The 45,744-nt window shown below is 68.3% G+C and carries 38 protein-coding genes (1 of these 38 cut by a window edge); 17 read left to right on the top strand and 21 right to left on the bottom strand.

The genetic code is table 11. The features are described 5' to 3' along the window. From dmpG to ACWPOB_RS21980, 3 genes are all read right to left on the bottom strand, one after another. Positions 1–761: 4-hydroxy-2-oxovalerate aldolase (gene dmpG / locus ACWPOB_RS21990; RefSeq protein WP_455402118.1), on the bottom strand; the 761-nt coding region annotated here is incomplete at its 3' end. Next, entirely contained in the window at positions 758–1,735 is a 978-nt protein-coding gene (locus ACWPOB_RS21985; protein ID WP_455402117.1) for an acetaldehyde dehydrogenase (acetylating), read from the bottom strand. The genes ACWPOB_RS21985 and dmpG, both read right to left, overlap by 4 nt. Continuing rightward, positions 1,732–2,562, bottom strand: a complete 831-nt coding sequence (locus ACWPOB_RS21980) for a 2-keto-4-pentenoate hydratase (protein WP_455402116.1) — start codon at positions 2,560–2,562, stop codon at positions 1,732–1,734. The genes ACWPOB_RS21985 and ACWPOB_RS21980 overlap by 4 nt, the downstream gene beginning before the upstream one ends. Before the next feature lie 171 nt (positions 2,563–2,733). Between ACWPOB_RS21980 and ACWPOB_RS21975 the strand changes: the two genes are divergently transcribed. Both ACWPOB_RS21975 and ACWPOB_RS21970 read left to right on the top strand, forming a co-directional pair. Then, complete coding sequence (locus ACWPOB_RS21975; RefSeq protein ID WP_455402115.1) at positions 2,734–3,516, top strand: IclR family transcriptional regulator; 783 nt, start codon at positions 2,734–2,736, stop codon at positions 3,514–3,516. A gap of 116 nt (positions 3,517–3,632) precedes the next feature. Further along, positions 3,633–4,592, top strand: a complete 960-nt coding sequence (locus ACWPOB_RS21970; protein ID WP_455402114.1) for a DUF1254 domain-containing protein — start codon at positions 3,633–3,635, stop codon at positions 4,590–4,592. Positions 4,593–4,689: 97 nt separating this feature from the next. Here ACWPOB_RS21970 and ACWPOB_RS21965 read toward each other — a convergent pair whose 3' ends face one another. From ACWPOB_RS21965 to ACWPOB_RS21920, 10 genes are all read right to left on the bottom strand, one after another. Further along, positions 4,690–6,180: a stealth family protein gene (locus ACWPOB_RS21965; protein ID WP_455402113.1), complete on the bottom strand. Its 1,491-nt coding sequence runs from the start codon at positions 6,178–6,180 to the stop codon at positions 4,690–4,692. A 338-nt stretch (positions 6,181–6,518) separates the two neighbouring features. After that, positions 6,519–7,655 (bottom strand): DUF3322 domain-containing protein, encoded by a 1,137-nt coding sequence (locus ACWPOB_RS21960; protein WP_455402112.1) that lies wholly within the window; start codon positions 7,653–7,655, stop codon positions 6,519–6,521. Further along, positions 7,652–10,960 (bottom strand): ATP-binding protein, encoded by a 3,309-nt coding sequence (locus ACWPOB_RS21955; RefSeq protein WP_455402111.1) that lies wholly within the window; start codon positions 10,958–10,960, stop codon positions 7,652–7,654. The genes ACWPOB_RS21960 and ACWPOB_RS21955 overlap by 4 nt, the downstream gene beginning before the upstream one ends. Beyond that, positions 10,957–11,562, bottom strand: a complete 606-nt coding sequence (locus ACWPOB_RS21950; protein ID WP_040275769.1) for a DUF4194 domain-containing protein — start codon at positions 11,560–11,562, stop codon at positions 10,957–10,959. The genes ACWPOB_RS21955 and ACWPOB_RS21950 overlap by 4 nt, the downstream gene beginning before the upstream one ends. Then, the gene (locus tag ACWPOB_RS21945) at positions 11,559–13,070 is read right to left on the bottom strand and encodes a DUF3375 domain-containing protein (RefSeq protein WP_455402110.1); all 1,512 of its coding nucleotides are present in this window, start codon (positions 13,068–13,070) and stop codon (positions 11,559–11,561) included. Before ACWPOB_RS21945 ends, ACWPOB_RS21950 begins: the two co-directional genes overlap by 4 nt. Positions 13,071–13,167: 97 nt before the next feature. Continuing rightward, positions 13,168–13,842, bottom strand: a complete 675-nt coding sequence (locus ACWPOB_RS21940; protein ID WP_455402109.1) for a DUF3558 domain-containing protein — start codon at positions 13,840–13,842, stop codon at positions 13,168–13,170. Beyond that, on the bottom strand, positions 13,800–14,132 hold the full coding sequence (locus tag ACWPOB_RS21935; RefSeq protein ID WP_455402108.1) for a hypothetical protein: 333 nt from the start codon (positions 14,130–14,132) through the stop codon (positions 13,800–13,802). The genes ACWPOB_RS21940 and ACWPOB_RS21935 overlap by 43 nt, the downstream gene beginning before the upstream one ends. A 73-nt stretch (positions 14,133–14,205) precedes the next feature. Further along, positions 14,206–15,924: a plasmid pRiA4b ORF-3 family protein gene (locus tag ACWPOB_RS21930; protein WP_455402107.1), complete on the bottom strand. Its 1,719-nt coding sequence runs from the start codon at positions 15,922–15,924 to the stop codon at positions 14,206–14,208. Positions 15,925–16,063: 139 nt separating this feature from the next. Beyond that, on the bottom strand, positions 16,064–16,894 hold the full coding sequence (locus ACWPOB_RS21925) for a replication protein (RefSeq protein WP_455402106.1): 831 nt from the start codon (positions 16,892–16,894) through the stop codon (positions 16,064–16,066). A gap of 193 nt (positions 16,895–17,087) precedes the next feature. Further along, positions 17,088–17,999: an SDR family oxidoreductase gene (locus tag ACWPOB_RS21920; RefSeq protein WP_455402105.1), complete on the bottom strand. Its 912-nt coding sequence runs from the start codon at positions 17,997–17,999 to the stop codon at positions 17,088–17,090. A 93-nt stretch (positions 18,000–18,092) separates the two neighbouring features. Here ACWPOB_RS21920 and ACWPOB_RS21915 point away from each other — a divergent pair, with 93 nt between their 5' ends. Next, on the top strand, positions 18,093–19,064 hold the full coding sequence (locus ACWPOB_RS21915) for an HNH endonuclease (RefSeq protein WP_455402104.1): 972 nt from the start codon (positions 18,093–18,095) through the stop codon (positions 19,062–19,064). Positions 19,065–19,436: 372 nt separating this feature from the next. Here ACWPOB_RS21915 and ACWPOB_RS21910 read toward each other — a convergent pair whose 3' ends face one another. Next, positions 19,437–19,586 carry a hypothetical protein gene (locus tag ACWPOB_RS21910; RefSeq protein ID WP_455402103.1) on the bottom strand — a complete coding sequence of 50 codons (150 nt, stop codon included), beginning with the start codon at positions 19,584–19,586 and terminating at the stop codon, positions 19,437–19,439. Between the two features lie 257 nt (positions 19,587–19,843). Here ACWPOB_RS21910 and ACWPOB_RS21905 point away from each other — a divergent pair, with 257 nt between their 5' ends. Continuing rightward, complete coding sequence (locus ACWPOB_RS21905) at positions 19,844–21,169, top strand: hypothetical protein (protein WP_455402102.1); 1,326 nt, start codon at positions 19,844–19,846, stop codon at positions 21,167–21,169. A 72-nt stretch (positions 21,170–21,241) separates the two neighbouring features. On the opposite strand, the gene ACWPOB_RS21900 is transcribed toward ACWPOB_RS21905, so the two are convergent. The 5 genes from ACWPOB_RS21900 to ACWPOB_RS21880 form a co-directional block, all read right to left on the bottom strand. After that, complete coding sequence (locus ACWPOB_RS21900) at positions 21,242–22,462, bottom strand: outer membrane protein assembly factor BamB family protein (RefSeq protein ID WP_455402101.1); 1,221 nt, start codon at positions 22,460–22,462, stop codon at positions 21,242–21,244. Positions 22,463–22,973: 511 nt separating this feature from the next. Then, a complete protein-coding gene (locus ACWPOB_RS21895; protein WP_455402100.1) occupies positions 22,974–25,583 on the bottom strand; it encodes a hypothetical protein in 2,610 nt (869 codons plus the stop codon). Next, positions 25,580–27,100, bottom strand: a complete 1,521-nt coding sequence (locus ACWPOB_RS21890; RefSeq protein ID WP_455402099.1) for a hypothetical protein — start codon at positions 27,098–27,100, stop codon at positions 25,580–25,582. Before ACWPOB_RS21890 ends, ACWPOB_RS21895 begins: the two co-directional genes overlap by 4 nt. Before the next feature lie 294 nt (positions 27,101–27,394). Continuing rightward, positions 27,395–27,955 (bottom strand): DUF4352 domain-containing protein, encoded by a 561-nt coding sequence (locus tag ACWPOB_RS21885; protein WP_455402098.1) that lies wholly within the window; start codon positions 27,953–27,955, stop codon positions 27,395–27,397. Between the two features lie 227 nt (positions 27,956–28,182). Further along, a complete protein-coding gene (locus ACWPOB_RS21880) occupies positions 28,183–28,722 on the bottom strand; it encodes a DUF4352 domain-containing protein (protein ID WP_455402097.1) in 540 nt (179 codons plus the stop codon). A 497-nt stretch (positions 28,723–29,219) separates the two neighbouring features. Between ACWPOB_RS21880 and ACWPOB_RS21875 the strand changes: the two genes are divergently transcribed. From ACWPOB_RS21875 to ribB, 13 genes are all read left to right on the top strand, one after another. Then, a complete protein-coding gene (locus ACWPOB_RS21875; RefSeq protein ID WP_455402096.1) occupies positions 29,220–29,351 on the top strand; it encodes a hypothetical protein in 132 nt (43 codons plus the stop codon). A gap of 234 nt (positions 29,352–29,585) precedes the next feature. Further along, positions 29,586–30,638, top strand: a complete 1,053-nt coding sequence (locus ACWPOB_RS21870) for a LacI family DNA-binding transcriptional regulator (RefSeq protein ID WP_455402095.1) — start codon at positions 29,586–29,588, stop codon at positions 30,636–30,638. 127 nt (positions 30,639–30,765) lie between these two features. Then, positions 30,766–31,851, top strand: coding sequence for a pyrimidine utilization protein A (gene rutA, locus ACWPOB_RS21865; RefSeq protein WP_017680428.1), 1,086 nt, complete (start codon positions 30,766–30,768; stop codon positions 31,849–31,851). 72 nt (positions 31,852–31,923) lie between these two features. Then, positions 31,924–32,892 carry a carbon-nitrogen hydrolase family protein gene (locus ACWPOB_RS21860; protein ID WP_455402094.1) on the top strand — a complete coding sequence of 323 codons (969 nt, stop codon included), beginning with the start codon at positions 31,924–31,926 and terminating at the stop codon, positions 32,890–32,892. Then, positions 32,889–34,541: an amidase gene (locus ACWPOB_RS21855; RefSeq protein ID WP_455402093.1), complete on the top strand. Its 1,653-nt coding sequence runs from the start codon at positions 32,889–32,891 to the stop codon at positions 34,539–34,541. The genes ACWPOB_RS21860 and ACWPOB_RS21855 overlap by 4 nt, the downstream gene beginning before the upstream one ends. Then, positions 34,534–36,027, top strand: coding sequence for an MFS transporter (locus ACWPOB_RS21850; protein ID WP_455402092.1), 1,494 nt, complete (start codon positions 34,534–34,536; stop codon positions 36,025–36,027). Before ACWPOB_RS21855 ends, ACWPOB_RS21850 begins: the two co-directional genes overlap by 8 nt. After that, complete coding sequence (locus ACWPOB_RS21845) at positions 36,024–36,719, top strand: isochorismatase family protein (protein WP_455402091.1); 696 nt, start codon at positions 36,024–36,026, stop codon at positions 36,717–36,719. Before ACWPOB_RS21850 ends, ACWPOB_RS21845 begins: the two co-directional genes overlap by 4 nt. Positions 36,720–36,871: 152 nt before the next feature. Continuing rightward, complete coding sequence (locus tag ACWPOB_RS21840) at positions 36,872–38,050, top strand: sugar ABC transporter substrate-binding protein (protein ID WP_455402090.1); 1,179 nt, start codon at positions 36,872–36,874, stop codon at positions 38,048–38,050. After that, positions 38,037–39,575: a sugar ABC transporter ATP-binding protein gene (locus ACWPOB_RS21835; protein WP_455402089.1), complete on the top strand. Its 1,539-nt coding sequence runs from the start codon at positions 38,037–38,039 to the stop codon at positions 39,573–39,575. Before ACWPOB_RS21840 ends, ACWPOB_RS21835 begins: the two co-directional genes overlap by 14 nt. Then, positions 39,575–40,606, top strand: coding sequence for an ABC transporter permease (locus tag ACWPOB_RS21830; protein ID WP_161995023.1), 1,032 nt, complete (start codon positions 39,575–39,577; stop codon positions 40,604–40,606). The genes ACWPOB_RS21835 and ACWPOB_RS21830 overlap by 1 nt, the downstream gene beginning before the upstream one ends. Before the next feature lie 24 nt (positions 40,607–40,630). Continuing rightward, positions 40,631–41,134 carry an NADPH-dependent FMN reductase gene (locus ACWPOB_RS21825; protein ID WP_455402088.1) on the top strand — a complete coding sequence of 168 codons (504 nt, stop codon included), beginning with the start codon at positions 40,631–40,633 and terminating at the stop codon, positions 41,132–41,134. Continuing rightward, entirely contained in the window at positions 41,131–41,616 is a 486-nt protein-coding gene (locus ACWPOB_RS21820; protein WP_455402087.1) for a flavin reductase family protein, read from the top strand. Before ACWPOB_RS21825 ends, ACWPOB_RS21820 begins: the two co-directional genes overlap by 4 nt. A gap of 5 nt (positions 41,617–41,621) precedes the next feature. Then, the gene (ribB, locus tag ACWPOB_RS21815; protein ID WP_455402120.1) at positions 41,622–42,833 is read left to right on the top strand and encodes a 3,4-dihydroxy-2-butanone-4-phosphate synthase; all 1,212 of its coding nucleotides are present in this window, start codon (positions 41,622–41,624) and stop codon (positions 42,831–42,833) included. A gap of 84 nt (positions 42,834–42,917) precedes the next feature. On the opposite strand, the gene ACWPOB_RS21810 is transcribed toward ribB, so the two are convergent. Both ACWPOB_RS21810 and ACWPOB_RS21805 read right to left on the bottom strand, forming a co-directional pair. Beyond that, positions 42,918–45,599: a helicase-related protein gene (locus ACWPOB_RS21810; protein ID WP_455402086.1), complete on the bottom strand. Its 2,682-nt coding sequence runs from the start codon at positions 45,597–45,599 to the stop codon at positions 42,918–42,920. Next, positions 45,584–45,744, bottom strand: partial view of a phospholipase D family protein gene (locus tag ACWPOB_RS21805; RefSeq protein ID WP_455402085.1) — the 3' portion only. Its footprint extends 1,846 nt past the window's final position; the window shows 161 of its 2,007 coding nt (coding positions 1,847–2,007); the start codon falls outside the window, past its right edge; it ends in the stop codon at positions 45,584–45,586. Before ACWPOB_RS21805 ends, ACWPOB_RS21810 begins: the two co-directional genes overlap by 16 nt.

Genomic DNA, 45,744 nt, shown 5'->3' with positions numbered 1-45,744 from the left:
AACAGGTCGCTGCCGTGGGTCCAGCCCTGCAGGTCGGCGACGGCGACGAACGCCTCGAGCGGGCAGTTGCCGGCGCCGGCGCCGTGACCGGCCAGGGAGGCGTCGACGCGGGTGACCCCTTCCTCGACGGCGACCACGGAGTTCGCCACCGACAACGACAGATTCTCGTGGGCGTGGATCCCGAGCTCGGTGCCCGGGTCGAGCACGTCCCGGTAGGCCCGAACCCGTTCGCGTACCCCGTCCATGGTCAGCCGACCGCCGGAGTCGGTGACGTAGACGCAGTGCGCGCCGTAGGACTCCATCAACTTCGCCTGCCGCGCCAGCTCGGCGGGCGGTGCCATGTGGCTCATCATGAGGAATCCGGAAACGTCCATGCCCAGCTCGCGGGCCGTCGCGATGTGCTGGGCCGAGACGTCCGCCTCGGTGCAGTGCGTGGCCACGCGCACCGAGCGGACGCCGAGCCGGTAGGCGTGCTCGAGTTCGCGGATCGTGCCGATCCCGGGCAGCAGCAGCGTGGTCAGGCGCGCCCGGGACACGTTCGCGGCCGCGGCCTCGATCCACTCCCAGTCGGTGTGGCTGCCCGGTCCGTAGTTGAGGCTGCCCCCGGCCAGACCGTCGCCGTGGGCGACCTCGATGGCGTCGACGCCGGCCGCGTCCAGCGCGGCCACGATACGGCCCACGTCCTCCGGGGTGATGCGGTGCCGAACGGCGTGCATCCCGTCCCGGAGCGTGACGTCCTGGATGAACAGTTCGGTCGTCATCGGGTGGTCTCCAGTTCTGCCGCGCGAGCGGTGTCCGTCTCGGCGGCGGCCTCCGCGAACCGCAGGGCCGCCGAGGTCATGATGTCGAGATTGCCCGCGTACGCGGGCAGATAATGGGCGGCACCCTCGACCTCGAGGAATACCGACACCTGATGGGTGGGTGTGGTCGGGGCGCCGTCGGCGAGCAGGGTATGCACCGGTTGCCCCTGCGGAACCGGGGTGATCTGAACCTGCTGCTTGAGCCGGTAGCCCGGCACGTAGGCGGCCACGTCGGCGACCATCCGCTCGATCGACTCCCGGACGGCGTCGTGCACGACTGCGCTCGGCTCGGAGATCAGGCAGAACACGGTGTCCCGCATGATCAGCGGCGGCTCGGCCGGGTTCAGGACGATCACCGCCTTGCCCCGGGCTGCCCCGCCGACCGACTCGATCGCGTGCGCCGTCGTCTCGGTGAATTCGTCGATGTTCGCGCGGGTGCCGGGTCCGGCGGACTTCGACGCGATGGACGCGACGATCTCGGCGTAGGCGACGGGCGTGACGCGGGAGATTGCCGCCACGACGGGAATGGTTGCCTGCCCACCGCAGGTGACCATGTTGACGTTCGGCGCGTCCCGGTGTGCGTCGAGGTTGACGGCCGGAACGACGAAGGGGCCGATCGCTGCGGGCGTGAGGTCGATCAGCCGCTTGCCGTAGGGTTCCAGCGCCCGGGCGTTGGCCCGGTGCGCCTGCGCCGACGTCGCGTCGAACACGAAGCCGATCTCGTCGAAGTTCGGCAGGCCGATCAGGCCCGCCACGCCGTCGGCGGTGGTGGGGACACCCAGCCGGCGGGCGCGGGCCAGACCGTCCGAGTCGGGATCGATGCCGACCATGGCGCCCATCTCGAGGTTGGTCGAGTTCCGGATCACCTTGATCATCAGGTCGGTGCCGATGTTGCCGGAGCCGATGACGGCCACCTGTGTTCTACGGGTGCTCATGTGTTGTCCTCCTTGGTGAAGGTCGCGGTCACCGAACCGAGTCCGGTGATGTCCGCGGTGACGGTGGAGCCGGGGTGGACGGGCGCCATCGGCCCGAGGGCCCCGGACAGGACGATCTGCCCGGCGCGGAGCGGTTCACCGAACCGGCGGGCGGTGTCGGCGAGCCACGCCAGGGCCCGCAGCGGGTCGCCCAGGCAGGCCGCGCCGTTCCCGGTGGACACCGGCGCGCCGTCGACGCGCATCGCCATCTCGGTGTCGATCGGTTCGAACTCGTCGAGCCCGCGGCGCCGGGTGCCGAGGACGAACAGCCCGGACGAGGCATTGTCGGCGACCGTGTCCCCGAAGGTGATGTCCCAGCCTGCGATCCGGCTGTCGACGATCTCGAGGGCGGCGACGGCGTAGTCGACGCTGTCGCGGATACGCCGGTCGTCGAGCGGGCCGTCGGCGAGGTCCTGCCCGAGCACGAAGGCGATCTCCGCCTCGACCTTCGGTTGCAGCAGGCGGTGGAAGGGCACGGGTTCGTCCTCGGTGTACTGCATGTCGTCGAACAGGACACCGAAGTCGGGCCGGTCCACGCCGAGTTGCCGCTGGACCGCCGGTGACGTGAGCCCGATCTTGCGACCGACCACACGAGCGCCGGCGGCCGTGCGTGCGGCGTTCAGTTTCGTCTGGACCGCGTAGGCGCGCTCGATATCGGAGCTGCCGATGAGGTCACGCACCGGTGGGCAGGGCGTGCGGGTGTGTACCGCGTGGTCGATTCGGATGAAGGCCGCATGTACAGCCGGATCGTCCGTCGCGGCGCCGCCGGCGGAGGGCGGAGCCGGCATGCGGTCGGTTCCTGGGGAGGGGGTCATGGCGGTCCCGGAAGGTCGAAGGGAATTGACCTGCCCACTGTCACCGGGCGAGCCGGCATCCGGCCAGGACAATGTTCGACTCAGTGGAACGTACAGTGGCGGGTGACCCGAATCGCCAGGTCACCGGACGAAAGGGTGAATGCGGTGCACACTCCCAGCGACGCGCAGATCGACCCGAACACCGTGCTCGGCAAGGTCGTCACCGTGCTGTATGCGTTCACCGTCGACGACCACGGGCTCAGCCTCGCGGAACTCGGCCGGCGCACCGGCATCCCCAAGGGCACCCTGCACCGGCTGGTCTCCGACCTCGTCAAGGTGCGCCTCCTCGACCGCACCCAGGCCGGCTACCGGCTGAGCGGGCAACTGTTCGAACTCGGCATGCGGGCGTCCACCGAACGCAGCCTGATCGAGGTCGCGACCCCGTTCCTGGAGGACCTGTACGAGCGGACGCACGAGACGGTGCACCTCGGCATCCTCGAGGGCACCGAAGTGGTCTACATCTCCAAGATCGGGGGACACCGACAGGCCCGCTCCCCGTCCCGCCTCGGCGGCCGAATGCCGCTGCACTGCACGGCCATCGGAAAGGCGCTCCTCGCGCACTCCGATCCGGAAATCATCGACAGGGTGCTCGCCGCGCCACTCGAACGGCGCACCCCGAAGACCCTGTCCGGGCCCGGACTGCTGCGCGCACAGCTCGAACGCATCCTCGACGAGGGGGTCGCGTACGAACGCGAGGAATCCGCGATGGGCATCACCTGCGTCGCCGCGCCGGTACTCGACCCCGACGACCGGCCGATCGCGGCCCTCAGTGTCACCGGTCCCGTGGCCCGCTTCCACCCCGAGCGGCACGCCACGTCGGTGCGCGCGGCCGCAGCCGGCGTCGCCGCCACCCTCGCGCGCCGCGCGCGGATGTCGGAGCCGGAATGAGACGGGCCGCACGTGCCCGGCGGCCGGCCCGGCAGTCCCGGCAGGGAACCCCGGTCCGTCGCGGAGGCGGACGAATCGGACAGCGCGCCGGGCGTTCGTCGTCTAGGCTGCCGCCCATGACATCGATTCCGGTGAATGTCGACAACTTCGTTCGCGCGGAGACGGATCGGATGTTCCTCGATCTTCAGCGGGATGCCGGGGGCATCAATGTGCTCCGGCACAACCGGGAACCCGCCTCGGTCGAGCAGCAGACGGTGATCCGGATGAACCGCGACACCCTGTACAGCCTCGCGATCGTCGACACCTCGGAGGGAGCGACCCTCACCATCCCCGACGGCGGTCGGCGGTACATGTCCGTGATGGTGGTCGACCAGGACCACCATGTCGATCGGATCCTCCACGACCCGGGAGAGCACAGGTTCACCGCCGACGAGTTCCCCACGCCGCACGTCGCCGTCGCGGTGCGGATCCTCGTCGATCCCTCCGATCCGGACGACGTCCGCACCGTGGTCTCGCTCCAGGACCGGTTCCGTCTCGAAGCCTGCTCGTCGACGCCGTTCGCGGCGCCCGAATACGACCGCGCGAGCCTCGACGCGACGCGGGAGGCGCTCCTGGCGCTGGCACGAGGACTGACCGGATTCGATCGGATGTTCGGTGCCCGGAACACCGTCGACCCGGTCCGGCACCTGATCGGCACGGCCGCCGGCTGGGGCGGCCTTCCGACCGAGGAGGCCGTGTACATCGGCGTCGATCCGGGACTGCCGGTCGGCGAGTACGAGTTGACCGTCGGCGATGTGCCCGTCGACGGGTTCTGGTCCGTCTCGGTCTACAACGCCGAGGGCTTCTTCGAACCGAACGAGCGCCACGCCTACAGCATCAACAACCTCACCGGCGTGCCCAACGAGGACGGCTCGATCACCGTCCGTTTCGGTGGCGGCGACGACGCGGACCGTACCAATCGCCTTCCCGTCACGGAGGGGTGGAACTATCTCGTGCGTCTGTATCGCCCGCGTGCGGAAGTCCTCGACGGAAGCTGGGTGTTTCCCGCCCTCGCCTCGTCACCGAACGGGCGGTGAGCGTCGACGCCGGCCCGGCGTCGTCCCCGAGTTCGCGTTCACCCGGCCGGGCCGCCCCGCGTATTGCGGGGCGGCCCGGTGCGTCCGAGAGCGCAGGTCACGCCCGCCTCGGGTAGTCCGTCTCCCACGGCGCCGGGATCGGGTAGTACCGCTCCAGGAATTGGGTGACCTTGGCCGTGCGCAGCTCGAGGTCGACCTCGGGCACGCTGCCGTCGTTGAGACAGAAGAAGTCCATCTTCCGCGTCGCCAGCAGCGTGTCCAGCTCGCGCAGCCCCGAATTCATCGTCGTGTCGACGTACCGCATGCGGGCCGTCGTCTGCTGCACCGCGCGACCGGTCATCAGCGCGTAGTAGTGGTAGAACGAGTTCGTCACCGAGATGTTCTCCGCGGCCCGGAACGTGCTCGCCGCCGTCGCGGCGAACTCGTCCGCGAACTCCCGTTCCATCTCCACCATGATGCTCTTGCGCAGGGGCACCGGCGTGTGTTCGAGGTGCCGGGTGATCGTCACCCCGAACCGGTCCTCGAGCAGCCGGCGATTCACGCGTGCCGCGTTCTCGAAACCACTGCGCTTCTTGTGGTTCCGGCCCAGCCCGATCCGGGTGTCCGCCTCGATGAACTTCGTGACCCCGCCGCCGGAGAAGAACATCTGCGGATCCACCGCGCGGCCGAAGAACATGTCGTCGTTCGAGTACAGGAAGTGCTCGGACAGACCCGGGATGTGGTGCAGCTGGCACTCGACGGCCTGCGAATTGTGGGTGGGCAGCACCGACGGGTCGGCGAAGAACTCCTCGCTGCGCACGAACGTGACCCGCCCGTCGTCGGCCAGCCAGTCCGGTCGCTCCGAGTCGGTCGCGACGAAGATCCGCCGGATCCACGGCGCATACATGTGTACGGAGCGCAGCGCGTACTTCAGCTCGTTGATCTGCCGGAAGCGCGCGGGGGAGTCGTCGCCCTCGCCCACCACGTAGTTCTGCATGCGCTTGGCGCGCTCGGCCTGCCACTCCTTCGACGAGCCGTCCACCCACGAGAACACCAGGTCGATCTCGAACGGGACGTCCGACGGATGGGTCGCGAACATCCCCTCGATCGTCGGCCACGTCTGCCCGTAGCGCTCGACGGTGGTGCGGGTGACTTCCTCCCGCGGCACGCTGCGCCGGGTCAGTGCGTTCTCCTTCGGCAGGAGGATTTCGTCGTCGGTGTGCGACCACAGCTCGATCTGCACCCCGTGCGACGCCCCGTACCGCAGCCCGCTGGTCAGCTCGACTCGCGGCCGGAACAGGCGGAACGCCCGAGCCTTGGAACTGTGGGAGAGCCGGCCGTCGGCGATGAGCACCGGACGGCGCCGCTTGGTGCCGACCGTCTTGGAGTAGAACGGTTCGTCGGTGCACGCGACGACCAGCGCGGCACGCAGCTCCTTGCGGTCGGCCCAGTCCACCGCCAGCACCGGGCGTGTGCCGTCGCCGCGGACCAGCAGATAGTCGATGCCGGCGTCGTCGAGGACCCGGCGCACGAAGTGCAGATCCTCGAGCATCGCCTCGTGCGGCGTGGTCGTCGAGATGGGGATCGCATAGCGATCCCGGAACCACACGATGTCCGGGTGGCCGTGCAGCCGGGGCCGCTCGGATGCGAGCGGGGGAGCGTCCCCGACGCTGTGGGGCAGGGGGACGAGATGAACGGTGTGGGGGGCCGGCGTGTGCGTCGGAGTGCTCCTTTCCTGTGAAGGGATTTCCCGTGAAAGATCCCGGGAACGAGAAGTTTGATTCTAGTTCACTATTGCAACTTCAGGCACATCGTGAAGGCGCCGGTGGGACGACGACTCCGGAACCGGCGGCCCGTGCGGGGTCCAGTTTCGGGACTCCGGCCCCGTCGAGGCTCAGCCGACGTCGGTCGGCCCGATCCATTCGGGGTACTGCGGGGCGCTCGCGCCTACAGCGCCTCGAGATGGGCGACGACGTACGGCCACGGGATCCGCTCCTGCTCGAGCCGCAGACCCTCGGCACGCACCGCCGCCAGCGCGTCGCGTTCCGGTCCGGTCAGGTGTGCGGGCACGTGTGGGGCGGGTGACGTCTCGGGCACGGCGAGTTCGCGCCATCGCTCGACGGTGCCGCGGTCCATGAGCAGGCTGCGCACGTGCGGGAGGCGGCCGCGGAGCCGGTCGAGGATCGCGAAGCCGTGCGTGTCCAGGTCACCCCAGTACACGACGTCGGAGGCGGCGAGCCACGGCACGTCCGCCAGTTCGTGCACCGCGTAGCCGCCGCCGTGCACCGCCACCGTCGCCGGCAGATCCGGCAGCGCGTGCAGGCCCTCCTTGTTCTCCAGGATCAGGGTGCGGGCCGGCGTCACCGGCAGTGCCGCCAGCTCGTCGAGTGACGTCGCGAAGATCCGGGGCGCCGCCGCCAGCAGCGCCCGGTCGCACACGGCCACCTCGCACATCCGCGGCAGCGACCGCACCCCCAGGTCACGGTCGCCGCGCACGCCGTCGAGCAGCGTCTCGACCAGGCCGCGGTGCCGCGACACCCACTTGGTGTCGACGCCGGGCACCGGCAGCTGGCGGATGAACAGCCCCGACGACGGATGCTCGGCCAGCCAGCGCACGGCCGCGACGAGCCGCGCGAAGTCCGGCTCGTCCAACTCCAGCCAGCGGGCATGCGTCGCGGCGATCGCTGTCGCGAGCGTCGCGGTGCCGGGGCCGAGTCCGTCGAGCAGCCGCGCCTGCCGTTCGGTGAGGGCGCGCCACTCGGGCCCTCGTGCGGCCGCGGCGGCGATCTCGGTCGCGCCCGAAAGCAGCAGGCGCATCGGCACTTCCTGCGTGCCGAAGCTCGGCCAGCGCCGCGTCTCCCACTCGACCCGCCCGGCACCCGGGTAGCGGTGCCAGGCCCGCACCCACGCCACGACGGCGTCGGGATCCTGCGCGACCCGCCGTTCGGACGGCGGATGCAGCGCGATCGACAGCGAATCCGATGCGGCCGCAGCGGGATCGGTGATCCATCGGGTGCGGCGGCTGCGGTACGCGGCCTGGGCCTTGCCGGCGACCGCGGACGGCGGCACGCACAGTGCGCTCACGTGCCGTCCTCGCCGGCGTCGCGGATCGGCAACAGTGCGATCTGCGAGTAGCGCTTGTCGCGGATGCTCACCGCCGCCACGCCGTCGATGTAGTCGTCGAGGGTCTGCAGCAGCTTGAGCGGGGTGGCGAGCACCATGTGGAACCCGAACTGGGTGAACACGTCCAGCGCCCGCCGCGTGTACGCGGGGTCGGCGCGGTCGAACGCCTCGTCGAGGATCACCGTGCCGTAGCGCGGCAACTCCTCCCCGGCGGCGGCCAGCTGATAGCGCAGCGCCGCCGCGAGGCAGAAGAACACCAGCTTCTGCGCCTGCCCACCCGACAGGCCGGAGCTCGAGTCGTGATAGTTGGCGTCGTTGCCCTCCGGGTCGACCTCCACCCCGATGAATCCGACGTGCAGGCGGGTGTCGAGCACGAGGCGCTTCCACCGCAGGTCGGCGGGCTCGCCGGAGTCGAGCCGTTCGAGCACCGCCGCCATCTGTTCGAACCGTCGCTCCGCCGCGGCCCGGTCCTCCTCCTTCCACGCGCCGCTCGTGATCTGCAGCAGCTCGGCCAGGAACTCCGACGCGGCGGGGGAGCGCCGGTCCTTGACGTCGATGCGCAGGATCCGGTCGGTGTCGAACGGCGAGCGGCGCAGCGATTCGTTCACCGGCTCGATGCGGGAGCGGATCTCGCCCGGCGCCTTGCGGATCGCGCGCGCCAGCTCACCGATGTTGCGGTGCGACTGCTCGCGCAGCAGCCGGAAGAACTCGTCCTCGTAGGCGGGCAGGCCGTCGCTGCGCAGCCGGGCGAGCACGGCGAGGGCGTCGTCGACGTACTCGGCCTCGGAGCGCATCTCGGCGCGCCGCGCCTCCCATTCGGCGAGGTAGCCGGTGAGGATGGCGGTGATGCGGCGCTCGGCGTCTGCGGTGTCGCGCTGTGCGGACCGCATCTCCTCGTTGATCGCGCGACCCACCGTGCTCAGGGCCCGGTCGATGTTGTCGACGGTGACGCGGCGGACCGCCGCGGCGAACCGGGCCCGGATGCGCGCGGCGATCGCGTCGGGCACGACGGTGCCGGCGTGCGCCTGCGCGTCGTCGAGCCGCGCCTGCACGCGGGTCAGCTCGTCCCGGTGCTGTTCGAGCTTGGCCAGCGCCGCGGTGTGCGCCTGCCGGGCGGCGCGTTCCTCGCTCTCGGCGCGAGCCAGATCCGCGGTGAGCGTGGCGTATTCGGTGTTGCCCTGCATCCACTCGCGCAGCCGCTCCTCGATCGCGTCCACCGCGCTGCCCGCCGCCGCGACGTCGACGTCGGCCCACGCGGACTCGCGGATCACCGCGGCGGCCTGCCGGCGCTGCTGGATTGCGGACTCGGCACGTTCGAGCGCCTCCTGCCGCCGTTGCAGCGCGTCGACGTCGGTCTCGGCGTCGCCGATGCGCCGGCGCAGGTCGGCGAGCTTGGCCTCGTTGTCGAAGCCGAGGACCCAACGGCTGCGGTCGTCGATGCGCCGCCGGTCGTCCTTCTCGTGCCGGTCGCCGCCGTGCTTGACCTGTCCGGCCCGGGTCACGCCCCGCGGGACGCGGCGCAGGTCGTCGGCGGTGTCGACGCACGTGTAGTCGAAGCGGTCCGCCAGCTGGTGGTGCAGCCACGCGGCGAGCGGGCCGGGGCGCACCTCGAGCTTGCGGACGAGCGAGCCGTCGGCGGTGGTGGGTGCGTCCGGCGCACCGGCGCCCGTGCGGACCCGCCGGTACACGAGGCGGGCACCGAGATGGTGTGCGTCGACGGCGGCGGCCACCCGCGGATACAGCTCGTCGGGCACCAGCAGGGTGCGCCCGAATCCGCCCAGGACCCGCTCGATCGGACCCGTCCACTCGGCGTGCTCGGCGCGCACCGCGATCAGCTCGCCCGCGAAGTGCAGGGCGTCCTCGCAGAGCCCGGCCGCCGAGCACACCAGTTCCCGGGCGCGCAGCAGGTCGGGATCGAGGTTCGAGCGGCGCCGGGCCAGGACCTCCCGGTCGGCGATCAGCGCGCGGATCGTCTTCCGGCGTTCGGCGAGCGCACCGGCCACCTCGTACAGCTCGGCCCTGCGCGCATCGGCGGTCGCGTCGAGCTCGCGCAGTTCCCTCTCGAGCTGGGCCTGCAGATGCGCGAAGTCGTCCGCGGTGGCCGGTGTCTCCGCCTCCCAGTGGGCGAGGGCGACGTCGAACCGTCTGCGTTGCTGGGTGATTCGTTCGAGGGCGGTCTCGGCGGTCTCCTTGTGCACGCGGAGGGTCGCGAGCCGGCCGTCGCCGGCGCTCTCGGCGCGCACCCGCAGATCGAGGGTGCGTTCGCCCGCGTGGTCGGCCTCGTCGGCGGTCTTGTCCGCGGCGGCCTGCAGCAGACCCGTCTGCGCCCGCGTCTCGTCGAGCCTGTCGCTGAGCAGGTCCACCGTCATCCGGGCGTGCACCGCGTCGAGGTGATCGGTCTCGTCCTGCAGATCGCGCTGCGACTGCAGCCCGGTGCGACGGGCGTCGGCCAGCGCGACGAGCGGCTCGAGCGTCTCGACCTGGCGACGAGCGTCGACGACGACGCGATGCGCCTCGCGCAGCTCGCGGAACTGGGTCGTGGCCCGCTCGGCCATCGCGAACGTCGGCGGCTCGTCGAGCATGTAGTCGCGCAACAGCTGGTCCAGGCTGTTCAGGCTCTTCGCGGACAGCGTGCGGTGCAGCAGCCGCTGCGCGGCCTCCGACGAGATGCCGAGCTTGGACCGGAATGCGCGCGCGAACGGCGCGTAGCTGGGGTTCACGACCGCATCGGGCCAGCGTTTGCGGATGCCCCGCGTGTCGATGCCCCGCGCGACGAACGGTTCGAGGTCGGTCAGCTCCACGTCGGTGTCGAGGATCAGGTGCAGGTGCGAGATCTCGTTGTTGGCGTTGGCGCCCCGGCGCAGGTGCATGAGCTTGAGCAGGGTCACCGGGGCCGTGCCGTCGGCGGCGTTGTACGTCAGTGCGACCGCGCTCCACGTGGCGCCGGTGCGCAGATAGGAGGCGGTGAGCGCGTCGGTGTCGGCGTCGGCCTCGCGCCGCCACGCACCGCGGATGTAGCTGACGAAGTTGCGGCCCGACCCGGCCGCGGACTCCTGCGCGGCCGCGTTGAACCGCACGCTGCCGCCCGGCATGAGCACCGTCGAGATCGCATCGATGAGCGTCGACTTGCCCGAACCGGACGCGCCGGTGATGAGAAAACCCTTGCGGGCGACGGGAATGTCGTGATGCCCGTGCAAAGTGCCCCAGTTGACCACCTGCACCCGCGCGAGCCGGAACTGGCCGGGGTGGATGGGTGCGGCGCTCACGGCGCGTCCTCCTCGACGATGCGCCGGAACTCGGCCTCGACGGCGGCGACCTGATCGGCGTCGAACAACTGCCGTAACACCGGAGAGACCTCCATCCGGCCCTCCGTGGACGTCGACGCCAGCAGCGTGTACTTCTTCAGCTTCTCCCACGACGCGTTGACCCGTTTGCGGAAGCCGGCTGGATCGGTGCTCGTCGCCGCGCGGTACATCTCCAGCTGCCCGGCCACCTCGTCGAAGTCGACGATCACCCGCTCGCCCGGCTGGGCGCGCAGCAGCCGGTGCCGCAACGCCAGCAGCATCACAGTGTCCATGAACGTCAGGCGCTCGGTGCGCAGCACCGTCGGGGCCTTGTGGTCGCCCGTGTCGGCGGGGCGGGTGAACGCGAGCTGATCGTCCTCGTCGACGACGAGATCGAGGAACACGTCCGCGAGCCGGGACCGCAGCACCCGCTCGTCGCGGATCACCGTCCGCCACACCTCCGGGTGCTTGTCGGCGGTGACGAGCGGTCCCTTGAGGAGTTGCACCAGCGCGCGACGGGTGTCGAGGTCGAGTTCGCCGGTGTCGCCCGGATACAGCCCCGTGCGGGTGGTCGATTCGGTCATGACGCGTCCTCGGTGATGCGGGCGGTGAACTCGGTGTCGGTCGGGTCGAACAGGTGCCGGCGCACCGTCGCGACGCGGGTCGCGCCCGACGGGGACGTCCACGCGATCTCCTCGGTGCCGTCGACGCGGTGACCGTGCTCCGCGGCGAGCACCAGCAGGCCCACCGCGCTGGCCAGGCCCTGGGTGGCGGGATGATCGCGCAGCACGTCGCCGATCGTGGCGCTGCCGCGGGAACGCAGCGTGGCGGCGACGTTGCCGGCCAGCTCGTCCATGTCGATCTCCGATTCGCGGACGATGCGGCGCAGCTCCGCCAGATCCACCTCGCCGACCGGCTGCGTCACCACCGGCTCGGCCACCAGGTCGTCGGCCGGGTTGTGCAGCCGCAGCGCCGCCACCGAATCGATGCCCATGCCGACCCGCACCAGCTCGAGGTCCAGCAGATCGTATGGTTTGCGGCGCTGCGCCACCTGCAGGGCCTGCTGTTGGGCCGAGCGCAGGAGCCGCTGCAGACGCCGGTGCTCCTCGTAGTGGCGGGACTGCACGAAGTGCCGCAGCGAACGCGACAGCGACGTCATCGTCGCGTGCACCTCGCCGCCGGCGTCCTCCATCTCGGTGAGCAGGGTGCGGAACCGGTTGCGTTGCTCGGTGGTGAGCTGCTGCGCGAACGGGCGTTGCAGCACCGCCTCGATCCAGTCGTCGAGCTGCGACGACCGCTCCGGGTCGATGATCATGTCGTAGAAGCCGGCGAAGCTGCGGCCGGCGTCGGAATTACCGATCAGATCGACCCCGCGGAACACCTCGCCGAGGGTGTCGCCGCGGTCGCCCTCGTCGTCGAGGATCCGGGCCCGCAGCTCCCGGTTGAGCGCTTCCAGCTCGGCGCGCACCCGCGCGAAATCGCCCGGGATCTCCCCGGCCAGCGCCAGGATCTCCGCGGACCGTTCCACCGCGCGGTTCCTGTCCAGCACGGGAAAGTCACCGGATTCGACGGCGGCGATCTGCCGGTCCAACTCGTCGCGCTCGGCCCGCAACGCCGCCAGGCGACTCTCGCTGCGGGGGTCCGAGTCCCGCGCCAGTGCCTGGAGCTGGCTCGACAGGGTGGTCAGCCGCGACTCGGTGACCGAGCTGGTGGCGGTCGTCAGGCCCGCGACGAAGGTGAGCGCGGCGAACGTCGCCTCGGTCGGCTCGAGGGTCTCCTCGCGGGCGTCGGCGCTCGCGCGGCGCAGCAGGTAACCCGCGCGCACCCAGTCCGCACAATAGGCCTGACCGGTGCGCGGCAGCTCGAAGCCCTCGTCGCGCAGTCCCTGCAGGTCCGCATCGAGGCGGGCGAACAGCTCCGGGGCCGGCAGCCGTCGCGTGCCGCGGTCGAAGTGCCGGCCCAGCAGCGCCAGCACCGCGGCCGCATTGTCCGACCGCAGCAGCGCCCACGCTGGGTGCTCCTGCCGCAGACGCGTCAAGCGGTGCAGGTCGGCGGTCGACACGACGCTCCCTCCGGGATCGGGTTCGATCATGCTGACATATGGGGGCGACAGCGTCGCGAGCGTGGTCCGGCGAACTCGGGCGGGTTCGAGTTCGGCTTCCGGGGGCGAATACAGACGGGATGCTGGGTCAGCGGGTGTGCGACTCGAAGTCGTCGAGGACGGCGACGATGCGCTCGGCGGTGTCTTCCAGTCCGGAGCACCATTGCGATTTGGGCACTGGACTGCCGCTATCGCTCCAATGGATACGAGCAACGATGAGTATTCCGTAGGACGTTTCGATGCTCATTTCGCATCGTTCGGGCAGTGACTGGTTGGTTTTCAGCAGTGCCCGTCGACCTGCAATCTCGGTACGGCGAACGTCGTCGCCGTTGTCACTGGACTTTTGCCGTTCTTCCTCGAAGTTGAAATTGGCGGAGAGCACCGAGAGGTCGTAGCGGACTAGTACACCTGGGATGTGGACGGTGCCCTTGTAGGCGCAGCCAAGCATCGTGAAATGGGTGGCCGCGAAGTCGGCCTCGTCTTCCGTTGCCGGGTCGTAGCCAGCGGCGATGATCACGTCATTGGGAATGTCGAGGCAAGGATCGAAGTCCACCACAGGGCGGTTGGACTCGTCGGCCAGACGCGGCACGCGAGTCGCGGCGGTTGGCGATTCGACGGCTGAACTCACTGTCGTCGAACTATGGGTTGGGCTGGCGCAGCCGGCGAGTGCGGCTAGGACTACGAGCGCACCGGTGACGGTAGTGGCGGTACGGCGCGCTGTCACAACTTGTCCCGGGGAAGTGCGTTCAGGCGTTGTACCCATTCGGATTCTGCGGCGAGGAAACCCTCACCTCCCACGGCGAACGTGTCGCGCATATCTCTGAGCACCGCTTCGAACTGTTTGAGTCGTTCGTAGAGCGACTCGGGCGTGCCCCGAGCTTTGCGTACGAAACCCGCGCGAAGGTCCTCGGCCGATTTGAAGCCCCCGAAACTCGGTACCGTGGTGAGATCGCCGGCCTGTCGGCCCGCCTCTCGAAGCGTCTCGAGCATGGTGTCGCAAATGGCGACGATCTCGTCGATCGTCTGCGGATCCAATCGAAGTCCCTCGGCCATGAATCCCCCCCGGTATCAGTTGGCCCGGGCACTGTACCGCACGAGTTGTGCGGTCGAATCCGCACAGCACGCCCTACCCGAACAGTGCGCGCAGCTGTTCGTTGGCGTCGTCGCGGTCGAACCACTCTGGGTCGATGCGCTCACTCCGCCGCAGTCCGAGCCACTGCCGGATCTCGTCGTGACGCTCGTGGGTCGGGTCGTCGGCCGCGGCGAGCATGTCCGTCCAGCCCCACGTCCCGCCGGAGTCCTCGGCTGGCGCCAGGCCCTGCCCGTCGACACAGGCGGCGCGCGGTGCCTCGGCGTCGAAGTCGGCGACGGACTCGACGACGATGTCGTGCGTCCACCCGTCGCCGTAGTCGTACAGGTACGTCAGCGATGCCCCGACGTCGGGCAGTACCGTCCCGATGGTCACCATTCCCTCGTCGACGACCTCGTCCTGACCGTTCGCGAGCTCGTCGTCGAGCTGATCGTCGGGCACGTATACGCAACCACCGGTGAACGGCTCGTCCTCGGTGAACTGGTGCAGGTGGTAGTCCTCCCAGGCGAAGCAGCTCTGGATGACGAAGTGCAGATGCAGCAGACTCAGGGAATTGTCGACCACCACCCGTCTCCACACCGCAGGCTCGCTGTCGCGCAACGTGATTCGCAGGGTGCACCGCGCGGGCGGGTGGATGGCGACGGGTGTCGCGTCGCCGAGGAGGATGCGCACGGCGGCCCGCACGGCAGGACGGAGAGGCGTCGGCACGCGGTAGCCGTCCGCGTCGTCGAGGATGCCGTCGGCGACGAGGTCGTCGAGGCGGTCGACGAGCATGCTGCCGAGAAGACTCGGTCCAACCGGCATGCCGGGGAACAGCACGGACAGTGCGTGCAGGCGCTCGTCGGGGCCGGACGGCAGGGGGTGCTCACCGAAACCGGCGGACAGGACGGCAGCGGTCGCCTCGTCGAGGACGGAATGGAATGCCACGAGCCGCCCCTCGCCGCGCCTGCCGAGGGCCACGATGAGGGAATGTGTCACTGCGTCTCGGCACAGGGTGAGGTACTCGCCGGGATTCCGGTCCGGATACCGCCACGCCGGCGCGGCAGGACCGGGCTTGACGACGGTCTTTCCGATCGAGATCAAGTCCAGCATGGCTGCAACGACCCAGGTCTGTGCCAGTACGGGAAGATCCCACATCGACTGGACCTTGCGTGGTGCCAGATCCTCGCGCTTGCCGCCGACAGCGTCGAAGGCCTCCATGATCAGGGCGCGCTTCAATGCGCCGGTCGCGGTCACGGGCCGGCGCTCACCGATCCAGCCGAGCAGGGCGTCCAGCCGTGCGACGACCGGCACGACCGTCAAGGCGGCGCGTTCGACCTCGGGCGCGACTGGTGGTTCGTCGACCTCGGTGGGTGAAAGGGACGCGAGCCTCGATTCGATGTACGACGTGAGCGTGGACAGGGCGTACCCGAGGTCCTCGTCCTGGCCGGTCCACCGATTTGTCGCCGAGAGGAACTGCAAGAACACAGCGGCGTCCCCGGCGATGTGTGCCCGCGTCTCGTCGTCGTCCTCGACCAGTTCACTCGTCAGCACCCGCTCGAGAAGGTGGTCCACGTCGCGGCTCCGCCATGCCGTGGTCGCAAACCCGGAATCCTCACGCGAGAGCGCGTCGATCGCGTGCCCGACGCTGGCAACGAACTCCTCCGCCTGATTCGCCGAGCACCCAGCGTTCTCCATCAGCCATGCGGCGAACTCCGGTGCCAGTGCGCGGTACTGCTCGCTCGGCGTGTCCGCCGGGCGACGGCGCGCGGCCAACGATACGACATTGTCGGGCAGCGGTTTATGAGGAGAGGAGCCGCGGCTCGACCCCGAGTGCTTGCGGGACATGGGCCTCCGACCTCGGTGGTCACGGAACAGTTCTCGCCGATGCTACCGGTTCGCCGTCGACGGGTGCTCACGCGGCGAGCGGGTGGGCGGGTGCGTGCACGCGACGGCACGGGCATCGGACGGCGCGGCCCCGATCGTCGTCGGGCAGCCAGCCGTACTCGTCGCACCGGCCGCATCGGGGCGGCAGGGGAGGCCGTGGCTGTGGGAGCGATTGCCACAGCGGGATCCACGCGTGCGCGAAGCGCGTCGGATTGCCCGGTCGATGCGCCGATCGTGCCGCCGCGACCAGGGGCGGTATGCCGTGGGTGCCGATCAGCGTGGCGATCTGGGAGCGTGCCGCGGCGGGCAGATACTCGAATGTCGCGGTCAGACCGGCGGCGCGGCATGCGCTGGCCAGCTCGCCGATCTGCATTCTTTCCGGGATGCTGGTCACCCCTTGTGGCCGCGCGGGCGGCGCCGCCGGTTCGGCGGCCGGTGAGGGGTTGGTTTCAGTCTCTTGGTTTTCAGTTCTTTGTTCAGCGCCGGGTTCTCCGGTGTCCGGCTCGCCGGGGTTCAGATTTCCAGGCCCCGGCTCGGGCTGGACCGGTACTTCGTAGACGGTCTGGACGGTGATCCACTGGCCGTGCTCGTTCTGGCGACGCTCGGTGACGAGGTGGCCGTGCGCAGCCAGTTCGCGCATCGCGGACCGGATGGCGTCGCGGCCTTCGGCCGGTGATTCCGCGGCGATCGCGTCGGAGCGGATGCGCCAGTCGGCCGGCTTCGAGAGCAGCCAGATCAAGACCGCGCGGGCGCGGAAGGAAAGGTTCTTGTTGCCGATCGTCTCGTTGCGGATGACGGTGTAGTGGCTCGTCGGGCGCGGCGCGCGGCGCACGCCACCGACGAAGGTATTCTTACCCATGTTCGACTCCCTTACAGTCGGACATCCGGCCCGTCGGGAGCGGCAACTCCTGGCGGGCCTTTTCAATTGTGGCCCTCGCGGACGCGGGGGATGACACATCGTGGCACCGCGCCGCGGGGGCGTCAATCGATTCGGCGTCCTTGCTTGGAATGCGCTGTGGGCGAACAGTAGTCGTTCTGTCGGCGTGTCGCGCTCACCGATACCCGGTCGCATCCGCGGGAAGTCCTGGATCTTGAACTTCCACCATGTACCGCCAGCAGTCGGGCTGCGACCCGTCGACGTCGGTGAAGCCGTACTCGCGCGCCAACCCGCCCGACGAGAACGAGCCGCCGTTGCGGCGGTGCACGTCCGGATCCGCGGCCAGCGCCGCGACGGCCCGCCCGACGAACCGTGGCGACTCCGATATCGCGACGAAATGTGGCACGGCGGCGTCCCGCCAGTTCTCCTCCGTGACCCCGAAGTGCTCGAGCATCATCTCCGACCGCATCCACCCGGGCGTCAGCGCGACGGCCGTGCACCCGTGCGGCGCGAGCTCCTTTGCCTGCGAGAACGCGAGGCGAAGCATCGCGGACTTGACCAGGTCGTAGAACACCGAGAGCCGGAAGTTCGCGGCATTGTATTCGGCTGTACCGTCCGTCATTTCGACGACGAGTCCGCCCGGGTTTCGGATCAGCAGCGGCAGGGCGAAATGGCTGGTGATCAGGTGCGTGTCGACCGAGAGATGCACCATCCGCAGTCCGCCCGCGAGGTCGTGCTCCCACAACGGGGTCTCCCACTCGATGAGCTTCTCACCGCCCCAGATGTCGTTGACGAGGACGTCGAGGCGGCCGTGCTCGTCGTCGATGCGCTGCACGAGCCGTCGCACCTGTTCGGGATCGAGGTGGTCGACGGCGACGGGGATGCCGACCCCGCCCGCGGCCGTCACCAGCTCGGCGGTCTCCTCGATCGTCTCCGGCCGGTCGTACTCCGAGCGGTGCTCGCGGGTGCTGCGGCCGGTGCAGTACACCGTCGCGCCGGCTTCGCCGAGGGCGATTGCGGTCCCGCGGCCGGCGCCGCGGGTGGCGCCGGCGACAAGGGCGATCTTGCCGTCCAAAGGTCGAGTCATGGCTCGGACGGTACTGCGAACGCCTTCTGCTTGTAAGCACACGAATAGTCGAACAAGCAATTTGCATATGGCAAAGGGACCCCGGTGGGGGTCGTGAAGTCGCTCGTATACCGTTTGCGCCACCCATATGATGAGAGGACGGCGCTGACCGTGGTGATGAGTGAGAGCGACGAGGCTCGGCTACGCAGTGAAGCGATGCGATTTCTCACAATCCGAACACATGACGGCCTCGACTCGATAACACGCGATGAGCTGCTCGACTTCAGATTCGACGGTCAGATGTTCCGGCTGGTCGACAAGACTCGTGGAATTCGAAAGCCCAGGGAACTGAGCTCGGCGTTATCGATCATGACGACCTTTCGTGCACCCGGGGCTGACCGCCCCTACGAGGACGAGGTCGCGACTGATGGGTTTCTGCGGTACAAGTGGTCCGGCACCGACCCGAAACATATGGACAACCGCGGTCTCCGCGAGGCGATGATTCGGGAAGTTCCCTTAATCTGGTTCTACGGTGTGGGGGTAGGACGTTACCAACCGATCTATCCGGTCTACCTCGTTGATGAAGAGCCCGAACGACACCAGTTCGTGGTGGCGATCGACTCCGAGCGTGACCTGTATCGCCCCGACTCGCCTGTCGAAGAGGCGCTGCGGCGTTACGTAGTCGCGGAAACCAAGCGTCGGCTTCATCAGCCAGTGTTCAGGGCCACTGTCATGCGTGCATATGGCACCCGCTGCTCAGTGTGCGCGCTGGGACACAGCGCGCTGCTCGACGCGGCTCATATCGTGCCCGATTCACACGAACTGGGCATCGCCTCGGTTCGGAACGGTTTCGCTCTGTGCAAAATTCACCATGCGGCCTACGACGCGTCGATCCTCGGTGTCAGTCCGGACTATGTCGTGGAGATTCACCAGGATCTGTTGGAGGAGATCGACGGGCCGATGCTCGAACATGGATTGAAGGGCCGGCACGGCAAAGCGCTGATGGTGCTCCCGGAGAAGAAGGGGGAGTGGCCGGACCGCGACCTCCTAGACATCAGCTATCGCAGATTTCAGCAGGCGGCGTAGGAGGGCATCGGTTGGTGCCGAAGGAGGCCCATTGAACGGAAGCTTTGAAATTGTTGGCGCCGGGGCGGGGCGGCGGGGAGCTTGGGTCGCGGTCGAGCAGGTAGGCGCTGACGGTCAGCGGATGGACTCACAGTGGGTCGCGTTGTTCCGTGCGTGCCAGGCAGCGTGGGGCTCGGCCGGCCCTGCTCGATTGCAGGGACCCGATCGAGATCTGCCCTCGTTCTTTGCTGGTGTCCTGTCTGTGATGGCGGCGCCGAAACGCGGCGGACCGCTCAAGCGCCCTGGTGGCAGAATGCCCCTGACTTCAGGTTTCGGTGAGGACGGTGCGGTGAGGGATATTCCCGCAGTTCACACAGAGGGTAGGTCGATCCGCTACTTGCCAAAGCATTCGTTGCCAGGGCCGATGCGGGGCAGCAGATCGTCGGCAGCGTGCACCGCGTTCGCGTCGGTATCGCGGCGGCATCCGACGAGGCCCTGGCTCGGGTCGTCGAGCACGATGCGACTATCGCTGCGGCCGTCCACGATTGCATCCTCGGTGTGCTCGGGCTTTGATGGTGGCACCTCCCAAGCCCCATCTCGGGTCGTGGCGAAAGTCACGGCGGGTGGCGCGGGTCATCGTCCCTAGATTCCCCCTCGACCCAGCGCGTGTCTTCCAGACGACGGCGTGAGGACCGGCTCCCGACGAGCGTCTAGTGTGCAGTTCTGCAGACGGTGGTGCTGAGCCAATTCAGCAATCGGGGCCACTAGGAGCAGACGCCGAACGTGGGAGAGGGGCTGTTGTGGCAGTCAACAAGAAGGTAGCGAGTGCGGCTGCCGCAGTCGTCGTCGTTGCGGGCGCTACAGGGGCCGGCATCGCCCTCACCAGGGGTGGTGAAGAGAGTACGAGCGGGCCAGACCCGACGCCCGGCACCTACGCCACTGCCCCTAAGTGGGGCTGGGATTACGCGCTTGTCGATCCGAATACTTCCGTGCTGTTCACGACAGATACTCGGGTGATCGCGTCGGCCGACAGGAAGGACCCGGCCAATCCCAACAAGACCATTGAAAACATCATCGGAATTGACCTTGCCACGGGCCGCACCGCATGGCAGAAGTTCTTCCCCGGGGCGATGTGCGGCTCCAGTATCGGCAGGTACGCGCCGGACAGCACGGTCGTGGTCTGCCACGAAATAAAGGCGGGAACGCTTCGCGTACTCAGCGCAGAAGACGGCTCGGAGTTGGGTACACCGCATTTGGACTCCAGCATCGGAACTGATCTCTACATTTCCAATGAGACCATCTACTCGTGTATACTACAGGATAATTCCGTTACTTTTCAGGCGGGCGGCCCTCTGGACCTCGCACGTGACTTCTCTTTCAATATTCCCCTCAAAGGACCCACTTCGTGCGATCTCGAAGTACAAGACTCCTACGCGGCCGCGCACAGCATTGGCGATAATTGGGTGACAGTAGTCGGTCCGGAGGGGACGATAGTCCATCAGTCATTCGACTCCAGTGCCGAATTCAAAGGCGACGGTCTACTCACGTCTCTCAAATTTGACTCCGAGAATTCGGAGCTGCCGGACTACGCCACCGTCCTCGACGTCGACGGCAATCGGATGTACGAGTATTCGTTCCCCATAGCTACAGTGTTCACCTTGCCCGGGCGGGAAATTGCCGAAGTATTTATTGACGACAGCGGGAGTGTGCGTGATCGAATCACGGGTCAGACCCGCTGGAACTACTCTGAGCCTGCTGAGTATACGGTGGTTGGCGCAGTGGGGGACGTGCTGGTCATGTTCGAAGACGGTGCACGCCTGCGAGGCTACGACATTCGTACAGGCGAACCGCTGTGGGCAGTAGGGGTCACGCAGTTCTACAAGGGAGGTAGACCGCCCGCCGACGTTGACCTCGAACGGGAGTTTTCAGGCGTCAACACCCTCTGGCGCTTCGCCGGGGATGGTCAGACGTTACTTGTCTCTACTGGCAATCTACTGACGGGAATAGACATTACGACCGGGGAAACATCTTGGACGAGGGACGTTCGTGGCTGGATCCTCAAGCAGCACCAGAATTTCTTGGTACTCACCGATAAGCAACGTCTCCGCGTGCTTGACTTTGGTTAGGCTTTGTTCGGTATCGGTAGTCGTACCGGCGGCTGTTCGCAGCGCCGCGTATCGGTACCGTTCAAACGCTCTCTACTCAAAGCGGTAGGTCGTGACTTTGGTTTCGTCCGCCACGACCATCGTTCCGCCGTGGTGGAATAGAATTCGTCTCGGCCCGTTGACTCTCCAGGCAACCGCTCCGGTCGTCGTGTCGAGGCTCACCAACTCTTTCCCTCCCCCGAAGACCAAGTACCGCCCGTCAGATGCCGTCGTGTTGCGGCTGCTGAGCTCAGGGACGGATCCGCCTTCCAACGCATCAGGCGGGTAGATCTCGTCGAGACCGATCGCCCACAGGGCCGTTCCATCGTTGACGTCGTAACCGCGAAGCCGGAAGTCGTCCTCGTAGAAGACGATCACGTCTCCGTACCGGCCGACGACGGAAAACTCGTCCGGGGCGTCGTAAGTCCACAATTTCTCACCTGTCGACGGCTCGCGAACCGAATTACTGTTGTCGATGAGAAGGTCGAGGTCCCGGTCGATCGGCCAATGGCGAACGATATGAATCGCCTTCGGCGCGTCGAAGAGCCTTGCCCCACTTGAGTCGATCACAGCGCCACCCGCTTCGCTGGCGGCATGCTCGAAGAACACTTGGTCACCGAGATAGAACACGGACCGGTCAAATGCCTGGTAGGTGATCTCACCGTTCAGGGTCGCCACTGTCGCCCAAGCGTCGAGATCGGTGGCATAGACCAACGACTTCTCAACGAAAAGGATGCAATTGCGCGAGTCCTCGACAGGAACTCGTAGAGACCAATTCTTCGCCAAATCGACGGGGTCGCCCGACTGAATGGCGACGAACCGGCCATCGACGGTGCATGAGTAGACTGTGTCCCCCGTCAGGAACACCCGGGTCGCCTGCACGCCGCGGCTGCTCGCCGTCGCGATCTGGGACCCACTCTCCACGTCGAAGAAGGCCAGTTGGTTCTGTTGACGGCAGACAACCGACGAGCTGCCGTTCCTGTAGCCAGCTACTGCCTGGAGCCGGTTGTGGTCTTCCTCGTTGTGGCCACAGTCGAGGGTCTGCGGATCGATACTCCAGACGACGTCGCCCGTCTGGAGTTCTCGGGACGCGAGCCGCGCAGAGCCGCCAGTGCGATCACGATCGACGGTAATGATGTTGGGACCAAAAGCGAAAAGGACGTCGGCGAACTGGTCGATCTCGTATCCCCAGACCTCAATCGGTTCGCGTGCGTAAATTCCCGGCCGCGGGAATCCATTTTGAGAATCGTCACCTTCACCGGCCCCGATGGCCACCGCAACACCACCAGCAACCGCCAGTGGGATCAGGGCCGCGGCGGCTGCAAGGACACTCTTCCTACTTGGTGTCACCATTGCCCTTCCAGTAGTTCCGTGACGTGACTGCTGACCTTCCGCCGCACCCACTCGATCAGCGGTGAAGTTAGCATGGGATGTCTGCGCCGCTGGTTTGGTGAATACTCATACCAAGCGCCCGACAAAACTCCACCGTCTCGGATGCACGTAGCCCTCCGCACCCCGGGCGCTTCTACTATCAGCTGCCACGCCATTTCGGCGATCGCCTTAACGTCCTCCATTGCCGCGATTCGAGCACCTCCGGTCCGCCTTCCGGCGGGGAGGTGTCCGGCCTACTACCCGACATAAGGCACGCTTATCGGACGGGAACGACCGGACCCTGAGGTCAGGGGTGGCGGCGGACAACGCTGCCGTTTGGTCGATGGGCGCCCGGGCGCCGACTGCGCGGGGGATGCGGTGCGGCCATCAGATGTGGGATTCGGGTCGGTCAGCCTCATCGGCGAACGGCTTCGATAAGCTGGGCGGGGTCGATATCGAGAGCGTCTGCTACCGAGATCACGTCCGGGTTCGGCGTTCCGAGCGGGATTCGTTTTCGGGACGAAGGCAGCCCGTCGGCGCTTGTCAGAAGTGACAGTGGGGTACTCACTGAGGACGGCATTGTCATGACGTGCCACATCGCGGGCGTCCGCTCGCCCATCACCAACGTCGCGCCGACGCGCAGCACCGCACACGTCTTTCCCGCACCTGCGACGATCACCGCGCACGGGTCGCCGACGATTGTTGCGATGCGAGCAGCGACCTTGCGTACAGCGCCGCCGTCCGCCTCACCGATCCACACGCCGTCACGGAACTCCGCCGTCAATCCGGCCGCGTCGAGCGTCGCACGTGTCTCCGCGTGCGGATCTGCTGCCGCCTCGACAGCCAGGTCGATCAACGAATCGATGGTGTCTTTGTCCGCCACCCGCGCGTAGCTCTGCGACGGCACGTACAGGTAGTCGTCGATGATCTCGGTGCGCGCCGACGGTAGCCAGACGCGCAGCTTCTTCCACGTCGACCGCCACAGCACGTCCTCGGGATACCCTCCGTCCATTTTGGTGTCCTGCCCCAGCAGCGCCAAGCCCACCGCAATCATCGAGCTCGTGTAGGTCAGCGCGGTGTCGGGAACGTCCTGGTCCTCGCGGTCTCGCGGCGGCAGTGATGTCAGGACGTCGGCCAGGGCCCACCGCCACTCCTCGTCGTCGGGTCCCCACACGCCGGCAGCGAGCAGATCGATGTAGATCCGGGTCACCCCCATACGCAGTTCCAGGGGAGGCCGTCGGTGCTCGGTGGCCAGCGCGCGGCGCAGTCGTTCCGAGCGAGTGCGCCATGCCGCGCGTTGACCGGGATCGATCACCGGCGGCTGTTGGTCGGTGCCGACGTCGGCGATCGGGTCGATGTCCTCGTCGTTCTCGTCGTCGGTGACATCGGTGCCCGGGTCGGTGTCGTCGATGGTCCACTGCACCGCCGTGTCGGTTTCCGGTCGGCTCGCCGGTGTCGCCTTGGGCAAGATCAGCCCGGCGAACGTCGGACCGAGGGTGCGTTGCACGCTGTCCAACCACGCACCCCATCGGTCGTCCGCGCGCTCGGTCCGGTGCGGAGACCGGGCCGGTGGCATCGGCGTCGGGGTCGCGGCGCGATGCTGGCCGATCGTCTTCATCAACCGAAGCAGATCGTTGCTCAGCCGGTCCGCCAGTTCGGGGTCGTTGATGAAATCGTCGATGCCGTAGTCGCGGGAAAGGCGGGGACCGCCGTCGTCGACCTGCCGGGGTAGGCACCGGGCGACGTCGGTCAGGAAGACGACGGAGGTCACGTACTCGTCGGGTTCGGCGATCCGAGCGCGGACCGCTCCACCGGTGCTTTCGTCGGCTCGGAAGACGGTCTCGACTCCACCGGGGATGGGCGCGTCGATGACGTCGACGCGCCGCCACGATCCCGGCGCACCGGTCGGTGACATTTCGACCGTGATCGATCCTGTTGCCGCGGTGTGCAGTTCGACGATGATCGCGTCGTCCTGCCACCGGGCGCCGAGCAGCGTGAGGGGCACTCGGTTACGGGATTCGGGGTGGGAGGGCATGGTCGACCGGGTCCGCATACTGTCCGCGGTGGCGGTGCCCATCCCGTCCGGCAGGAGCGTGTGCTCGACCGGATGGATTGCCACCAGCTCACAGTTGCCGCCTTGGAGGGTCGATGTCAGCAGGGCAGCGCGGCTGAGGTTCGCGCTGCCGACCAGCGCAGTGGTCGCCGCGCTGTCCTGCCATTCCACGAGTTTGCCGTGGCTGGTACGAGTGTCGTCGAGGAATCGGAACTCGACGCTCGGTACGGCCGCAGTGGCATCGACCAGCGTCGCACCGTCGTACCAGGACACCGTCTCCTGCAGCGCGATGACAACGTGTTCCGGGGTCATTCGCGCGGTCAGCGCGGCGACCGCGGCGGAGGCCGGGTCGAAGAACGGCGCGGACAGGTGCAGGGAACGCATCCGCGTCTGGGGGAGTCGTTCGATGATCGGCCGGTGGAGGTTTCCCACGATGGACAGCTCGGGCAACGAGTCGTCGACCTGCTCCGGGGTGATCGACTCTGCGAGGACGTGCACGGTGTCGGCAATCCAGGACGGCATCGACACCACCGTGGGCAGCGTGCGCAGCCACTCGGCGAGATGGACCAAGGCCGCCGGCCCGACGGCCCGTGGAGAGCGGATCACCAACCACAGTTCGTCGTTGTGACCCCATCCGGAGGTGGTGGGATTCCCCGATCCGATCGCCACCCAGACGTCATCGTCTCCGACGAGCACCGCAAGCTTGGGGTGGAACGCGCCGCGGCAGCCGACGTTGCCCTGCTGGTAGGTCCGGCCGGCGTAGCGGACGTCCGCGGCGTCGTGCACCGGCTGGTGAGCGTCGGAGAGCACCGTCACCCGTGCACCGAGGGCACGGGCGATCGGTACGCAGTGCCGCTCGAAGAACACCAGATCCAAGGTGTATCCGGTGATCAAGACCTCCCGGAGCGGCCCGTTGTCCCATTCGTGCAGCAAGGTCAGTGGCGAATGCAGCCCGAACCGTGCCCGGGTCATCGCGGCAGCTCCAGCAGAGCTGCCGCCCGCTCGGTGGTCACCACGCGCTCACCGGTGGTGGCGAAGAGACCGAGCTGGGTGCCGAGTCCGCCGAGTTGTTCGAGGCGCAACCCCACGTTTCCGGCTCCCTCGCGACTGTTGGCGAAGTATCGGCCGTTGCGCTCGTGCAGCTTGGTGGGCAGTTTCATGCGTCCGTTGCCGTCGAGGTGCATCTTCAGCAGTGCGACACGGTGGGATTGGGCGAGCATGTCGTCGACAAGGGTGCATGCGAAGTCCGACAGCGGCCGGTGGAGGTGCTCGCGGCGCTGATGGGCCACCCACCGCGGGTCCAGGTACCGTCCTCGTTCCGCGTGGCCGCGAAACGCCTGCTGGGTGACGCCGGTGAGCTGGTCGTCTCGCAGTGACCCGAGCAGGAGTACACCGAGGTCGGCTTCTATCGGCTCGCGCAGTTCCCGAAGCTGTACCTCGGCGGGGGCAGGGTGACCGTGTGCGTCGAACGGGTCGGGGCAGCCCCTCAGAAACATCTCGACGGTGTCGTCGGTGGTCGAGCCCCGGATCCACTCGTGCAGGTCCTGACGTGCCACCGGTACTCCTGCGGCGACGACCTGGTCGACGAGCGCCGACCACAGGCGCCGCCACGCCCCGACGGAGTGGTGCCGCAGCAGCAGGCCCCGCCAGGTCTGTGCGCGTTTTCCCTCCATGGCGAGGACGGGATCGTCGTCGAGGGCGGAGCCATAGGCCACGGCGTTGAAGAACCGGTCCGTCCACCCTTTACCGCTCGGCTGCAGCTGCACCGCTCGTGCCAGAATCCGGAACGTCGATCGTCTCGTGCGGTCGTTGGCGGTCCACACCGTGTGTGTCAAATCGGATTCGGTGGCGGTCATGACCGCACGCAGGGGCGCGACGTCCGCGGAGTTGGGACGCACGCGGGTGAGGTTGATCAAGGTCGCGGCGTCGTCGACGGTCACCGGCCGGGCGGCCACCAGATCGAGGAGGGGCCGGAACATGGCCTTCACCGAGTCGGGAGTCGCACGCGGACCCCGGCGGAGAGCTTCACGGTCGGTTGAGGCGATTCCCAACGTCACCACGGGGCCCTTGTACTGGGACCAGAACCCCCACACCCGCGGCGAATACGAACCCTCGCCGACATCGACGAGACGCTCAGCCGACCTGGTGCGCAGCCGTGTCCGGACGGTGTCGGCGCCGTGCATATCCCCGGAACCGTCCAGTCCCCCGGTGCCGGAGTCGACCAACGATGCCAATGCCAGCGCCACCTCGGCGCGCCGCAGCACAGCCCGACACGTGAGGGTGTCGAAATCCTTGTCGTGGACGTAGTCGGCCAGCGCCCAGTACAAGCTGTAGTAGCGGCTGTTGCTGGTCATCGTCGACACACCGGGAACGAGAGCGTCGACCAGGTTCATCACCGGTGCCTCGACCCGCAGGGGGAACCGGCTGCCCTTCGTGTCGAGTCCCGGTGCGCACCAAGCGGGCCCCTCGAGTAGCGGAGCACTGATCATGGGTCCGATCATTTCAGTTGTCGGTGATCGACTCGGCGTTCGGTCGTTCGAGGGGACTCAGCTCGGCGTCAAGAGCAGCTCGACATGATTGCACCGACGAACAGTCCCGCAATGATGAGCCCGCCGACCAATTTCGCCACAACCATGAAGACATCCCCGACGGCCCCGTATGGGTTCCCTTCCTCCTCCCTCAGCTTCGTCCCGTATCGAGATTGGTCCAGGTCTCTCATCGCACTTGTTCGGCCGGCGTCGTCAAAGGTGAAGAGCGCGACGTCGTGCTCGTTCGCCCGATTGCTATCGGAGCGAGACTTCGACGCCCTCGCTGAATGCCGAGTCATGCAGCTCCAGATGGTTCGGGACTGCGCCGCTGAGCTCGTAAGTCAACGCACCTGACACGGATTCCCCGGGATTTAAGGTTTCGTAGTAGATGTCGGACATGATGCTCACGCTGGGAGCAAACTGCCGGCCTTGGATGTCAACGAGGATCTGCTCTCCGATGTCGACCGTCTTCGGTCGGTCACCGATGTTCGTCACCGTTATCTGAGCGGTGCTGCCGTCGAACGAGGTGACTACGAATTCGAACTGACCGTCTCGAACGGGTCTGCCGACGGCGTTGACTGGAGTCGGCGGTTGGGCGGGGGCTAAGGATGCAGTCGGTGTTTCGGGTGTCGGTGACTCTGGTGTGGTGACCTCGGTGTTCACGCTTGCGATGTCTGTTTCGGTTTCCTGGTTGGCGAAATAAGTGATCAGTAGTACGACTGCGCTGATTACGAGCAGGGCATTGACAAACCGTCGTCGATTAGGGTCCGGCCTTGGCGGTGGCTGTCCGTGTGATGGTGGTTGTGAGTGATCCATGTGTTGGGTGTCCTTCAGATTCCACCAGTCTTTGGCGGCAGCAGCGATGTCCTTGGGGCAGCTGTAGGCAATTGGGCACGATTCACCCCTGGGGGATGCCGGCGCGGCACCAGGTCGGCCCGAGTGCCACATGCTGGTTTGATCGTGTATCGATGTCCCTCCATGCCGGCCGTTGCTTGTTTCTGCGGGGCGTCCCTGGATCCATGCGGTTCAGCTGGAGCAGTGGGTCAGCCGATGTTGACGGTGGCGCCGCCGGAGAACATCGAGTCGTGTAGCTCGACGGTCTTGGGTTGGGCGTCGGTGGGGATGTCGAAGACGACGATCACCGAGGCGGTGTTGCCGGGGTTGATGTCGCCGATGGTGAAGTTGTCGTTGGCGTAGATCTCTGCCTCGGTGTCGTTGTTGAACTCGCGCCCCTGGACGTCGATGAGCTTCTGGTTGGATCCGAAGTAGGACTGGGCCTTGTCCCCGATGTTCTTCACGTCCACGTGCACGAACACGAACTGTCCTTGTGGAACCTTGTTCGCGTAGGGGTTGTCGCCGGCCTGGGTGATATCGGTCTCGACATCGGTGACGGTAAAGGCAAACTTGCCGTCGCGGACCTCGTTGCCGATACCCGCGGGGGCTGCGCCGGAGTCCGGGGAGCTGCCTCCGGAGTTCTCACTGTTCTCCCCGGTGTTACTGCTCCCGGTGGGGATGCTGCCGGTGCTGGTGGACTCGTCGCCTCCGCCGCTCGTTGCAACCGCGATGATGACGAAGAACGCCACGATGGCTCCCAGGATCCACGGCCACTTCTTGCGCTTTTTCGGTGTCTGCGTCTGAGGCGCCGCGTACTGCGGCCGATATTGGCCGCCCTGCGGAGGCTGCTGACTGTACGGCGGTTGCGGAGGCTGAGTCATCGGGGCCCCGTCCTGAGCGGTTTTGCTTCTCGTCCCTTCTTTCGATCCGGGCGTGCCGGTTTGTTACAGCCATTGACCGGATGGATCTCGTCGAAGTGAGACGCCGGTTGGCCGATCTGGCTTGCTACGTCCGTGCCCGAGGCAAACTTCTCGGGGGGCTTCGGCCCCAGAAATCGGGCTCCCTTCGTCGAATGGACCGAGCGCCTGGTCGCAGTGCTGCTCCACATGAGCTGGCCACGAGTCCGGTTTCACAAGGACTGGGACGTCAAGGTCGGCTGGGAGGAGGAAGCCGAGCGTCTTGGGGTGGCACTGTTGCTCCGCGCCGTCTTCGCAGCCGGAATGAACAGGCACCCGGTGCGCAGAACATGCCGAGCCTGGTCGATATTGCCGCCGGCAATCGAGGCGACGACGCTGGCGAGGATGTCAGCCTTGTCCTTCGGCACATCGTCGGGGTATCCGCGAAATGGCTGGAGCTGTCCGCAGGTATCGACACGTGACCGCTCATAGAACCATCCGGTTGGGGCATCGACCCTAGTCGACATCGGTCCACCTAATCGGTGGCGGGCGGGTTCCCCACCGTCGAGCGCCAAGTCTTTGGGTGTGACCGCGGCAACCGAGATCGTTCCTCCGCGGCGACCCAGGGCAGCCGATCGGAGTGGATTGCAATTCGCTGTTGCGAAAGGATGCAAGCCGGAGCGCCGGGAGGGGCAGTGCGCACCTAGAATCCGTGCGTGGGCAACAAGTCGGTCACCAGCTACGACGTCGCACGCGCCGCAGGCGTGTCGCAGTCGACGGTGTCCCGTGCCCTCCGGGGCGACCCGCGCGTCATCGAGGAGACCCGCGCGCGCATCCAGGCCCTGGCCAAGGAGATGGGCTACGTCCCGCACATCACGGCCCGGAGCCTGATCACGCGGCGGTCGTCGTCGATCGCGGTGGTCAGCGGTGACCTGCGGAATCCGTCGTATCCGACGCTGGTGAACACGCTGCAGGACCGGTTCGCGCAGCACGACTACCGGGTGCTGCTGATGAGCGACCGGACCGAAGGGTCGCTGGAGAAGGACATCCTCGCGCTGCGCGGTGGGCTGGTGGACGGGGTCGTGTTCATCTCGGCCCGGCTGGACTCGCCGATCGTGTCGGAGATGATCGACTGGAAGATCCCGCTGGTGATCCTCAACCGCGACGTCGACGGCAGCCAGGCCGGCCGGGTGGACCGGGTCACGTCGGACAACGTCGGCGGGGGCCGGCTCGTCGCCGACCACCTGATCGAGCTGGGGCACCGGCGCATCGGGCTGATCTCCGGCCCCCTGGAGAACCCGAGCGTGAAGCTGCGTGAGAGCGGGTTCCGGGAGGGGCTCGAAAAGCACGGCCACCCGCTGGACGAGACGCTCGTGCACCGCGGCGCGGTAGACGCCAAGACCGGTTTCGAGGGCGGCATGGAGCTGCTGAGCCGGCCGGACCGGCCGACGGCCGTGTTCTGCGCGACGGACTACATGGCCTACGGCACCCTCGACGCCACCAAACGCCTGGGCCTGCTCGTGCCCGACGACGTGTCGATCGTCGGCTACAACGACCTCGACGCGTCGGGTTGGTCGATGTTCGACCTGACGACGGTGCGCCAGCCCCTCGAGGACATGGCCTCGGCCGCCGCCGAACTGCTGCTCGCGCGGATCGATGGCGCGGCGGGCGCGCCGGTGCACCGGAACTTCGCTGTGGAATGGGTGCAGCGGGGGAGTGCGGCCCGCGTCGGTCACCTGGGACGTGCGGAGTCCGTCAAAGATCGTTAACCGGGGCAACAAGTCCGTTACCCACGAGCTCCGATCCGGCAATAACCCCTGCATACATTCGAAGTCATAGCGAGCAGGGCAACGTTGCCCCACCGCTTCTTCGAATCCCCACAGCTTCAGGAGCGACATGGAAATCGGCGTCTTCATCCCCATCGGCAACAACGGCTGGCTCATCTCCAAGAGCGCCCCGCAGTACATGCCGTCGTTCGAGCTCAACAAGACGATCGTGCAGAAGGCCGAGAAGCACGGCCTCGACTTCGCCCTGTCGATGATCAAGCTCAAGGGCTTCGGCGGCGAGACCGAGTTCTGGGACCACAACCTCGAGTCGTTCACCCTCATGGCCGGCCTCGCGGCCGTCACCGAGAAGATCAAGCTGTTCGCCTCCACCCCGATCCTCACCCTCCCGCCGGCCATGGTGGCCCGCATGGCGTCGACCATCGACTCGATCGCCCCCGGCCGCTTCGGCGTCAACATCGTGACCGGTTGGGCGCCCAACGAATACACGCAGATGGGCCTGTGGCCGGGCGAAGAGTACTTCGGCTACCGCTACCAGCAGGCCACCGAGTACGTGACCGTCATGCGGCAATTGTGGGCCGACGGTGTCAGCAACTTCAAGGGCGAGCACTACACGATGGACGAGTGCGTCCTCTCGCCGAGCCCCACCGGCGGCGCCGTGCCGATCGTCGCGGCCGGACAGTCCAAGAGCGGCATGAAGTTCGCCTCCGAGATGGCCGACTACAACTTCATCATGGGCACCGGCATCAACACGCCCACCGCAATCTCCGACGCCACCGCCACCCTCGTGGAGGCGGCGAACAAGACGGGCCGCGACGTCGGCGCCCTGACGCTGTTCATGATCATCGCCGACGAGACCGACGAAGCGGCACAGGCGAAGTGGCAGGACTACCACGACAACGCCGACCTCGCCGCCCTCGGCTACATGGCCGACCAGTCCGCCGCCGACGCCACCGCCGACGACGCCTCGACCGCCAAGACCATCTCCCTGCCCGAGGGCGCCGTGAACTTCAACATGGGCACCCTCGTCGGCTCGTACGAGACCGTCGCGAAGATGCTCGACGAGGTCGCCGAGATCGAGGGCATCAAGGGCATCATGCTCACCTTCGACGACTTCGTCGAGGGCATCGAGAACTTCGGCACCCGCATCCAGCCGCTGATGAAGAGCCGCACCACCGTTCAGGCCGAAGCCGCCTGACCCCGAGCGGCGGGTGGGGCGCGTGCACCGATCCGCGCCCCCACCCGCCACCCCACACCCGGAGGTTCCCTCTTGCATCCGCGCACCCTCGACGTCGCGATCGTCCAAGCCGGCGAACTCACCGAGGACCTCCTCGGCAACCTGGCCCGGCTCGCCGCCCTCGTCCGCACCGCCGCCGCACCCGACGCGACCGGCGCCGTCCCCGACCTGGTGGTGCTGCCCGAACTGATCACCACCCCCTACTTCTGCACCAGCCACGACGTGGACCGCACCCCCTGGGCGCAGACCGTCCCCGGCGAGGCCACCACGCTGTTCGGCGACCTCGCCCGCGAACTCGGCTGCGCGATCGCCTTCGGCCTGTTCGAGCGCACCGCCCACGACGTCACCCACAACTCCGTCGTCCTCGTCGGCCCAGCCGGTGAGGTCGTCACCTGGCGCACCCCCGACGGCGGCGCAGTGCCCGCCTACCGCAAGCTCTCGCTGCCCGCGAGCAAGGTCGGCGACGTCGACATCGACGAGAAGTACCACTTCGCACCCGGCCAGGCCCCGGCGACCGCCGACCTGTTCGGCACCCGCTTCGGCTGCGTCGTCTGCTACGACCGCACCTTCCCCGAGAACTGGGCCGTCGCCCGCGCGCTCGGCGCCGAGGTGATGCTCGCGATCGTCTCGTCCCTCGGCACCCGCGAGGACCTGTTCCTCGCCGAGCTGCAGACCCGCGCCCTCGAATCGCAGATGTGGATCGTCGCCGCCAACCGCGCCGGGCCGGAAACCCTCAACGGCGTGACCGTCGACTACTTCGGCCTCTCGTGCGTCATCGCCCCGAACGGCGAGATCGCCGCGCAGGCACCCGCGCACCGGGCGGGGGAGACGCTGCGCTTCACCCTCGACCTCGACGCGGTTCCGGCCGTGCGCGCGGCCTTCCCGCTGGCCCGCGACCGTCGCCCCGACGTGCTGCGCCTGCTCGCCGACCTCACCGCCGGCACCGTCCGGCCCGCGCCGCTGCCGAGGCCCAGTGCCCTCCCGCTGGAGGTGAGCGGGTGACCACCACCGACTACCCCGACCTCACCGCCGCCGCGGCCACCACCGTCGACGACCTGCTGCCGCAGGCCCGCGCGGACATGGCCCCCCTGCTCGAGACCTCCCGGCTCACGCCGCTGCCACCCGCACCCGACGCACCGGCCACCGAGCCCGCCCACTCCGTCGCGCTGCTCGCCGCCAGCCCCGTCCCGGCCCCGCCCCTCCCCGCCCCGGCGCACCGCGCGCGCACCGACGCGGCGCTGCACGACCTCGGCGTGCTCGACCTGATCGCCGCCTATTCCGCCGGCACCACCACGCCCACCGCGGTGCTCGCCGCGCTGCGCGCCCGCTGGGCCGACCCGGCGCTCGTGGGCGGGGCGATCCTCGCCGTCGTCGACGGCGCTGACGAGGCCGCCGCCGACTCCGACCGCCGCTGGGGCGACGGCACCGCCCGCCCGCTCGAGGGCGTCTTCTTCGGCGTCAAGGACATCATCGACGTCGCCGGCGCGCCCGTCACCGCGGGCTCGCACACCACCGGCGACCGCATCGCCGGCACCGACGCCACGGCCGTCGCCCGGCTGCGCGCCGCCGGCGCCATCCCCGTCCTGATCACCGCGACCACCGAATTCGCCTGCGGCGCCCCGCACAACGCCCGCTACGGCGCCGTCACCAACCCGTGGGACCGCAGCCGCTGGACCGGCGGCTCGTCCACCGGCTCGGCCGGCGCCCTCGCCGCGCGCCTCGTCCCGCTCGCCCTCGGCACCGACACCGGCGGCTCGATCCGCGTGCCCAGCGCCCTGTGCAACCTCACCGGCATCAAGCCCACCTACGGCCTCGTCCCGCGCACCGGTGTCGCGTCGCTGTCGTGGACCCTCGACCACGTCGGGCCGATGGCGCGGTCCGCCGCCGACCTGCGCGTCGTCCTCGACGTCCTCGCCGGACCCGACGGCCTCGACCCCGCCGCGGCCCCGGATGCGGTGGCGCGGCAGGTGCAGGCCGGCCTCGCCGACCCCGGCACGCCCGGCGCGCCGTCGCTGGCCGGGGTGCGGCTCGGCATCCCCACCACGTGGTTCACCGAACTGTGCGACGCGGGCGTGCTGGCCGCGTGGGATGCGGCCGTCGCCGCGCTGCGGGGCCTGGGCGCCGAGGTGGTGCCCGTCGACATCCCCGACGCCCACCGCCTGCACGACGACGTCACCATCGTGCTCACCTGCGAGCTTGCCGCCAACCAGGAGGGCGCGCTGGAGCGGTTCGCGCGGTACGACATCGGCACCCAGGTGCGCATCGCGCGCGGGTTCGTGCCGTCGGCGGTGGACTACCTGCGCTCGCTGCGGCGCCGCGCCGGCGCCCAGCGCGCGACGGTGCAGGCGTTCGACGCCGCCGGGATCGACGCGTTCGTCACCCCGGGCATCGGGGCGACGGCCGCGCGGCTGTCGGACGTCACCGTCGAGATCGACGGCGTGCGCCACCCCATGCAGTCGATCGTCGGCCGCAACACTGGCCTGTTCGACTACCTCGGCCTGCCCGCGGTGATGGCCCCGGCCGGTTTCGTCGACGGGCTGCCCGTCGGCGTGCAGATCGTGGGCCGGCCGTGGGCCGACGACACGTGCCTGCGCATGGCGCAGGTGCTGCAGACCGTCACCGACGTCCACGAGCGTCGCGCCGATGGATAGTGTTGCCGCCCGGCATCATCCGCATCCGTGGCGGGTGTTCGCGGCGACCAGCATCGGCGTGGTCGCGGTGTTCCTCAGCATCAGTGGCCTCACCGTAGCGCTGCCCACCGTCACCCGCGAGCTGGGTGCCTCGGCGGCGCAGTCGACGTGGATCCTGTTGGGCTACATGCTCGTCACCACCGCGCTGATCCTCGTGTTCGGCCGGCTCGCCGACATCGTCGGCCGGCGCCCGCTGTATCTGGCGGGGCTGGCGGTGTTCACGGTCGCGACCGGGCTGTGCATGCTCGCCCCGACGGCCGGGTGGCTGATCGCGGCACGGGTGCTGCAGGGCGTCGGGGCGGCGGCCGTCGTCACCAACAACACCGCGCTGCTCACCGACACCTTCCCGTCGCACAGCCTGGGCCGTGCCCTCGGCTGGAACGCGACCGTCGCGGCCGTCGCGCAGGTCGTCGGTCCGGTGATCGGCGGTGCCGCGACGGCCGCGTTCGGCTGGCGCGGGCTGTTCGTCGTCGTGCTGCCGGTGGGGGTGCTCGCGATCGCATCGTCGCTGCTGGTGATCCCGCGCGGAGCTCGCCGGCGTGTCGAGCGTGAGCCGTTCGACGTGGCCGGGGCCGTGCTGTCGACCGCGTTGCTGACCGCCGTCGTGCTGGCGCTGACGCCGGGGGTGACGTCGTCGCCGTGGCTGCCGTGGGCGTGCGGGGCGGCGAGCCTGGGGCTCGGCGCGGTGTTCGCGGCGGTGCAGATCCGTCGCACCCACCCGCTGGTGGACCTGACGCTGTTCCGCAACCGCGGCATCGCGCTCGTCCTCGTCGCGGTGCTCGTCAACGCCGTCGCCACCTACGCGGTGACGCTGCTCGTGTCGCTGTACGGGCAGGCGGTGGGCGGGATCTCGGCCGTCGCGGCCGGGTTGCTGGTGATGCCCGTCGCGGTGGGCACCGTCGTCGCGGCCGCCGCCGCGGGCTCGCTCATGCTGCGCTTCACCCCGCGCACGCTGACCGCAACGGGCATGGCGCTCAACGCCGCCGGGCTGCTCGGCGTCACGCTGATGCTGTCGCCCGACGGCGGATCGCTGGGGGCGACAGCACCGTTCCTGTTCGTCCTCGGCTGCGGCACCGGCCTGTTCATGACCCCGAGCACCAGCGCGCTGATGCTCACCGTGCCCGCGGAACGTCGTGGGATCGCCAACGGGCTGCGCTCGACGCTGCAGAACGTCGGCTACCTGCTCAGCACCGCGCTGGCGCTGGCCGTCGCGACCGTCGGGCTCAGCGCCACCGCGCGGCAGGCCGCATACGGCGGCACCCTCGGCTCGCTCGGCAGCGCCGAACTCGCGCGGTTCGTCGACAACGTCCGCGCGGTGGGACTCGCGCTCACCGTCGTCGCCGCCGCGGGTGTCGCGGTGTGCCTGGCGTTTCCCCGACGGGACGTCGCCGCCCCTGCTGCCGTGCGTCCCCTCGAACCCGTCACCACCCTGAAGGACATCGCATGACCCTCGCCGACCGCACCGCCCAGGCGGCCGACTACGCCCGCGCCGGCTTCGGGCAGGAACTTCAGCCCGGCACCCGCCCGGCCCTGATCGTCGTCGACCCGGCCCGCGCCTACATCGATCCGGACTGCCCGCTCTACGCCGGGGTGGAGGAGAACGTCGCGGCGATGCGCACGCTGCTCGCCGACGCCCGCGCCGCCGGCATCCCGGTCGTGATCACCGAGGTGCGGCTGCGCGCCGACGGTGCCGATGCCGGGGTGTTCTTCAAGAAGTCGGGCACGCTCGTCGCGTTCTGCGAGGGCAGCCCGTACGGGGAGCTCATCGACGGCCTCGAGCCGACGTGCGCCGAGCTGCTCGTGACGAAGAAGTACGCGAGCGCGTTCTTCGGCACCTCGCTGAACTCGTACCTGACGTCGCTCGGGGTGGACACCGTCCTCATCGCGGGCCTGTCCACGAGCGGCTGCGTGCGCGCGACGACCCTCGACGCGATGCAGCACGGCTACATTCCCATCGTCGTGGAAGACGCCGTGGGCGACCGGGATCCGGCCATCCACCACTCGAACCTGTTCGACATGCAGCAGAAGATGGCCGAGGTCTGGCCGCTGACCCGCGCTCGACGGTACTTGAACGGTGCGTCCTTTGGGCTGCCTGAGCAGCCCAAAGGGCACACCGGCGGCGGAGCCGCCTGCAGTTAACACGAACGAACCAACGGTGTTGCCGGTCGCAACACGGCACCCGATACATTCGAAGTCATCGACCGCATCGGCCGGCCCCGCAACGACGCGCCCCCGCCTCTCGTCGAATCCCGCCTCTCGTCGAACCTCCTCTTCCCCCTCCAGGAGAATTCATGCGCCCCACCCTTCCCGGCCGCGCCGCGATCGCCGCGCTCACCCTCACGGCCGCCCTCGGTCTCGCCGCATGCAGCAGTTCCGGCTCCGGCGGCGGCGACGTCTCCGACGCCGACGTCGCCGCCGGCATCGAGTACGCCCGCGCCCAGCTCGCGAAGTACGCGGCCGACCCGGAGTTCACCCTCGAGGCCGAGCCCTTCCCGATGCGGAACATCGCCGGCAAGACGATCTTCGCGATCCCTACCAACAGCGAGAACCCCTACAACGTCGCCGTCGACGAGGAATCGAAGAAGGTCGCCGAGCGCTACGGCGCCACCTGGATCGAATACACCAACCAGGGCCAGCCCGCCCAGTGGGCCACCGGCGTCGAACAGGCCGTCAACCAGCGGGTCGACCTGATCATCCTCTCCCAGGGCATCGACGCCTCCCTCATCAAACCGGCCCTCGAAAAGGCCGAGGCGGCAAACATTCCCGTCCTGCTCACCCACACCATCCTGCGCGGGGAGTCGCTGCCCGCCGGCCTCGAGGGCCTCGTCGACGCCACCACCGACGCCCCGCTCGCCGAGGCCAACCGCCTCACCGTCGACTGGATGATCGATCAGACCGACGGCGAGGGCAACGCCCTGATCATCACCTCCAACGAGGTCCCGCCCGCCAAGGCCGAGGTCGCGGCGATGGAGGACGAGATCGCGCAGTACTGCCCCCGGTGCGAATACAAGATCGTCAACGTGCCCGTCGCCGAGTGGGCCACCAAGATCCAGTCCGAGGTGCAGTCCGCCCTCTCCGCCGACCCCACCATCAACTTCGTCCTGCCCATCTACGATTCGATGTCGCTCTACGCCCAGTCCGGCATCAAGGCCGCCGGCAAGACCGGCCAGGTCGAGATCTCCTCCGTCAACGGCACCCCCGCCGTGCTGAAGATCCAGCAGGACGACGGCATCGTCACCATGAACGTCGGCGAATCCATCCCGTGGCTCGCATGGGCCACCATGGACCAGGCCGGCCGCCTGCTCCTGGGCTACGACCCCGTCCCGAACGGCGCCCAGCAGACCCCGCTCAAGCTCATCACCGCCGACAACATCGACGAGACCGGCACCCCGCCCCAGCCCGACAAGGGCTACGGCACCGCCTACGTCACCGGCTACGAGGCCCTGTGGGGGTCCAGTGAGCAGCCCTGATCCCATCGTCAACATCGTCGGCCTGTCCAAGACCTTCGGCATCCACACCGTCCTGAAGGACGTCGGCCTGACGATCCACGCCGGCGAGGTGCACGGCCTGCTCGGCGAGAACGGGTCCGGCAAGTCCACCCTCATCAAGGTCCTCGCCGGGTTCCACGCCCCCGACCCCGGCGCCGCCCTCCAGGTCCGCGGCCGCGACGTGCCCCTGCCCGTCCCCGCCGGCGGATTCCGCGAACTCGGCATCAGCTTCGTCCACCAGGACCTCGCCCTCGTACCCGACCTGTCGGTGGTGGAGAACCTGCGCGTCGGGCCCGTCGTCGCCGGCTCGAGGCCGTGGATCTCCTGGCGGCGCGAGAAGTCCACCGCCCGAGCCCTGTTCGACCGATTCGGCCTCGACGTCGACCCCGACGCGCCGGTGTCGAGCCTCGGCGAGACCGACCGGGCGCTCGTCGCGATCCTGCGGGCCGTGGAGGAACTCGGCGACCGCCGCACCCTCCTCGTCCTCGACGAGCCGACCGTGTTCCTGCCCCGCGAGGGCACCGACCTGCTGTTCTCCGTCGTCCGCGAGATCGTCGCCGACAAGAAGGCCGCGGTCCTGTTCGTCTCGCACGACCTCGACGAGGTGCTCGACCACACCGACCGCGTCACCGTCCTGCGCGACGGCGTCTCCCAGGGCACCCACCGCACCCGCGACCTCACCGCCGCCTCGCTCATCGACCTCATCGTCGGCCGCAGCCTCGACTCCGCCGACCCCCGCGTCGCCGGTCCCGTCCGCGACTTCGACGACGCGTCGCCGCTCGCCCGGGTCGAGGAACTCGAGACCGCGACCGTCGACGGGATCGGCTTCGACGTGCGGCCCGGCGAGATCGTCGGGCTCACCGGCATCGCCGGCTCCGGCTACGACGACGTGCTGCCCGCCCTGTACGGAGCCCGCCCGGCCCGCGGGGGACGGTTGACGATCAGCCCCGACACCGTTGCGCTGCAGACGATCACCCCGATCGACGCGCTCGGCCGCAAGGTCGTGTACGTGCCGCCGGACCGCAAGGTGGAGGGCAGCGCGCCGGAGCTGACCGTCGCCGAGAACGTCACCCTGCCGATCCTTGGCGCGGGCTGGGTGAAACCGGGCGCGCTCAGGGCCGTCGCCGCGTCCCTCGCCGAGCGCTGCGACGTGCGGCCCCGCGACCCGCAGGCCGTCTACGGTTCCCTCTCCGGCGGTAACCAGCAGAAGGCGCTGCTCGGCAAGTGGCTCCAGACCCACCCGGCGCTGGTGCTGCTCGCCGAACCCACCCAGGGCGTGGACATCGGTGCCCGCGCCCGCATCTTCGAGATGCTCCGCGAGACGGCGCGCGGGGGAGCGGGCATCGTCGTCGCCAGCTCCGACTACGAGCAGCTGTCGGTGCTGTGCGACCGCGTCCTCGTCTTCTCCCGCGGCCACATCGTCGCCGAACTCACCGGCGACCACCTTTCCAAGCACCACATCTCGGACAGCGTCCTCGGCCTGACCCGACAGGAAGTGAAAGCCTGATGTCCGTCACCCTCGACAAAACCACCACCACGAAAACCCCTGCACCTGTTGCGGACTCGGCCCGGCCGCGCGTCGCGCTCGGCCCGCTGGTCGAGAAGTACGCGCTCGTGCTGGCCCTCGTCGCCGTCGTGCTGGTGTTCAGCGCGCTGCGCCCCGAGATCTACCCGACCGCGAACAACCTGCAGAACATCCTCGGCTCCCAGGCCGTGCTGCTCATCCTCGCTCTGGGGCTGATCGTGCCGCTCACCGCCGGCGAGTTCGACCTCTCGGCCGTGTCGACCATGTCGCTCGCGGCGATGACGATCGCGGTGCTCAACGTCCAGCAGGGCTGGTCGCTGCTGCCGGCCATCGCCGTCGCCGTGCTCGTCGCGCTGTTCGTCGGCGTCGTGAACGCCGTGCTCGTCGTCCGGCTGCACATCGACTCGTTCATCGCGACGCTCGGCAGCGGCACCGTCGTCCTCGGCGTGGTGCAGTGGATCTCCGACTCCACCTCCGTCACCGGCATCGACGCCGCGCTCGTCGACGCGACCATCGGCACCCGCCTGTTCGGGGTGTCGCTGCAGTTCTACTACGCCCTCGCCCTCGTCCTGCTCACCGCGGTGATCTTCCAGTACACGCCGATCGGGCGGCGGCTGCTGTTCGTCGGGCGCGGACCGCAGGTCGCGCGGCTCAGCGGCCTGCACGTCGACCGCATCCGCGGCGGCGCGCTCGTCACCTCCGCGCTCGTCGCGGCCCTGGCCGGCATCGTCTACGCCGGCATGCTCGGCGGCGCCGACCCGTCGTCCGGGCAGTCGTTCATGCTGCCGGCGTTCGCCGCCGCGTTCCTGGGCGCCACCGCGATCGTGCCCGGCCGCTTCAACGCCTTCGGCACCCTCGTCGCGGTGTACTTCCTCGTCGCCGGGGTCGTCGGGCTGCAGATGCTCGGCGTCGCCAGCTTCGTCCAGCAACTGTTCTACGGCGGCGCCCTCGTCGTCGCCGTCGCCCTCTCCGGTGCGGTCCGTCGCCGCACCGCCTCCCGATCCGCGCGCTGAGCGCCCGACCGAAGGACACCCGCCATGAAGACCACCGTCGTCGCCGGCAACCCCAAGCCCGGCTCCCGCACCCTCGACGCCGCCACCCTCCTCGCCACCGAACTCACCGGCTCGGCACCGGACCACGTCGTCGATGTGGTCACCCTCGGATCAGGCCTGCTCGGCTGGGGCGACGACGCCGTCAAGGCGGCGGTGGACACCGTCGCCGCCTCGGACCTCGTGGTCGTCGCCAGCCCCACGTTCAAGGCCACCTACACCGGGATCCTCAAGCTGTTCCTCGACCAGTTCGCCACCGGCGACGGCCTGCGCGACGTCACCGCCGTGCCGCTCATGCTCGGCGCCGGCCCGGCCCACGCCATGGCCCCGGACCTGCTGCTCAAGCCGGTGCTCGTCGAACTCGGCGCCACCACCCCGGCGCCGGGCCTGTACCTGCTCGACTCCACCTACACCACCGACACGCGGATCGCGGACTACGCCCAGCGCTGGGCTCCGGTCCTGCGCTCCACTCTCCGGACGGAGGCCCGATGACCACCCTGACCCTCGACGGCGCCACGCTGCGCCGTGCCTTCGCCCACGTCCCGTCCGGGGTCGTCGCGATCTGCGCCGACACCGGCACCGAACGCCTCGGGATGGCCGCCAGCACGTTCGTGCCGGTGTCGTTGGATCCGCCGCTGGTGGCGTTCTGCGTGCAGAACACCTCCAGTACGTGGCCGAAGCTCGCGGCACGGCCGCGACTGGGCATCAGCGTCCTGAACTCCGACGGCGCCGCCCGGGTGCTCGCGGCCAAGGACGGCGACCGGTTCGCCGGCCTCGACACCGAAACCCGGGACGGGGGAGCGCTGTTCGTCGCCGGCTGTAGCGTCCGGCTGGACGTGTCGATCGAGCAGCAGATTCCCGCGGGCGACCACGCCATCGTCGTGCTGCGGGTCCACGAACTGCACTGCGACGACTCCGGCACCGAGCCGATCGTGTTCCACCGCAGCGCCTTCCGCAGGCTGGTGGCGTCGTGAGCCGGATGGCAGCGGCGCTGGCCGCACTGCGCGCAGGGCGGCCCGTCCTCGTCGCCGACGACGCCGACCGCGAGAACGAGGGCGACGTGATCCTCGCCGCGCACCACGCGACCCCGGAGTGGATCGCGTGGACCGTGCGGCACACCTCGGGCCTGCTGTGCGCGCCGATGACCGGTGCCCGCGCCGACGCCCTGGACCTGCCGGCGATGGTGACCGACAACCAGGACCCCAAGCAGACCGCCTATACGGTGACCGTCGACGCCGCGCGCGGGGTGAGCACCGGCATCAGCGCCGCCGACCGCGCCACCACGCTGCGGGTGCTCGCCGACCCCACCGCCACCGCCCGGGACCTGATCCGGCCCGGGCACATCCTGCCGCTGCGCGCCCGGCCCGGCGGGGTGCTCGAACGTCCCGGCCACACCGAGGCCGCCGTCGACCTGTGCGCGCTCGCCGGCCTGCCGCAGGTCGGGGTGATCGCCGAGCTCGTCGCCGACGACGGGTCCATGATGCGTATGCCCGGCATCGAGGACCTCGGTGCCCGGCACGACCTGCCCGTCCTCACCGTCGCGGAGCTGATCAACTACCGCGCCGCGCACCCGCTGCCCGCAGCCGCGGTGCCGGCCGGGCGGGTGAGCCGCGCCGACGAGACCGTGATGCCGACCCGGTTCGGCACCTTCCGTGCCGTCGGCTACCTGGACCGGCACACCGGCGCCGAGCATCTGGCGCTGCTCGCCGGCGACCCGGTCGACGGCGCGCTGGTGCGGGTGCATTCGGAGTGCCTGACCGGCGAGTCGTTCGCCTCCCAGCGCTGCGAGTGCGGCCCGCAGCTCGACGCCGCCCTCGAGCGTCTCGCCCACGAGGGCGGGGTGCTGGTGTATCTGCGTGGGCACGAGGGCCGCGGCATCGGCCTGCTGAAGAAGCTGGCCGCCTACCGGCTGCAGGACGGCGGCCTGGACACCGTGCAGGCCAACCTCGAACTCGACGAACCCGCCGACGGCCGCGAATACGGCGGCGCCGCCGCGATCCTGCACGACCTCGGTGTGCGGTCGGTGTGGCTGCTCACCAACAACCCCGCCAAGATCTCCGGGCTCGAGGCCAACGGCATCGTCGTGTCGGGGCGAGTGCCGCTGCACGTGGGCAGTGCCCCGGCGAACGTGCGGTATCTGGAGACGAAGCGGCGGCGGATGGGGCACCTGCTGCCCGCGGCGGAGGGATGACTCGCGCCTGCCTAGGCGCAAGTGAAACCTTCAGTTCGTTCGTCTGCAATAGACTGCAACTCAGACGAACCGGTCGGATCTCGTTCAGGAAATTGTAGGACTCCGCAGATCCATGACGAGTTCACGCCGAATACGGTCGTGAAGAGGCGTACGAGATTCCTCGGCATCCGTTTCGCCTTCGTCGGCACTCGAGGCTCGACCCATAACGACATCGAACCACGCTGCTCGGTCCTTCACGACGCGGAACATCTTCTCGTCATGCGTGCCAGCGAGATATGGCTCGTAGACCTGAATCTTCTCGCCCACGCTCTCGGCATACGAACCGATCCGATCCAGGCGCCCGGTACGTTGTTCGAGCTTGCTGGGGTTCCAGTCCAGGTCGTGGTGAATCACGTGTCGGCACTCGTGGTGCAGGTCGATACCTTCTCCCATCACCGAGCTCGCTACGAGGATGTCCGGTGCGAACGGGGTGTTGAAGACGGCGATCAGTCGTTCACGATCTTCGCGTCGCGTACCTCCGTACGCGCGGCGCACCTGGGCGAGGCTCGCGCCGCGCCCCTCTTGCGTTGTCGAGCGATCGTGCTCGCCAACGAGATTCAATAATGTCTTCTGGCGTTCGATGTCTGTCGTAGACGCAAGACGAGCCGTGAAGGCCGTCCATCGATCGAGCAGAGCGACCCCGGCCGGATTCGCGCCGGCGAGACCATCGAGGACCGTCGTGCTGTCCATCTCACGGGCGATGTGGGTGTACCGGACGAGATTGGCCGGAGTCCGCAGGTTGCGGATCGCGATGGCTGCCAATTGTTCTGCAAGGTCGGTGTCATTCGTCGCGGCGTCGAACAACTTGACCAGATGATCGTGGATGGTCCGGTGCGAGGTGCCGGTGGATTCGAACAGGCGTCGGGAAGTCCGGCTGAGCTCGGTCAAAGCTTGCGTGCGTGGGACACCGAGCAGGTCCGCTGCGCGAGTCTCGACCAGATCGTCCACTCGTCGACGCAGGGCATCGCGGAGTGCCTCTGTAGTCCGGATGTACCAGCAGAAGATCAGGCACTTCTCGCCGGCCATCCACAGTGCGGATGCTCGTTCGACCGTCGCTTTCACCTTGGGATGTCGCCGCCGCCGATCCTCTGACGCAAGGACATCGGTGATGTACCGGTGGTACCAATCGGCTGCATCTGAGGGCGAATGAGTGGGTGTCTCGTCTGCTGATTCTTCCGTGTCCGAGTCGAGGGGACTGCTGCCCGTTTCCAGCCGAAGGTACGCCTCGTACGACGATGCGATGCCGTAGGCGAACAACGGACGAGGGGCGCCCTCTTCGGACGCGATTGCCTGGGCGCGTGCCGCGAGGAGAAACGGCATCGCATCCTCGTCACGGATGGGAAGTCCGCCGGTGATGTCCGTGGCGTCGGGAAGAATGGCAGCTCCGCACAGATAGTCGCGCCGGTGTGGCCGTTGATGCCGGATCAGCCATGGCTGGAGGTGGTCGTGCATGTGCTGTCGTGCGCGAACGGTGAGCTGAGCATCCTTCCAAGCGCGCACCACATGGGCGTCGAGCGACGTGTCCGGTGTCGAGTCCGGGGACCAGGAATCGAATGCCGGCAAGTCTTCCTCGGTGATCTTCGACCACGACTCGTCGAAGCGAATCGCTGACACTTGTGCGTCGTACAGTGCATTCCCCAAGTCTGCGAGCCGTTGGTCCAGTGCCTTGGCAGGCCGCGGCGAGACCGGGCGAACCGCTTCGAGTCGGCGCAGGACGTTGACCAGCTCGTTGTGGCCCAGCTCGAAGGGCGTCGCTGTGAGGAGCAGAATTCGGTCGAAGATCCCGTAGAGGGCCCCGTCGGTCGGATGATCGGGAAGTGGCGAGAACAGTCGACCGATGCGCGTGTGGTCGTTCTTCAGCGCATGGGCCTCGTCGACGATGAGCAGCGGAAGACGGATGTTCGCCTGCGTAAGAGCCTGTTTCCACACGAGTTGCGTGGCATCGTTCAGTGCGGTTCGTGCCGCCTTCAACCGCTTCTTCAATCCGAGTGATCGCCGCGCAGGAAGTTCTCGCACTACCTCCCACACAGCGTCCAGATCGAGCTCGCTCGAGACATCGTCGAGTGCACGTGGAACGGGGTCGTCTCCGAGGTCCTCGCCGGTGAGGGCGAGCCACTCCTTCTGCCACGTCGACGTCGGGGTCGACAGAAGCCGCGCGACGCGCTCGGGAGTGAACCGAGTGTCCGGGATCAGTCCATGGGACTGTTCCGACCACCTGGCAATACGCGCGCGTACGTCGCTCGCCCCGCGTCGGTTACGGACGGCATAGGAGAGCAAGGCGAGCTGGATGAAGCGATCCTTCAACGAAGTTGTCAAGGCTCCGTGAGTAACGACTACAAGATGTTTGCGGCGATCCGCGGGGTCGTCGAGCAGCCTGAGGAAATCCTCTCCACTTCGGATCGGGGCATCGACACACCGGATTCTCCGAGCGGATGGTTCGAGTAATGCCTCACGGAACTTGTTCCATTCGTCCACCCATTTCTGAGCAACGCGTGCGGGGACGAACGCAACGACCTGCTGCGACGTGTTCTTTCTCAAGATCTCGGTGACCGCGACGGCGAGTGCGACATAGGTTTTCCCCATTCCGACCTGATCCGCGAGGATTACGCCCTCTTGCGTCTGGAGTCGTCTCAGGATGTCCTCGGCGGTCCGTCGCTGCCTCTCCCAGTCGTCTGCGAAGTGGTTGTCGAGTGAGCGGCGGAGGTGCTTGCTCAGAAGTTCAGACATGCCCGTGCTTCCTTCGATGCGCTGTCGCTGTACTCCGCTATTTCCCCTCCGTGAACGAGTATGTCGGCGCGGAGCTGGTCGAGATCGTCGAGTACCTGGCGGACGAGACGACGACCATCGGTAAGGTCGATACGGGCACATACAG

This window comes from Rhodococcus sp. 2H158 (assembly GCF_053764755.1).
The sequence above is the reverse complement of the archived record's forward strand: the minus strand, read 5'-3'. Positions and strand labels throughout refer to the sequence as shown.

Excerpts from the sequence above, each read along its gene's own strand:
- ACWPOB_RS21895 (WP_455402100.1), bottom strand. The coding sequence starts at position 25,583 with ATGACCCGGGCACGGTTCGGGCTGCATTCGCCACTGACCTTGCTGCAC.
- ACWPOB_RS21810 (WP_455402086.1), bottom strand. The coding sequence starts at position 45,599 with ATGTCTGAACTTCTGAGCAAGCACCTCCGCCGCTCACTCGACAACCAC.
- ACWPOB_RS21825 (WP_455402088.1), top strand. The coding sequence starts at position 40,631 with ATGAAGACCACCGTCGTCGCCGGCAACCCCAAGCCCGGCTCCCGCACC.
- ACWPOB_RS21945 (WP_455402110.1), bottom strand. The coding sequence starts at position 13,070 with ATGATCGAACCCGATCCCGGAGGGAGCGTCGTGTCGACCGCCGACCTG.
- rutA (WP_017680428.1), top strand. The coding sequence starts at position 30,766 with ATGGAAATCGGCGTCTTCATCCCCATCGGCAACAACGGCTGGCTCATC.
- ACWPOB_RS21830 (WP_161995023.1), top strand. The coding sequence starts at position 39,575 with ATGTCCGTCACCCTCGACAAAACCACCACCACGAAAACCCCTGCACCT.
- ACWPOB_RS21820 (WP_455402087.1), top strand. The coding sequence starts at position 41,131 with ATGACCACCCTGACCCTCGACGGCGCCACGCTGCGCCGTGCCTTCGCC.
- ACWPOB_RS21970 (WP_455402114.1), top strand. The coding sequence starts at position 3,633 with ATGACATCGATTCCGGTGAATGTCGACAACTTCGTTCGCGCGGAGACG.
- ACWPOB_RS21980 (WP_455402116.1), bottom strand. The coding sequence starts at position 2,562 with ATGCCGGCTCCGCCCTCCGCCGGCGGCGCCGCGACGGACGATCCGGCT.
- ACWPOB_RS21940 (WP_455402109.1), bottom strand. The coding sequence starts at position 13,842 with ATGGGTACAACGCCTGAACGCACTTCCCCGGGACAAGTTGTGACAGCG.
- ACWPOB_RS21890 (WP_455402099.1), bottom strand. The coding sequence starts at position 27,100 with ATGATCAGTGCTCCGCTACTCGAGGGGCCCGCTTGGTGCGCACCGGGA.
- ACWPOB_RS21840 (WP_455402090.1), top strand. The coding sequence starts at position 36,872 with ATGCGCCCCACCCTTCCCGGCCGCGCCGCGATCGCCGCGCTCACCCTC.
- ACWPOB_RS21920 (WP_455402105.1), bottom strand. The coding sequence starts at position 17,999 with ATGACTCGACCTTTGGACGGCAAGATCGCCCTTGTCGCCGGCGCCACC.
- ACWPOB_RS21850 (WP_455402092.1), top strand. The coding sequence starts at position 34,534 with ATGGATAGTGTTGCCGCCCGGCATCATCCGCATCCGTGGCGGGTGTTC.
- ACWPOB_RS21985 (WP_455402117.1), bottom strand. The coding sequence starts at position 1,735 with ATGAGCACCCGTAGAACACAGGTGGCCGTCATCGGCTCCGGCAACATC.
- ACWPOB_RS21925 (WP_455402106.1), bottom strand. The coding sequence starts at position 16,894 with ATGGGTAAGAATACCTTCGTCGGTGGCGTGCGCCGCGCGCCGCGCCCG.
- ACWPOB_RS21885 (WP_455402098.1), bottom strand. The coding sequence starts at position 27,955 with ATGGATCACTCACAACCACCATCACACGGACAGCCACCGCCAAGGCCG.
- ACWPOB_RS21935 (WP_455402108.1), bottom strand. The coding sequence starts at position 14,132 with ATGGCCGAGGGACTTCGATTGGATCCGCAGACGATCGACGAGATCGTC.
- ACWPOB_RS21875 (WP_455402096.1), top strand. The coding sequence starts at position 29,220 with ATGCCGAGCCTGGTCGATATTGCCGCCGGCAATCGAGGCGACGACGCT.
- ACWPOB_RS21845 (WP_455402091.1), top strand. The coding sequence starts at position 36,024 with ATGACCCTCGCCGACCGCACCGCCCAGGCGGCCGACTACGCCCGCGCC.
- ribB (WP_455402120.1), top strand. The coding sequence starts at position 41,622 with ATGGCAGCGGCGCTGGCCGCACTGCGCGCAGGGCGGCCCGTCCTCGTC.
- ACWPOB_RS21950 (WP_040275769.1), bottom strand. The coding sequence starts at position 11,562 with ATGACCGAATCGACCACCCGCACGGGGCTGTATCCGGGCGACACCGGC.